The 57,671-nt window shown below is 56.0% G+C and carries 49 protein-coding genes and 3 pseudogenes (1 of these 52 running past the window's edge); 14 read left to right on the top strand and 38 right to left on the bottom strand.

Features of this window, described 5'->3' with window-relative positions; all coding sequences use genetic code 11:
* The 25 genes and pseudogenes from G9Q84_RS13970 to mtnA form a co-directional block, all read right to left on the bottom strand.
* On the bottom strand, positions 1-1,192 hold the 5' portion of the coding sequence (locus G9Q84_RS13970) for a polysaccharide biosynthesis protein (RefSeq protein WP_032888943.1). 803 nt of this gene lie to the left of the window's left edge; the window shows 1,192 of its 1,995 coding nt (coding positions 1-1,192); the start codon lies at positions 1,190-1,192; its stop codon lies beyond the left edge, outside the window.
* A 91-nt stretch (positions 1,193-1,283) separates the two neighbouring features.
* The gene (locus tag G9Q84_RS13965; RefSeq protein WP_122752685.1) at positions 1,284-2,309 is read right to left on the bottom strand and encodes an MraY family glycosyltransferase; all 1,026 of its coding nucleotides are present in this window, start codon (positions 2,307-2,309) and stop codon (positions 1,284-1,286) included.
* Positions 2,306-3,271, bottom strand: a complete 966-nt coding sequence (locus G9Q84_RS13960; protein ID WP_181643555.1) for a UDP-glucose 4-epimerase family protein — start codon at positions 3,269-3,271, stop codon at positions 2,306-2,308. Before G9Q84_RS13960 ends, G9Q84_RS13965 begins: the two co-directional genes overlap by 4 nt.
* Entirely contained in the window at positions 3,271-4,038 is a 768-nt protein-coding gene (locus G9Q84_RS13955) for a glycosyltransferase family 2 protein (protein WP_032889292.1), read from the bottom strand. Before G9Q84_RS13955 ends, G9Q84_RS13960 begins: the two co-directional genes overlap by 1 nt.
* Before the next feature lie 4 nt (positions 4,039-4,042).
* Positions 4,043-5,458 carry a mannose-1-phosphate guanylyltransferase/mannose-6-phosphate isomerase gene (locus tag G9Q84_RS13950; RefSeq protein ID WP_095184201.1) on the bottom strand — a complete coding sequence of 472 codons (1,416 nt, stop codon included), beginning with the start codon at positions 5,456-5,458 and terminating at the stop codon, positions 4,043-4,045.
* Positions 5,459-5,615: 157 nt separating this feature from the next.
* Positions 5,616-6,593: a GDP-L-fucose synthase gene (gene fcl / locus G9Q84_RS13945; RefSeq protein ID WP_032888936.1), complete on the bottom strand. Its 978-nt coding sequence runs from the start codon at positions 6,591-6,593 to the stop codon at positions 5,616-5,618.
* A gap of 1 nt (position 6,594) precedes the next feature.
* A pseudogene (gene gmd, locus G9Q84_RS13940) lies at positions 6,595-7,719 on the bottom strand (GDP-mannose 4,6-dehydratase).
* Positions 7,720-7,749: 30 nt separating this feature from the next.
* Entirely contained in the window at positions 7,750-8,709 is a 960-nt protein-coding gene (locus tag G9Q84_RS13935) for a GDP-mannose 4,6-dehydratase (protein ID WP_095184200.1), read from the bottom strand.
* Positions 8,710-8,713: 4 nt separating this feature from the next.
* Positions 8,714-9,817: a glycosyltransferase family 4 protein gene (locus G9Q84_RS13930; RefSeq protein ID WP_122680141.1), complete on the bottom strand. Its 1,104-nt coding sequence runs from the start codon at positions 9,815-9,817 to the stop codon at positions 8,714-8,716.
* 114 nt (positions 9,818-9,931) lie between these two features.
* Complete coding sequence (locus G9Q84_RS13925) at positions 9,932-11,431, bottom strand: oligosaccharide flippase family protein (RefSeq protein ID WP_181643554.1); 1,500 nt, start codon at positions 11,429-11,431, stop codon at positions 9,932-9,934.
* Positions 11,432-11,859: 428 nt separating this feature from the next.
* On the bottom strand, positions 11,860-12,831 hold the full coding sequence (locus G9Q84_RS13920; protein WP_181643553.1) for an NAD-dependent epimerase/dehydratase family protein: 972 nt from the start codon (positions 12,829-12,831) through the stop codon (positions 11,860-11,862).
* Positions 12,824-13,879, bottom strand: coding sequence for a glycosyltransferase family 4 protein (locus tag G9Q84_RS13915; protein WP_122752679.1), 1,056 nt, complete (start codon positions 13,877-13,879; stop codon positions 12,824-12,826). Before G9Q84_RS13915 ends, G9Q84_RS13920 begins: the two co-directional genes overlap by 8 nt.
* Complete coding sequence (locus tag G9Q84_RS13910; protein ID WP_122752678.1) at positions 13,876-14,685, bottom strand: glycosyltransferase family 2 protein; 810 nt, start codon at positions 14,683-14,685, stop codon at positions 13,876-13,878. Before G9Q84_RS13910 ends, G9Q84_RS13915 begins: the two co-directional genes overlap by 4 nt.
* Before the next feature lie 15 nt (positions 14,686-14,700).
* Positions 14,701-15,756 (bottom strand): hypothetical protein, encoded by a 1,056-nt coding sequence (locus G9Q84_RS13905; protein ID WP_181643552.1) that lies wholly within the window; start codon positions 15,754-15,756, stop codon positions 14,701-14,703.
* An 819-nt stretch (positions 15,757-16,575) separates the two neighbouring features.
* Entirely contained in the window at positions 16,576-16,821 is a 246-nt protein-coding gene (locus tag G9Q84_RS13900; protein WP_095184193.1) for a lipopolysaccharide assembly protein LapA domain-containing protein, read from the bottom strand.
* 32 nt (positions 16,822-16,853) lie between these two features.
* Positions 16,854-17,150: an integration host factor subunit beta gene (gene ihfB / locus G9Q84_RS13895; RefSeq protein ID WP_032888918.1), complete on the bottom strand. Its 297-nt coding sequence runs from the start codon at positions 17,148-17,150 to the stop codon at positions 16,854-16,856.
* Between the two features lie 132 nt (positions 17,151-17,282).
* Complete coding sequence (locus G9Q84_RS13890; RefSeq protein WP_032888916.1) at positions 17,283-17,567, bottom strand: hypothetical protein; 285 nt, start codon at positions 17,565-17,567, stop codon at positions 17,283-17,285.
* Between the two features lie 146 nt (positions 17,568-17,713).
* Entirely contained in the window at positions 17,714-19,399 is a 1,686-nt protein-coding gene (rpsA, locus tag G9Q84_RS13885) for a 30S ribosomal protein S1 (RefSeq protein ID WP_027604177.1), read from the bottom strand.
* 120 nt (positions 19,400-19,519) lie between these two features.
* Positions 19,520-20,209 (bottom strand): (d)CMP kinase, encoded by a 690-nt coding sequence (gene cmk / locus G9Q84_RS13880; RefSeq protein WP_003172653.1) that lies wholly within the window; start codon positions 20,207-20,209, stop codon positions 19,520-19,522.
* Positions 20,206-22,416: a bifunctional prephenate dehydrogenase/3-phosphoshikimate 1-carboxyvinyltransferase gene (locus tag G9Q84_RS13875; protein ID WP_242461439.1), complete on the bottom strand. Its 2,211-nt coding sequence runs from the start codon at positions 22,414-22,416 to the stop codon at positions 20,206-20,208. Before G9Q84_RS13875 ends, cmk begins: the two co-directional genes overlap by 4 nt.
* Positions 22,417-22,444: 28 nt before the next feature.
* Complete coding sequence (gene hisC / locus G9Q84_RS13870; RefSeq protein WP_032888914.1) at positions 22,445-23,557, bottom strand: histidinol-phosphate transaminase; 1,113 nt, start codon at positions 23,555-23,557, stop codon at positions 22,445-22,447.
* A 9-nt stretch (positions 23,558-23,566) separates the two neighbouring features.
* Positions 23,567-24,661 (bottom strand): prephenate dehydratase, encoded by a 1,095-nt coding sequence (gene pheA, locus G9Q84_RS13865; protein ID WP_003172650.1) that lies wholly within the window; start codon positions 24,659-24,661, stop codon positions 23,567-23,569.
* Positions 24,661-25,746, bottom strand: a complete 1,086-nt coding sequence (gene serC, locus G9Q84_RS13860; protein WP_095184191.1) for a 3-phosphoserine/phosphohydroxythreonine transaminase — start codon at positions 25,744-25,746, stop codon at positions 24,661-24,663. Before serC ends, pheA begins: the two co-directional genes overlap by 1 nt.
* 110 nt (positions 25,747-25,856) lie before the next feature.
* Positions 25,857-28,517: a DNA gyrase subunit A gene (gene gyrA, locus G9Q84_RS13855; RefSeq protein WP_095184190.1), complete on the bottom strand. Its 2,661-nt coding sequence runs from the start codon at positions 28,515-28,517 to the stop codon at positions 25,857-25,859.
* A 423-nt stretch (positions 28,518-28,940) separates the two neighbouring features.
* Positions 28,941-30,011 (bottom strand): S-methyl-5-thioribose-1-phosphate isomerase, encoded by a 1,071-nt coding sequence (mtnA, locus tag G9Q84_RS13850; protein ID WP_099601430.1) that lies wholly within the window; start codon positions 30,009-30,011, stop codon positions 28,941-28,943.
* A gap of 109 nt (positions 30,012-30,120) precedes the next feature.
* On the opposite strand from mtnA, the gene G9Q84_RS13845 reads away from it, so the two are divergent.
* From G9Q84_RS13845 to G9Q84_RS13830, 4 genes are all read left to right on the top strand, one after another.
* Complete coding sequence (locus G9Q84_RS13845) at positions 30,121-31,452, top strand: TRZ/ATZ family hydrolase (protein ID WP_099601429.1); 1,332 nt, start codon at positions 30,121-30,123, stop codon at positions 31,450-31,452.
* 64 nt (positions 31,453-31,516) lie between these two features.
* A complete protein-coding gene (ubiG, locus tag G9Q84_RS13840; protein WP_017734479.1) occupies positions 31,517-32,215 on the top strand; it encodes a bifunctional 2-polyprenyl-6-hydroxyphenol methylase/3-demethylubiquinol 3-O-methyltransferase UbiG in 699 nt (232 codons plus the stop codon).
* Between the two features lie 4 nt (positions 32,216-32,219).
* The gene (gene mupP, locus G9Q84_RS13835; protein WP_032888903.1) at positions 32,220-32,891 is read left to right on the top strand and encodes an N-acetylmuramic acid 6-phosphate phosphatase MupP; all 672 of its coding nucleotides are present in this window, start codon (positions 32,220-32,222) and stop codon (positions 32,889-32,891) included.
* A 202-nt stretch (positions 32,892-33,093) separates the two neighbouring features.
* On the top strand, positions 33,094-33,834 hold the full coding sequence (locus G9Q84_RS13830; RefSeq protein WP_181643550.1) for a YciK family oxidoreductase: 741 nt from the start codon (positions 33,094-33,096) through the stop codon (positions 33,832-33,834).
* Between the two features lie 190 nt (positions 33,835-34,024).
* Here the strand turns inward: G9Q84_RS13830 and G9Q84_RS13825 are convergent, their stop codons facing one another.
* From G9Q84_RS13825 to G9Q84_RS13800, 6 genes are read right to left on the bottom strand one after another with little or no spacing between them, the layout of a single operon-like run.
* Positions 34,025-35,539 (bottom strand): ABC transporter substrate-binding protein, encoded by a 1,515-nt coding sequence (locus G9Q84_RS13825; RefSeq protein WP_122764945.1) that lies wholly within the window; start codon positions 35,537-35,539, stop codon positions 34,025-34,027.
* 35 nt (positions 35,540-35,574) lie between these two features.
* Entirely contained in the window at positions 35,575-36,546 is a 972-nt protein-coding gene (locus tag G9Q84_RS13820; RefSeq protein ID WP_122764944.1) for an ABC transporter ATP-binding protein, read from the bottom strand.
* Positions 36,543-37,499, bottom strand: coding sequence for an ABC transporter ATP-binding protein (locus G9Q84_RS13815; protein WP_181643549.1), 957 nt, complete (start codon positions 37,497-37,499; stop codon positions 36,543-36,545). Before G9Q84_RS13815 ends, G9Q84_RS13820 begins: the two co-directional genes overlap by 4 nt.
* Positions 37,496-38,353 (bottom strand): ABC transporter permease, encoded by an 858-nt coding sequence (locus tag G9Q84_RS13810; protein ID WP_181643548.1) that lies wholly within the window; start codon positions 38,351-38,353, stop codon positions 37,496-37,498. Before G9Q84_RS13810 ends, G9Q84_RS13815 begins: the two co-directional genes overlap by 4 nt.
* A complete protein-coding gene (locus tag G9Q84_RS13805) occupies positions 38,350-39,297 on the bottom strand; it encodes an ABC transporter permease (protein WP_181643547.1) in 948 nt (315 codons plus the stop codon). Before G9Q84_RS13805 ends, G9Q84_RS13810 begins: the two co-directional genes overlap by 4 nt.
* A gap of 3 nt (positions 39,298-39,300) precedes the next feature.
* The gene (locus G9Q84_RS13800; protein WP_181643546.1) at positions 39,301-40,188 is read right to left on the bottom strand and encodes a proline iminopeptidase-family hydrolase; all 888 of its coding nucleotides are present in this window, start codon (positions 40,186-40,188) and stop codon (positions 39,301-39,303) included.
* Between the two features lie 183 nt (positions 40,189-40,371).
* Between G9Q84_RS13800 and G9Q84_RS13795 the strand changes: the two genes are divergently transcribed.
* Positions 40,372-41,136 (top strand): LuxR family transcriptional regulator, encoded by a 765-nt coding sequence (locus G9Q84_RS13795; RefSeq protein WP_032888888.1) that lies wholly within the window; start codon positions 40,372-40,374, stop codon positions 41,134-41,136.
* Between the two features lie 92 nt (positions 41,137-41,228).
* Entirely contained in the window at positions 41,229-42,161 is a 933-nt protein-coding gene (locus G9Q84_RS13790) for a proline iminopeptidase-family hydrolase (protein WP_032888886.1), read from the top strand.
* A 100-nt stretch (positions 42,162-42,261) separates the two neighbouring features.
* Here the strand turns inward: G9Q84_RS13790 and G9Q84_RS13785 are convergent, their stop codons facing one another.
* The gene (locus G9Q84_RS13785) at positions 42,262-43,764 is read right to left on the bottom strand and encodes a nucleobase:cation symporter-2 family protein (RefSeq protein ID WP_181643545.1); all 1,503 of its coding nucleotides are present in this window, start codon (positions 43,762-43,764) and stop codon (positions 42,262-42,264) included.
* Between the two features lie 157 nt (positions 43,765-43,921).
* Between G9Q84_RS13785 and G9Q84_RS13780 the strand changes: the two genes are divergently transcribed.
* The gene (locus tag G9Q84_RS13780; protein ID WP_181643544.1) at positions 43,922-44,755 is read left to right on the top strand and encodes a nucleoside-binding protein; all 834 of its coding nucleotides are present in this window, start codon (positions 43,922-43,924) and stop codon (positions 44,753-44,755) included.
* A 67-nt stretch (positions 44,756-44,822) separates the two neighbouring features.
* On the opposite strand, the gene punC is transcribed toward G9Q84_RS13780, so the two are convergent.
* Positions 44,823-46,001, bottom strand: coding sequence for a purine nucleoside transporter PunC (gene punC, locus G9Q84_RS13775; RefSeq protein ID WP_181643543.1), 1,179 nt, complete (start codon positions 45,999-46,001; stop codon positions 44,823-44,825).
* A 122-nt stretch (positions 46,002-46,123) separates the two neighbouring features.
* Here punC and punR point away from each other — a divergent pair, with 122 nt between their 5' ends.
* The gene (punR, locus tag G9Q84_RS13770; protein WP_095184183.1) at positions 46,124-47,047 is read left to right on the top strand and encodes a DNA-binding transcriptional activator PunR; all 924 of its coding nucleotides are present in this window, start codon (positions 46,124-46,126) and stop codon (positions 47,045-47,047) included.
* On the opposite strand, the gene G9Q84_RS13765 is transcribed toward punR, so the two are convergent.
* Entirely contained in the window at positions 47,019-48,197 is a 1,179-nt protein-coding gene (locus G9Q84_RS13765; RefSeq protein WP_181643542.1) for an acetylornithine transaminase, read from the bottom strand. The two genes, punR and G9Q84_RS13765, sit on opposite strands and share 29 nt — an antisense overlap.
* A gap of 96 nt (positions 48,198-48,293) precedes the next feature.
* Here G9Q84_RS13765 and G9Q84_RS13760 point away from each other — a divergent pair, with 96 nt between their 5' ends.
* Positions 48,294-49,199 (top strand): LysR family transcriptional regulator, encoded by a 906-nt coding sequence (locus G9Q84_RS13760; RefSeq protein WP_181643541.1) that lies wholly within the window; start codon positions 48,294-48,296, stop codon positions 49,197-49,199.
* On the opposite strand, the gene G9Q84_RS13755 is transcribed toward G9Q84_RS13760, so the two are convergent.
* Positions 49,196-49,819, bottom strand: a complete 624-nt coding sequence (locus tag G9Q84_RS13755) for an HAD family hydrolase (RefSeq protein ID WP_181643540.1) — start codon at positions 49,817-49,819, stop codon at positions 49,196-49,198. The two genes, G9Q84_RS13760 and G9Q84_RS13755, sit on opposite strands and share 4 nt — an antisense overlap.
* A 304-nt stretch (positions 49,820-50,123) precedes the next feature.
* Between G9Q84_RS13755 and G9Q84_RS13750 the strand changes: the two genes are divergently transcribed.
* Positions 50,124-51,293 carry an anthrax toxin-like adenylyl cyclase domain-containing protein gene (locus G9Q84_RS13750; RefSeq protein WP_122755762.1) on the top strand — a complete coding sequence of 390 codons (1,170 nt, stop codon included), beginning with the start codon at positions 50,124-50,126 and terminating at the stop codon, positions 51,291-51,293.
* 63 nt (positions 51,294-51,356) lie between these two features.
* On the opposite strand, the gene fabV is transcribed toward G9Q84_RS13750, so the two are convergent.
* A complete protein-coding gene (gene fabV, locus G9Q84_RS13745) occupies positions 51,357-52,553 on the bottom strand; it encodes an enoyl-ACP reductase FabV (protein ID WP_181643539.1) in 1,197 nt (398 codons plus the stop codon).
* A gap of 192 nt (positions 52,554-52,745) precedes the next feature.
* Between fabV and G9Q84_RS29320 the strand changes: the two are divergent.
* The 3 genes and pseudogenes from G9Q84_RS29320 to G9Q84_RS13735 all read left to right on the top strand — a co-directional run.
* Positions 52,746-52,844: pseudogene (locus G9Q84_RS29320) on the top strand (aspartyl/asparaginyl beta-hydroxylase domain-containing protein); the annotation flags it as partial.
* Positions 52,845-52,992: 148 nt separating this feature from the next.
* Positions 52,993-54,366, top strand: a complete 1,374-nt coding sequence (ppnN, locus tag G9Q84_RS13740; protein WP_032888871.1) for a nucleotide 5'-monophosphate nucleosidase PpnN — start codon at positions 52,993-52,995, stop codon at positions 54,364-54,366.
* A 194-nt stretch (positions 54,367-54,560) separates the two neighbouring features.
* Positions 54,561-54,932: a hypothetical protein gene (locus G9Q84_RS13735; protein WP_181643538.1), complete on the top strand. Its 372-nt coding sequence runs from the start codon at positions 54,561-54,563 to the stop codon at positions 54,930-54,932.
* 8 nt (positions 54,933-54,940) lie between these two features.
* On the opposite strand, the gene G9Q84_RS13730 is transcribed toward G9Q84_RS13735, so the two are convergent.
* Both G9Q84_RS13730 and mqo read right to left on the bottom strand, forming a co-directional pair.
* Positions 54,941-55,270, bottom strand: coding sequence for a YXWGXW repeat-containing protein (locus tag G9Q84_RS13730; RefSeq protein ID WP_095184329.1), 330 nt, complete (start codon positions 55,268-55,270; stop codon positions 54,941-54,943).
* Between the two features lie 212 nt (positions 55,271-55,482).
* Entirely contained in the window at positions 55,483-57,129 is a 1,647-nt protein-coding gene (gene mqo / locus G9Q84_RS13725; protein WP_032888867.1) for a malate dehydrogenase (quinone), read from the bottom strand.
* A 437-nt stretch (positions 57,130-57,566) separates the two neighbouring features.
* Between mqo and G9Q84_RS30025 the strand changes: the two are divergent.
* Positions 57,567-57,671, top strand: a pseudogene (locus G9Q84_RS30025) (fimbrial protein); the annotation flags it as partial.

Raw genomic sequence — 57,671 nt, 5'->3', positions numbered from 1 at the left:
CAGCGATATTGTGCTCTACCATCGGCACATGCTTGTAAGCAGCTGCATGATAGACAGTGTCTACATGCCAGGTTTTCATAACATCGAGCAACTTGCCTTGGTTACGTACTGACCCGAGTATCGGCAAAAGTTTTACCGGCAAAGATTCGCGAGTAATACGTTGTTCCAACTCAGACAAAATGGTGTACAGGTTAAATTCGCTATGGTCGAACAATAATAACGTCGTAGGTTTGAGGGATATAATCTGCCGGCAGAGTTCTGAACCAATTGACCCACCTGCCCCCGTAACCAGTACAACCTGACTTTTAATACAGTGTTCAAGAAGTTCGCCTTGGGCTGGGATTGCATCACGTCCTAGCAAGTCTGCAATATCGACCTCCTGGATATCGTCGACCTTGACGCGTCCGCTGGCCAGATCCATGAAGCCGGGAACACTGCGAACGTGCAGAGGGAAACCTTCAAGAAAGGACAGGATTTCACGCCGCCGACCACGATTGGACGAGGGGATGGCCAAGAGAATTTCCTGAACACCTGTCGCGTCGATCATTTGTTGAATATGCCGGGGTTTATAAACATGCAAACCCGAGATAACACGATCAGAAATCCCGGGATCGTCGTCGATAAACGCCACAGGACGCATAACACGCCCCATGCGCAATGCGGCGACCAATTGGTTACCGGCAGACCCAGCACCGTAGATAGCGACTTTGATCAAGCCGTCATCACGATTTGTAAACGGCACATGCTGGGTGGCGGTGAACCAATCCCCAAGGAAATATTGACGCATCCCCAGGCGCAGGCCGCCAATCATGATCAGGCTTAGCCACCAATAATTGAAAACAATCGAACGCGGGACGACGTTCTGATGGTTGCTATACCAGTAAACCACCAGCGCCAGGATCAACGATGACAGGCTGACTGCTTTGATGATCGCGATCAGCGCATCATTACCGAAATAACGCATAACCGCCCGGTACATACCGAATCGCACAAACAAGGGAATGGCAACGATAGGTGCAGCAATGAACAGCCATAAATGCTGTCTAACCGGATTGATCATCTCGTCGATGCCCAGGCGCACGACAAAAGCCATCCACAACGCGGCCCACACCACAACGATGTCAGTCAGCACCTGTAGAACGCGCTTATAACGCCTTGGTAGGCCAAGTAGCAGCGTGCGCAGCCGATCCATCCTTACTCTCCAAAGTTACATCTGCCTGAAAAAAGGCAGGGGTGGCCTCACTATCAGACTACCTTAATTCGCATCTGCGCCTTAATGACAATCAGGGCGTATTGGCTGGCTCTAAAGAACCCGCATTAAACTTTATTGCCAACCAGACCAACGGTACATAACCAACAACCAAGCCTAGAACCCCATCTAAATCAAGCAACACTACAGCCAGGGCCACCGGAAGGAGCCAGAAAATATTAATACACGCAACAGCCAGCGTGACCGGCCGATGCCTGCCGATCTGCCGGGAAGCAAACTGATAGGCGTGACTGCGATGCGCTTCGTAAACCTTGTCCCCACGCAACAGCCGACGTATCAACGTAAAGGTAGCATCGACAATAAACACACCCAGCATTATCAGCCATGCCCAGAACAACTGAGGCGATATAAGACACGCCTGTAAAGAAAACGCCCCCAGTATGATGCCGATAAAACCACTCCCTGCATCGCCCATGAAGATTCGCGCAGGAGGGAAGTTCCAATACAAAAAACCTGCTACCGCCATGCTGAACACCAGCGGCGTCCAGACCAGTTGTGCATGCCCCGCCACGCCATAAACGACACACATTCCCAGGCAAGCACACAACGCCTCGATGCTTGCAATACCATCGATACCGTCCATGAAGTTGTAGAGATTTAGTAACCACACCAAATAAAGCACAGCCAGGAAGTTGCCTAGCCAACCCAGGTCAATCAAATGCCCGAAGATCTTTAGCGGCGCCAAGCCTTGAAGGAAAAACAATACCCATACCGCTGCAAGGAAATGGCCAAGCAATCGCCAGCGCGCTGCGATATGCCCGTGGTCATCCATGAACCCCAGAACGGCAACGCCCAGGCCAGCCCCCAACATGCCCCACGCCCATGACCAGGGAATAAGGTCCGCAAAAGCGAGCACAGGCACAGCAGCGAGAAAGCTGATCACAATCGCGACGCCACCGCCTCTGGGCGTGGGTACTGAATGTGAGCTACGGGCGTTCGGAGTATCGATCAAGCTTGCTGACAATGCATAACGGCGCAGCTGCCACGTCAACAGAAGGGAAATGCCCGCCAGGACAGGGAGCAACCAGAGAAAATTCATCGTTTATTCGTATCCAGATAATGTCGAGCTGCGCCATTCAGAGCTTGATCAACGCTGACACGAGGTGCCCACCCCAACAGCGAGCGGGTCTTGCGAATATCGACCTGCAGCGTTCCGCACAGGCGCTGAGAGAGCCCCGACATGCGGAATAGCTTAGCGACGAACGTCAAAAAGCGCGAAGGAATGGGAATCAAGCGGGCGGGTGCGTGTAATGCATGTGCCAACCTGCGCAATAGTTCAGTCGTAGAAAGGTCTTCACCGTCACTGACGAGAAAGACTTGATTGCTGGCAGCAGGGTGATCCAGGCAAGTAACAATCAGATCCGATACGTTTTCAAGCGCGACAAGGCTGCGTTTGTTATGTATGGCGCCCAAAGGCAACGGGATTCCCTTGGACAGAAAACGCATCATGTTCAAAAAGTTTGCTTTTACTCCGGGGCCATAGATAAGCACTGGCCGGATGATGACGATATCCATCTCGACGGCCTCAGAGAGTTGTAGAAGCCCCTTTTCGGCTTCCCATTTAGACAGGCCATACGCGTCAGCCGGGTTCGGCTCATCATCGGCGCAGAACGGTGTGCCAGCCGGCGACACTTCACCGTTGACCTTGATCGAACTGATAAAGACAAAACGGCGAACGCCGGCGGCGGCGGCCTCCCTTGCCAGGTGCAAGGTAGCTTTAACATTGATGTCACGAAAAGCTTGTAGCGGATCAGCAGAATCGTCGGTCGTTATGTGCACACGAGCAGCGCAGTGGACAACAACATCCACACCCGCCAATGCCTGCCCCCACGCGGTCGTCGAATCAATATCGCCCATGACATGGGCCGAAACGTCGCTATCTAACCTTGTCGCGGCGGTACGCACGGAGGCAGACAGGCGATACTTCTTATCTGATTGCAAACGGCGGATCAGATCTTTACCCAAAAAACCGGTAGCTCCGGTAATAAAGATATGGTCCATCAGTTCTTTGTCCCCGAGCGCTTTAGGTATTCCAGCAATTTGAATGGAATTTTACTCAGCACCATAAGCAAGTTGGTGTATATCCCATTACGCTTGCACGCCAGAACAATTTCCCGATTTAGTTTCAGACTACTTTTTATACCGGAGGTACTGACGCCGCCCGAGCGCATGCGAACCAGGACCTTATCAATATGCGAAAATCTGAGTTTTTTAATCAGGAGCAGGCGAACAAACATCTCGTAATCTGCGGAGATGGCGTACAACATGGAATAAGCACCAACGTCGGCGTAAGCCTCTTTGCGTACAAATGTACCTGGATGGGGAGGCATCCACCCAAACCGCAGCTTCCACGAGCGAAAATGTGAAGCGCTATAGACACGCGTGACCCGCTGCAAGTCCTCAGGATTTACAAAAACAACATCACCAAAGACGAGCGCACTTTCTGGATTCAGACGAAACGCGGCTGCAACGCTCTCTAACGATGTAGGACTTTCATAGAAATCGTCGGAGTTGAGAATGCCGATAACATCACCCGTGGCCAACGCGATACCTTTGTTCATAGCGTCGTATATGCCACGATCCGGCTCACTCACGATGGTTGCGATAGACGCAGCATATTCCCCAACAATACCCATCGTATTGTCCTTTGAACCACCATCTATAACTATATATTCGACATTCAAATACGTCTGAGCCAATACGGACTCAATAGTATCCCTGATCGTTTTTTCGCTGTTGTAGGAGACCGTGATAATCGAAATTTTCAACACATCAACCCTTTACACGGCCGTAAACATCTTCAAACCGGACAATATCATCCTCTCCCAAGTAAGATCCCGACTGAACCTCAATCAGTTCTAGCGGAATGATTCCAGGGTTCTCCAGTGCATGAATCTGTCCAATAGGGATAAATGTAGATTGGTTCTCGGTAACCAAATACGTCTTATCACCATTAGTCACGCGAGCAGTACCGCTGACAACCACCCAGTGCTCCGCGCGGTGATGGTGCATCTGCACTGAGAGCTTCTCGCCTGGTTTTACGGTAATTCTTTTAACCTGATAGCGCTCGCCACTATCAATAGAGTCGTAAAAACCCCAAGGGCGATAGACCTCGCGATGGTCGGTATGCTCGTGGCGTTTGCCCGCCTTGAGTTGATCAACGATCTTCTTAACTTCCTGAACTTGATCTTTGTGTGCAACGAGGACTGCGTCCTTGGTCTCCACGATAATCAGGTCGTTTACACCAACAGTGGTGACCAAACGATGTGTGGCATGAACGTAGCTGCCGGAGGTTTTCTCAGACAACACGTCACCTTTGAACAGATTACCGTCTGCATTTTTCTCGCCTGCCTCCCAAAGAGCAGACCAGGACCCGATATCACTCCAGCCGGCATCTAAAGGAACCATGACGGCGTCTGAAGTCTTCTCCATCACTGCGTAGTCAATGGAGACATCAGGGCTGGTCGCGAAAATGGCACTGTCGACCCGAGTAAAATGCATATCTTGTTGCCCACCCGCCAAGGCTTCCCGACATACCGACACAATTTCCGGTTGAAATTTTTCCAACTCCTGAATATAGCGACTGGCTCGAAACATGAACATGCCGCTATTCCAGAAGTAATCGCCCTGAGCGAGGTAGGACTGAGCGGTAACCAAGTCAGGTTTTTCAACGAAACGACTGACCTTGAACCCTCCCGATCCAACAGGCGCACCCAGCTGAAGATAGCCATACCCCGTCTCAGGGCATGTAGGCGTAATGGCGAAGGTGACCAACTTGCCAGACTCCGCCAGCGCAAGCGCCGTAGCGATGCTTCTCTGGAACGCCTCGACATCTTGAATCAAGTGATCAGCCGCCAAGACGAGCATGATTGGATCATCCTGCTCAGCGAGTGCCTGCAGGGCTGCCAGTGTAATAGCTGGGGCAGTGTTGCGGCCTACCGGTTCAAGGATGATGTTCGCGTCGTCCAGACCCAACTGCCGAAGTTGTTCGGCAGCCAGAAAGCGATGATGTTCGTTGCAAATCAATCGCGGCGCCCCATGCTCAAGCCCATCAAGGCGCTTGATAGTGGCCTGGAGCATCGTCATATCGGCATCCACCAAGGGGAGAAACTGCTTGGGGTTCAACTGACGGGAGAGTGGCCATAGCCGGGTACCTGAGCCACCCGCCATGATTACTGGAAGAAACATTCAAACATCCTTAAGGCCGAGATCGACGCCGCAACATAAGCGCGCTCACTAATAGCCACTAAAAGTGGACCAGGTCAACGCCTGAAACCTAAACTTTACGGTGCCGGCGCCATTTGAAAAAATGCGCAAGCCGACGAGCCACCCCAAGCAACAAAGGCTAGCGCGAGCGAGCGTGCAAGGCGTTCTCGGAGAACCAGGCGTATGCGTCGCGAAGCCCCTCTTCGAGGCTGATGCTCGCACGCCACCCCAATCGCTCAAGACGCGAAACATCCATCAGTTTCCTTGGCGGCCCGTCTGGCTTTGTGCTGTCAAAGCTTAGGCGCCCCTTGAACCCAGTAACCTTCGCGATGGTTTGAGCCAGTTCGCGAATGGTGCAGTCTTCGCCCGTACCTACGTTGATATGAGAAAGCATCGGTTGGGTATAGGCGCCATACTGGTTCTGATCCAACTCCATGACGTGGACCGACGCACTGGCCATATCATCCACATGCAGGAATTCACGCATCGGCGAACCACTACCCCATATAACAACCTCTTCAACGCCTTCTTCGACTGCATCGTGAAAGCGACGCAAGAGTGCGGGTATTACATGGGAGTTCTGCGGGTGGAAGTTGTCATTAGGACCGTACAAGTTAGTAGGCATAGCACTGCGATAATCGCGTCCATATTGGCGATTATAACTCTCACATAGCTTGATTCCGGCAATCTTCGCAATGGCATAAGGCTCATTGGTAGGCTCAAGCGTTCCCGTCAAGAGCGCCTCTTCAGGCATCGGTTGCTTGACGTTAATGGGATAAATACACGACGAACCGAGGAATAGCATTTTTTGCACGTCGTGCTGATGCGCAGCATGGATGACGTTTGCCTGCATCATAAGGTTTTCGTAGATAAACTCAGCCGGGTAGGTGTTGTTCGCATGAATGCCACCCACCTTGGCAGCGGCCATATAGACTTGCTCTATCTTGGTCTCAGCAAAAAAATTCATTACCGCAAGCTGGTCCAACAGATTCAATTGAGCCCTGTCGCGGGTCACAATATTGGTGTAACCCAACGCTCGCAGGCGTCGAACAATGGCCGAACCTACCATCCCCTTGTGGCCAGCAACAAAAACACATTCGCTCAATTGACGTGACATATTAATTCTCCAACGACACCGGCAAATCGTAACCATGATTCTTCAGCAGCGCGTGACGCTGGGCGACTTTCAAGTCTTCGCGAACCATTTCAGCACACATCTCCTGGGCGGTAATTTCTGGCACCCAACCCAGCTTTGTTTTCGCTTTGGTAGGGTCGCCAAGCAGCGTTTCAACTTCAGCAGGGCGGAAATAGCGCGGGTCGACACTAACCAGTACATCACCGACTTTCAGCGCAGGTGCCTTGTCGCCAACAATAGATTCCACGATGCCCCGCTCATCTACGCCAGTGCCCTCAAAACGCAAGGTCAGTCCCAGTTCAGCGGCAGACCAGCGAATGAACTCACGCACCGAGTACTGAACGCCGGTTGCGATAACAAAATCTTCAGGAACATCTTGCTGCAGCATCATCCATTGCATACGAACATAGTCTTTCGCGTGACCCCAATCGCGAAGCGCATCCATGTTGCCCATGTAGAGACACTGCTCAAGTCCCTGAGCAATATTTGCCAAACCACGAGTGATTTTACGGGTCACGAAAGTCTCACCACGTCGTGGTGACTCGTGATTGAAAAGAATCCCGTTACATGCGTGCATGCCATAGGCTTCGCGGTAATTAACCACGATCCAGTAGGCATAAAGTTTGGCAACGGCGTACGGCGACCGTGGATAAAAAGGGGTGGTTTCCTTTTGTGGGGTCTCTTGTACCAAGCCATAGAGTTCAGAGGTTGAGGCTTGGTAGAAACGGGTTTTTTTCTCAAGCCCAAGCAAACGAATGGCCTCAAGAATTCGCAGCGTACCCATCGCATCGACATCAGCAGTGTATTCCGGCGACTCAAAGCTCACAGCCACATGTGACTGTGCCCCCAGATTGTAAACCTCGTCGGGCTGAACTTCCTGAATAATACGAGTCAGGTTCGACGAGTCAGTAAGGTCCCCGTAATGCAAGATAAAACGCTGATTATCAACATGCGGATCCTGATAGATATGATCAACACGCTGCGTATTGAAGGACGATGCGCGTCATTTGATGCCGTGAACTTCATAGCCTTTTTCCAGCAAAAGTTCAGCCAAGTACGAGCCATCTTGGCCAGTGATCCCAGTAATTAACGCTTTTTTCAGGGTCATATCTACGTCCTAAAATTCTTAGATTTACTATTAAATCGCATTTAACATGCTGGTAATGACATCAGGCATCGTCGACTGGGCTTTCCACCCCAAGACCTGCTCGGCCTTAGCGGGGCAAGCTCGACTGACCAATAGATCAGTAGGCCTGAAAAATTCAGTGGATTGATCGACATAAGCCTTCCAATCGAGGCCCAACTGTGTAAACGCCTCAGCAACAAAGGTTTCAAGCGTATGGGTTTGACCCGTGGCTATCACAAAATCGCTCGGCTCATCACACTGCAGCATCCTCCACATCGCATCGACATACTCTGAGGCGGCCCCCCAATCTCGAGCGATATCCAGGCGTCCAAGAGTTAATCGCTCATCAGAGCCAGCAGCAATTCGTTTCGCTGTCGTTACAATTTTTTGTGTTACAAATCTAGAGGGGCGCAATGGAGATTCGTGATTAAACAAGATCCCTGTACAGGCGAAGAGATTATAAGCTTCACGATAGTTATCGACCAACCAGAACGCCGAAGACTTAGCCACTGCATAAGGGCTACGAGGGTGGAACGCCATCCCCTCAGCGGCGGGCTCACCGTTGGTATCCCCAAAACACTCACTTGATCCTGCTTGATAAAAGCGAATCGGACGCTCTGTCATCCGGCAGGCCTCAAGCATATTGAGCGTACCCAAGGTAATACTCTGGATCGTTTCAGCGGGCTGCTCAAAAGACAAACCAACCGACGACTGCCCCGCCAGATAATAGACTTCATCAGGCTGACTGCGCTTAAGAGCCATGAAAACGCTTCGAAAGTCTTCAGGCACCATCGACAGCAGTTTCACCCGAGGAAAGATATCCAGTCGCTTGAGGTTGACGAATGAAGATCCCTGCGCATCCCGAGAAGTACCCCAGACGGTATAGCCCTTGCTAAGCAACAGCCTCGCGAGATAAGCACCATCCTGGCCGCTCACACCGCAAATCAGGGCGGTTTTTTCTGAGTATTCCAAAGTATTACCTTTGTAATGAATTATAGATCGATAGTGTTTCCTGGCCACACCGCTGCCATGAGAAATGGTTTAAGCGCTCAAGACCGAGCCCCACCAACCTCGCAACTTCGCTGTCAGAGTAAACCACTCTCTCTATCGCCACAGCCATTTCGTCATCATTACCGGGGTCAAAAAAAGCCCCCGCATTGCCGATGATCTCAGGCATGGAACTGGTGCTGCTGCTGACAACAGGACAAGAGTGCGCCATTGCCTCTAAAGGTGGAAGACCGAAGCCCTCATAAACAGAAGGATAAACAAAGGCCTTTGCACCCTCATAGAGCTCCCCCAGCAACGCATCATCACCGCCGATCTGCCGCACCTGACCCGCACTAAAACCAAGACTTTGCATCAACGCCTGTTCGTCTTGAGAAAACTCTCCGCCGCCAAAAGCGACAATATCAAAATCGGACTTTAATCGCTTGGAGCGTGCTACGGCACGGAGCAATCCGGCGAAATTTTTGTAAGCGTAGCGTGCGCCGACATAAAGCAAATAGGGCCTGGATAAATTACAATATTTTTTTCCGGTAACTTTTTTAAATTGCTCAAAGCCTAAATGAACGACTGACAACTTACTCTCGGGGACTGCAAACAACCGCATAAGGTCCTGACGTGTGCTTTCCGAAATGCAAATAACGTGGTCAGCACGCTCGACAGCCTGCTGCTTGAGCGCGGTCGTTTTATCTTGAGATGAAAAGCTTTCGGGATACAATTCATGGATCATATCGTAAACCGTTAGTACGACCGGGCACTTCTCCGAGATAAAACTTGGGCGGCGACTGTAATAGGTCTCATGCACTATCTGAGGCTGCCAACGACTCATTTCCGACCGCCCTTTAAGGCGGTTGTAAGCGAGTATCAGCCGAGCCGTATGAGGCGGGTACTTTTCCATCCAGCGGCCACGAACAATTCCATCGGGTAACTCCTTCAGATAGGCATTGCGATGAAGAGGTGAGAAAATACCCACATCATTACCCGCGCTAACCATCTGCTCGGCGATACGAGCAAAATAACGAGAGATCCCCCCATAATTTTGCAATGAGAATATTTGGTGATCGAACGCAACTCGCATATGTCTGTTCCCGAAAGAAAACAAAGCCCAATCTGTTTAAAATCGAGCTTGCATTGCATTAAATTTCGAACGACTACTTATCAAAGTAAGCCTATCATTTATGTAAAATCTATATCACACCGCATTTCGCCACGTTATCTTTCGAATATCAACACTAAAAACAAACAAACGAAGTGCCACTGCAATATAAGTTATCCCTAGCGACAACAACATCACAACGGGATTATCGATAGCTAGCAGATCAAAAACGCTTTTAAAAAAATAGAGTAGCGAAACCGAAATAACAAACGGAATAAAAATGGCGTCTATGTACCAGGTCTTCGCAGGTTTAATATTTAACTTCTTAAAGACAATCGGAGGACAGAAGGTAAAAAAACCGATATTCAATAATAGCCAAGGCCAAGCACTGCCCGCCAACCCATAAGAGGCAGCCAAATAATACGTTAATGGAACCACAAGAACGGCAGCTATAAAGTTTTGCCAGACGCTGAAACGCGTCCATCCGTGAGCTAATTGCAATGCATAAGGCATATTCATGAATGAATGAATCATGGTGCCGAGAACCAGTATCATCAAGGGCTCACTCGCCGCAGCGGCGATATGTTGATCCTGCGTCCATAACGTAAGAACCTGATGACTGTAAAATGCAATCCATACAGAAAACGGTATTACCAACATCGACAGTATTTGACTCGCCCTAATATAATAGCCAAATGCCTCTACGGCATTACCAGAAGCAACAGATGCCACTATCTTCGGGTAATAAGCATTGAAAACTGGAGATATAAGCCTGAAAGCGATCGTACCCAGCGTCCAAGCGAGCATGTAATAACCAAAATCTGTTAATGACAACGTCTTTGACAAAACTATCTTATCCGCTTGCATCAGTAGAAACGCAAGTGCATTCGTCGCCCCTACTCCCACTGCAAAACCTCGAAGGCGGCGAAGCGTATCAAGAGAGAAAGAAATAGAATCCGTCCAGCCTGCCAACTCGCGAATGAGTTGAATACGCAAAATAAAAACAGTCAAAAGATTTATTACGCACTGCCAAATAAAAAACCATTCAACCGTTGGAGAAACCAGCCACAAGACCAACACCGTTCCACCCGAACGGAAAGTCGCAAAGATGGAAGTTGCAATATTTAATTCAACCTGCTTTTGAAGACCTGTAAGAGCACCATAGTAAAATGCTATAGGAAACTGAAGAACAAGCGCCCCACCCATTACTCTTAACGATTGAGTCACAGAATCCAGCTTATCAGGACTTATATCCAACCAATAATTGGAAATCAGCGGCGCTAACAATATCACCACCGCACCAGCAGTGAGTGCAATACCCCAAAAAACCCACTCAACACTTCTCAACAATAGAATAACTTTTTTCTTTTCCAGCGACGAAGCCGATTCATAAACAGAGGCCTCTTTAGTTGCCACAGCACCAAATCCGCCATCAAGCATCGACATAGCAGAAGATAGAATTACGAAAAAGCCTATTAACCCGTAACCCTCAATACCAATAAACTTAAGATACAAGGGTACGAAACAGATACCCATAAGAGCAGCCCAACCCTGCCCCAAAAAATTTGCCGCTACATTTTTAAGAACGCTATTCATGCGGCATAACCCTTTAACACATAAATCTTACTTCAAAAAAACTCATCCTAGAAACCATTCGATTATATTTACTGATAAATAATGGCTCTAGAAATACAATTATATAGTCAACGCTGGCTCTGAAAGCCTCTACCCATGAACGCTTACAAGAAGCTACTAGGTCCGACAGCGGGATTCAAGACCGCCACGAACAAATCTTCAGCAACACCAATAACTTTAGCATGATCTTGACACACTGAAAAGTCTTGAGAAATTACAGAATTTGAAATTCAAGGGCTCTCCGGCGCAAGCACAGTAAAGTTTCGTTATTCGACGATCAAACCAGCCCATACTCAGGCGCTGGATAAAGACGCTATAAACATTCAGAAAACCAAAAACATGAACGAATCTTAGAACGTAACCCAACGCAATATCGGCCAGCTAAGTTATTAATTGGCCGAGGAATTCTTTAGCCATGACAGCGTCTTTTTAATACCTTCCTGCTTATCCACAACAGGATAAGAATTTGACTTCTCGGCTGGAGAACAATCGACGACATTATCAGTTGTCATATTCTTCAGACGAAAACTAGTAAACGGAAATCTCAATCCTACTGAGTTACAAACATCACCAATCAACGCCAAGAAATAGAAAAAAAACATCGGTGCTTTAACTGGACGTCTAACGCCTGCAAGCGATGCGATACTCAAACTCCATCCATCTACATTCAAAGGCTTTGCATCACCTATGTAATAATATTCGACCGCATTATTTGGCTGCTGAGAAATTGAAATCATCTGATTCACACAGTTTTCGACATATCCATACGTCTTTGTACTCGATTTTTTGCCAATTCTAATATATCGACCAGCAAGTACTATATCAAAGAAGTTACGGTACGGTTCTCCGAACCAAGGCCCCCAAATAGATGTAGGCCTTACAATAGAACATCTAGGCATGCGATCAATCCATCTCTTAACAATGCACTCCCCCTGGACCTTACTCTCCCCATAAACTGTAGTTGGGGAAACATCCTCTATTGACGATGGTATGTGACCTGCTTTACAAACCAACATACTGGAAGCGAAGACTGCATGCTTAACGTAGTCCACCGAAGACAGTACCGAGCACAAGTTCTCGACACCTACAATGTTTTCGGGATAATCGTCCAAACTTTTGCCCCGGAGATCTGTACGTGCTGCGAGGTGAAAGACATAATCCGGCTTAAACGAATCAAAAGCCTCTCTGACACTATCCACATCACAAATATCGCAGCAGAGATGAACATCAAGATTATTTAAATTTCTAGGCTGAGCCACATCCAAGCTTAGAACCTTATATTCTAATATCTTTAACCGACACACCAGGTTAGTCCCTATAAAACCGGACCCACCTGTAACCAGAACTTTGACATTAGTCACGCGTTAGCTCCTCATAAACTTCAAGATAGTTCGATGCCATTGTAAAAGAACTATATTTTTCACAAGCAACACTCAGAACAACCGAGCCTTTTGACTCTTCGGCCAAACTTTGCACAACCGCAGCATTAAGACCGACAATATCATCTAGTTTAAAAAAAGAAACCGCATCTTCATCAAAAAGCTCGCGAAAGATTGGAATATCAGAGCACACTATTTTCTTTGAGTGGAGAGCCGCTTCAATCAGAGCAAGCCCAAAGCCTTCAGAACGAGAAGGCATCGCAAATATATCAAAAAAAACATTGCACTGATGTGCATAGGGAATTGAAGAAATAAAAACACAGCGACTATCGACGCCTAGAGAAACACTAAGATCCTGTAAGATATTTTTCTCTGGACCGTCACCAATAACCACAAGCCCCAGCCTGGTATTAAGAGCCAACAATCTCACTAACTGATCGACACCTTTTGTTGCGGTGAGCACACAGTACGTACCTAACAAAAAATCAACCTTGCTTTTCAGATTATTTATCTCAGCGGCACACCAATCTTCGATCAATTCATAATTAACAACGATATCCCTGCCATTGTAAACCCTGGAGAGTTTTTTATTATATGAAAACTTGGAGTAATACTGCATAGAATGGTCACTTAACACGACAAGGCGGTCATGCCTCGTCCAGCACACATTCCAAACGAAACTAAACACAACAGAAACAAGTTTATTGTAATGAAAATAAAGCTCCTTCTCTACGTAATTATGCAGCGTACTCACATAGCGAACACTCGAAAAGAATGATTTATTTTTAAATACAAATGCATCAGCCCTCAAGAGATGGGAATGAACTATGTCATAACCCGAAAAATCAAATTTTTTATAAAAACTCACTCGCTCGAATCTTGCGCCTTCCAAAAAACCTATATCGACACGCTCGTCAAAATAAAGAACGGTGACATCGTGCCCACGACGAAGCATCTGCTCGCACAATTGCAAGGCTACTAGAATAGGGGCCTTATTGACGATTGCAGGAACCACATAGCAGATTTTCATTTCTTCACAATCCCACCATAAATGGACAGCAGTTTCATTACTCCACGATCACCCAAAACACAGCTCATCAAAAAAATAACCAACCGTTTTATGAAAATTCCGTCAACTAGATACAACGGAGTTAATGCCAACTCTTTTCGAAGCCTAAAATTTTCACGAATGATCGACATCATCAAGCTTGGCTTATTACTGAGCCCTCCCACTCGGTGGGACACGATAGAGAAAGGATAGAACCCTGCATCGCTACCGACGAGAGCGCGTAAAATAAAATGATAGTCACCTATTACCTTATAATTCTCATTAAACCCGCCGATTTTCTCAAACAAGGATACATGATGAAAACAACCAGGATGACGAATGGTCATCCTCTTGGATAAATCATTTTTTGCCTCACTCCAAGGAACTCCAACCTCATCAATCAAGCCGCCAGATTGATCGACGAGTATATTTCTACCGTAAACCAACCTCAAATCCTGCCGATCCGCGGCGTCAAGATATTCAAGCACGGAGGATAACGCGGACGGAGAGCTGAAATAGTCATCACTGCCCATAAACACTATCCATTCAGCACTCACCTGCTTCAATGCTTTATTCCAGGCGCAATATACTCCAGAGTCTTTTTCGCTGGAGAATCGGACGAAGTTATATTCACTTAAAATCGCCAGCGTATCGTCAGTGCTACCGCCATCCTGAACATACAAATCCACATCTTTAAAATCTTGCGCCTGAATGCTATCTAAACATTCGCGCAGCGTACGCCCACTATTAAACGTAGCAATAACAATCCCGATTTTAGCCTTAGCCATTACTAGCCGCCTCAATTAATGTGTGTCGATTGCGCCTGAAGCCTTACCTCGTAACGCAACGGCTTGACAGTACGCCCGATCATAAAAACCATTTATTATAATAAAAAATACAAAATGGTATTTATAAAAATACATAACATTTCCAAACGAGCCGACTACGACAAACGCTATTAAAAAAGCCCTCGCCACCGAATCTTTGTTTCTCAGATAGCTGTAAAGAATCAACGCCAGAAAAAAAATAACGCCTAGGACCCCAGTCTCTAGCGCGGCACTTAATAAAAAATTATGCGCAGGATAATTTATCCCAGAGGAAGCGAATATTACTTGGCGCTCTGTACCAATCCCATATCCATGTGGATTACTAATAAATGCTTGCAATGCCGTGCTATACAGGGCTTCTCGTGTCGAATCAAATTTAGCAAGATTTAAGCCATAGCCCGCTATTAAGCCACTAACTGCCAAACACACAAAAAACAAATACGACATCTTTAATTTCGAAAAACAAAAAAAGACGAGAGCTATTAAAATGGCAAGCAGGTCTCCCTTGGACAAAAGCATTATCGAAGGCAACAGCATAAAAGCAGAGAGTAAAACATATACTTTATTTCTAGTCACCTGGAATTTTAACAAGTTAAGATAGATCGACAACAGCAAAATCGTACCGACGGTATTTATATGCACACTTAAAAAAGTGGTTTTTCCATTAAAAAAGTCTTTGTAGTACTGCTGATTATCCAACAGCAGATCAAAAGAATAGTCGAGTATAAAAATGAGATAGAAGACTATACATAAAGCGAAGACTGGCCCCCAACTGGCAATACCGTCAAGCATCTTCACTCTTTCACCGTCAGACATCATTGACACAACAACAATGATTAATACGATCTGAAGCAGGCGAAAATAAACCTGATAATTAATAACAAGACCGCTATCCAATATAGCCAGAGCACCATAAGCTAAGTATAGAAATATAAGACCACAATATACCAGCGGTCTAACCGCTATGCCTCGAGTACAAAATAAAATAACAAAAATGAATACAAGCAAAATCTCATCAAACTTATAGTTCACACTACCAACGCTTAAAATCTTCAACGGGAAGACAATTAAGACACCGAGTATATAACATAAGTATTTCACACAGACCTGCCGTGGATCGGTAAGTACGTAATTGTATGAATTTCGCTCATCGTTGAGTGAGTCAATAGCACTCCAGTGTAGTACTCAGCTATTACTTTCATAATCCATTCGCAGACAGCAGTGGCCCACCTACTCATAAAATCTGAATTAACTAGCCTTGTTCCTATCATATAGTTCTCAACTTACTGACTCTGGCAGGCTTTTCATGATATTGAGCACACCAGGTCATAGCACTGGGTCTTGAAGATTCGATGCTGAGCGCTCGTCATTGCCATGCCCTGCCACTCAGCCCCACTCACTGACGCAACAGCGAGAGAACAGGCGCCCGTGAGTGACCTCAAGGAGCAGGGCTTCAATTTTGACAACCAGCCAGTTCAGCCAGCAGCAGTGATTCATTCGTTACCAGAGAAATGCCAACCCGATAAAATTGAAAACTGTGCAGATCAATAACTGGACTCAGCTCCGATTACTCTGAGAAGGCCAATTATTATAGTGCAAAACCTTTTATTCAACACAGAGCAACTACATTCGCAAAAGTTCTGAACTTACTGTAAGAATTATCTGAGCAGCTATAGCGAAAATTACGGCAGTGCACCGTACGCAAATGGGAACAGGGAGAGGCTAGAGCGCGTAAATTTGAGGATGACGGGCCCATTCAAACCAATTAACAACCCGCTACTTCCAGATGGCTTAAGCTCAGGATCAGCTAAGATGCCAGCCACATACCGAAGGACACTCCGCGTCCCCCCCTCATAAGTGCTTGGCCGTACCAAGGTCACGCGGCGCAGCGCTTCGCTTAAACAGGCCTAAGAATGGACCGATTAACATGCCGATAATCAACGCAAATACAACAAACACGGCTACTGGGGCCTCACCGGTAGACCAACCAAAGAATGAGAGCACAACAGCCTGCTGATTTTCCAAAACAAACCCAACGACTGCAAAGGTAATGACCATTAAGACCACACCTAAAAGAATCCGTAATATTCTAGCCATAGCGTTCGCCTCCATAACAATAGATAGCCGAGTCAGACGCCGTCTTCCTCGTCTTCATTCACCCTATCCCTCAACTCCTTGCCCGGCTTGAAGTGAGGCACGAATTTCCCATCAAGGCTGACTGACTGGCCCGTCTTTGGATTACGACCTACACGAGGCGCACGATAGTGCAGCGAAAAGCTCCCGAACCCACGAATCTCAATACGATCCCCAGTGGCCAGGCACTGAGACATTTGCTCAAGCATGGTCTTGATAGCCAACTCAACATCTTTGGATGAGAGCAGCCCTTGGTGGGTGACAATTCGTTCGATCAACTCCGACTTCGTCATATTTTTCCCTTCTTTTTCAAGCAGCTAGGAAAAGCGCTTCGAAGGTTTTAGCATGACTTGATGAATTTGAACAGCCCATGTTTCAACTTATCTCCTGGCTGAATAAACATAAGTATCGAACAAGTAACGCGCCTAATTGCAGATCACAAGCATCGTGCGGGTGACAGCTCCAGCCGGGTTCAAGCCGAAAAAATAGTCGCCCTCTTCGTCCTTGGCGTCGCTTGACCGGGTGATGACCTTGTAGCCCTGCATCTTGCATTCGCGAGCGGCGCGCTGTTCGCACTTATCCCAATGATTACCAAGGCCAGAGCAATCGACCTCGATGCCGCTGACACCGCGCCTGGCGTGAGTTTTAGCGCTAGTGACAGAGCAGCCGACTAGCATTACCAATGCGAGCATCACGACAAGCTTGTTCATTGATATCCTTATTCCGGGCGAGCTTTTTTCAAGGCTATAGTGACTCTGACACTGAGCCGCGCGCCTTGGTTCTCGTTTGTTAAATCAACAAATTCCAGGCACAAAAAAGGGCGACCGAAGTCGCCCTTTTTATAGCGTTACAGAACTTAGTTCTGTTTAGCCATTGCTTCGCGCAGCAGGGAGGCCATAGTGGTCTCGCCGGTTGCAGCTTCCGGAGCCGATTTCAGGCTCTGGATTGCTTCTTTCTCTTCCACTTCATCTTTCGACTTGATGGAGAGTTGGATCACGCGGCTCTTGCGATCAACGCTGATGATCTTGGCTTCTACTTCCTGGCCTTCTTTCAGAACGTTGCGCGCGTCTTCAACGCGGTCACGGCTGATTTCGGAGGCTTTCAGAGTCGCTTCGATATCGTCGGCCAGAACGATGATTGCGCCTTTGGCGTCAACTTCTTTCACAGTGCCTTTAACGATTGCGCCTTTGTCGTTCTCTTGAACGTACTCGGAGAACGGATCGCTTTCCAGTTGCTTGATACCCAGGGAGATACGCTCACGCTCTGGGTCAACCGACAGGATAACGGTGTCCAGCTCGTCGCCCTTCTTGAAACGACGAACAGCTTCTTCGCCAACTTCGTTCCAGGAGATGTCGGACAGGTGAACCAGGCCGTCGATGCCGCCGTCCAGACCAATGAAGATACCGAAATCGGTGATCGACTTGATGGTGCCGGAGATTTTATCGCCCTTGTTGAACTGGCCAGAGAAATCTTCCCATGGGTTAGATTTGCACTGCTTGATGCCCAGGGAGATACGACGACGCTCTTCGTCGATGTCCAGAACCATAACTTCCACTTCGTCGCCGACTTGTACGACTTTCGAAGGATGGATGTTCTTGTTGGTCCAGTCCATTTCGGAAACGTGTACCAGGCCTTCCACGCCTTCTTCCAGCTCAGCGAAGCAGCCGTAGTCGGTCAGGTTGGTAACACGCGCGGTAACGCGAGTGCTTTCTGGGTAGCGAGCTTTGATAGCAACCCATGGATCTTCGCCCAGCTGCTTCAAGCCCAGGGAAACGCGGTTACGCTCACGATCGTACTTCAGAACCTTTACATCGATCTCGTCGCCAACGTTGACGATTTCGGAAGGATGCTTGATACGCTTCCAAGCCATATCGGTAATGTGCAGCAGGCCATCGACGCCACCCAGATCGACGAATGCGCCGTAATCGGTGAGGTTTTTGACGATACCTTTGACTTGTTGGCCTTCCTGCAGGGATTCCAGCAGAGCTTCACGCTCGGCGGAGTTCTCTGCTTCCAGAACGCTGCGACGGGAAACGACAACGTTGTTGCGTTTCTGGTCGAGTTTGATGACCTTGAATTCGAGTTCTTTGCCTTCCAGGTGCGTGGTGTCGCGCACAGGACGAACGTCGACCAAAGAACCTGGCAGGAACGCACGGATGCCGTTAACGTCGACAGTGAAGCCGCCTTTAACCTTACCGTTGATAACGCCCTTGACCACTTCTTCAGCTGCGAAGGCTGCTTCGAGAACAATCCAGCATTCAGCGCGCTTGGCTTTTTCACGGGACAGCTTGGTTTCACCGAAACCGTCTTCAACCGAGTCCAGAGCAACGTGAACTTCGTCACCGACATTGATTGTCAGATCGCCAGCATCGTTGTAGAACTGTTCCAGCGGGATCAGAGCTTCAGACTTCAGACCAGCGTGAACGGTTACCCAGCGAGCTTGGTAATCGATATCAACGATAACACCGGTGATGATGGAGCCTGCCTGAAGGTTCAGGGTTTTTAGGCTTTCTTCAAAGAGTTCCGCAAAGCTTTCGCTCATTTTAATTCCTGTTGATAAGGGCGAAGAATACGCCCATCTCCACACCCCAGACGGCGTGGGTCAGTTTCAGTTAAAAGAAGCCACCGCAGGACTATGACTGGTCCCCTGCGGCCTTCTTGATCACCCGGCGATATCGCGAATGGCGATTTCACTCAAGATGCGTTCCAGCACCTGCTCGATGGACAACTCCGTGGAATCCAACTGTATGGCATCAGCCGCCGGCTTTAGCGGGGCTACTGCACGCTGGGTATCACGCTCATCGCGTGCACGGATCTCATCTAGCAGACTCGACAGACTAACACCATCGACTTTGCCCTTCAACTGCAAGTAGCGGCGGCGAGCTCGTTCCTCGGCGCTGGCCGTCAGGAAAATCTTCAGCGGTGCCTCGGGAAACACTACGGTACCCATGTCGCGACCATCGGCCACAAGGCCCGGCGGCTCCTGAAAAGCCCGCTGACGCTGCAGCAACGCGTCACGCACAGCTGGGAGCGCGGCAACCTGGGATGCCCAGGAACCGACTTGCTCGTTGCGCAAATCATCCGTCACATCATCCCCTTCCAGGATGATGCGCTGGGGATGACCTTCCGTCGCACCGACGAACTGCACATCTAGGTGCGCCGCCAGCAGCTTCAGGGACTCTTCATTGGTCAGGTCTACGCCATGGTTGCGTGCGGCAAACGCCAGCAACCGGTACAGCGCGCCGGAATCCAGCAGACACCAACCCAGGCGCTTGGCCAGGATGCCGGCGATGGTGCCTTTGCCCGAGCCGCTTGGCCCGTCGATGGTAATCACCGGTGCTTTGATATTCACAATTGAGCCTCTTGGGCAACACGGATGCCGACTTGGGCACACAGTGTAAGAAAATTCGGAAAGGACGTAGCAACATTGGCGCAGTCGCGGATACGGATCGGCGCAGTCGCCCGCAGGGACGCTACGCTGAACGCCATGGCAATCCGGTGATCACCATGGGCATGGACTTCACCACCGCCCATCAGGCCACCGTCAATGATAATCCCATCAGGGGTAGCTTCACACTTCACGCCTAGCGTGAGCAGACCGTCGGCCATCACCTGGATACGGTCGGACTCCTTCACGCGCAACTCCTGAGCCCCACGCAAAACGGTCCGACCTTCAGCGCAGGCCGCCGCAATAAACAACACCGGAAACTCATCAATGGCCAACGGCACGAGCGCTTCTGGGATCTCGATCCCCTTCAGAACGGCAGCACGCACACGCAGGTCTGCGACAGGTTCTCCACCGACTTCGCGCTGGTGCTCCAGACTGATATCTGCCCCCATCAGCCGCAGGATATCAATCACCCCGGTACGGGTAGGGTTGATGCCGACATGTTCCAGCAATAACTCGGAACCCTCGGCAATCGACGCAGCCACCATAAAAAACGCCGCCGAGGAAATATCCCCCGGCACCTCAATACGGGTAGCAGTCAGCGTATGACCCGACTCAACCGCTGCGGTAGCACCCTGCACCCTCACGGGATAGCCAAAACCTCGCAACATGCGCTCGGTATGATCGCGCGTAGGTGCTGGCTCGGTCACTGCGGTCTTGCCTTTGGCGTATAGCCCGGCCAGCAACAAACAGGATTTGACCTGGGCGCTGGCCATCGGCAACACATAGTCCAAACCTTTGAGCGACTGCCCACCACGAATGGTCAGCGGTGGACGTCCTTGCGGCCCGGTTTCGATCACTGCGCCCATCTCCCGCAGCGGCTTGGCCACGCGGCTCATTGGGCGCTTGGACAACGACGCATCGCCAGTCAACACGCTGTCAAAGCTTTGCGCTGCCAGCAAGCCGGACAACAGCCGCATGGACGTGCCCGAGTTCCCCAGGTAAATCGGCCCCGGCGCCGGCTTCAAGCCATTCAAGCCCACGCCATGAATGGTCACGCGCCCATGGTGCGGACCTTCAATGACCACTCCCATGTCACGAAACGCCTGCAAGGTCGCCAGAGCATCTTCGCCCTCAAGGAAGCCTTCGACCTCGGTCACGCCGTCGGCCAATGAGCCCAACATGATTGACCGATGAGAAATCGACTTATCGCCCGGCACACGGATGCGCCCGCTCAGGCGGCCACCCGGGTTGGCGACAAAGGTCAACTCGTCGGCGTTCACAGCGGTTTCCACATAGGCCCGGCGCGCCAGGATCTTGCTGAAATGCTCACGCGCCACCCGCGCACGGGTGAACACGCCCAACAATTGATGACCATCACCCGCATCCACTGCATCGCGCAGGGCGTCGAGATCACTGCGGAAAGTGTCCAGAGTACGCAACACCGCTTCGCGATTGGCGAGAAAGATGTCGTGCCACATCACCGGGTCGCTGCCGGCAATTCGCGTGAAATCGCGGAAACCACCGGCTGCGTAGCGGAAAATATCCAAGTTCTCATTGCGCTTGGCCAAAGAGTCCACCAGACCAAATGCCAGCAAATGCGGTAAATGACTGGTTGCCGCTAGCACTTCGTCATGGCGCTCGACTTGCATATGCTCGACGTCCGCCCCCAACTCACGCCACAGACGATCCACCACCGCCAACGCAGCGGGATCGGTTTGCTCCGACGGCGTCAGGATCACTTTATGCCGACGGAACAACTGCGCATTGGACGCCTCCACCCCGCTCTGCTCGGAACCTGCAATCGGGTGGCCCGGTACGAAGCGCGCGGGCATCCCGCCAAATGCAAGTTGCGCCGCGCGCACCACATTGCCTTTGGCACTGCCGACATCCGTGAGAATCGCCTGCCCCAAGTCCATACCCGCCAACAACGCCAGCAACTTCTCCATGGCCAGGATCGGTACCGCTAGCTGGATCACATCCGCGCCATGACACGCGAGCGCCAAGTCCGCTTCACAGCGGTCCACCACGCCCAGCTCAACCGCTAGCTTGCGCGATTGAGGGTCCAGGTCGACGCCGACCACTTCACCGCATAGCCCACTTTCACGCAGGCCTTTGGCGAAGGAGCCGCCGATCAACCCCAGGCCGACCACCACCAGGCGACCGATCATAGGCACAGCAGGTTGCAATGCAGTGACATCAACCACGAGCCAGAACCTTGGCCAGCGCTTCCAGGAAGCGGCTGTTTTCAGCCGGCAAGCCGATGGTGATGCGCAGGTGGTTGGGCATGCCGTAGTTAGCCACCGGACGCACGATCACACCTTCGCGCAACAGACCCTGGAAAACAGGCGCGGCCACTTGGCCGAGGTCGACGCAAATAAAGTTGCCCTTGGACGGAATCCAGCCCAGGCCCAACTCACGCAAGCCTTCCTGCAACTGCAGCATGCCGTTTTCGTTGATGCGCCGACCTTCTTCCAGGTACTCGGCATCCTTCACCGCCGCACAAGCCGCCGCCAAGGCGAGGCTGTTGACGTTGAACGGTTGGCGTACTCGGTTCAGCACGTCAGCTACCACCGCCGTGGACAGACCATAGCCAACCCGCAGCGAAGCAAGGCCGTAAGCCTTGGAGAAAGTGCGCGACACCAGCAGGTTCGGATACGCCGCCAGGAAATCCAGGCCGTCCGGCAGGTCGCTGCCTTCTGCGTATTCGATGTAGGCCTCGTCCAGCACGACCAGCACGTGCTCGGGCACATCCTGCAGGAATTCGTTGAGCGCCTGCTCATCGAACCAGGTACCCGTCGGGTTATTCGGATTGGCGATGAACACGACGCGGGTCTGGGCGTCGATTGCTGCCAGCATCGCTGGCAAGTCATGCCCCCAATCCTTGGCAGGAATCACGCGCGCATCAGCACCGACGGCTTGAGTGACAATCGGGTAAACCGCGAACGCATGTTCACTGAACACCGCATTCAGGCCTGGCGCCAAGTAAGCGCGACCGACCAGCTCAAGGATGTCATTGGAGCCGTTACCCAGGGTCACTTGGTTCAGATCGACCCGGCACTTTTCCGCCAACAACGACTTCAGGGCGAAGCCGTTGCCATCCGGGTAACGGGTCAGCTCGGCCAGTTCCTCACGAATCGCCGCCAGCACTTTGGGGCTAGGGCCCAGCGGGTTCTCGTTGCTCGCCAGCTTGACGATCTTCGACGGATCCAGGTTCAACTCACGCGCCAGCTCGTCCACAGGCTTGCCCGGAACGTAAGGCGACAGTTGTTGCACGCCCGGCTGAGCCAGGGCGAGGAAGTTGCCACTCATGTTAACGCCTCACAAAACCGCTTTCGGGTAAGAGCCCAGCACCTTGAGCGCCACGGCCTCTTGACTGATTTTCTCCAGCACACCTTTGACCAGCGGGTCGCGGTGATGGCCGATGAAATCGATAAAGAACACGTACGTCCATTTACCGCTGCGCGAAGGACGAGTCTCGATGCGCGTCAGGTCAATCCCGTTGTCGTGAAACGGCACCAGCAGTTCATGCAGCGCGCCAGGCTTGTTGCTCATCGAGACGATGATCGAAGTCTTGTCGTCGCCGGTCGGCGGCACTTCCTGGCTGCCGATCATCAGGAAGCGCGTGGAGTTGTCCGGACGGTCCTCGATTTTTTCGGCTAGACGCGTCAAGCCATAAAGACCTGCGGCCATATCACCGGCAATCGCCGCCGAGTTCCACTCACCTTTGACACGCTTGGCCGCTTCGGCGTTGCTGGATACCGCCACGCGCTCGACATTCGGGTAGTGGGCATCCAGCCACTTTCGGCACTGGGCCAGGGACTGGGCGTGGGAATAGATGCGGCTGATGCTGTCGGTCTTGGTGTTCTCGCCCACCAGCAGGTGATGGTGGATACGCAGCTCGACTTCGCCGCAGATCACCATGTCGTGCTCAAGGAAGCTGTCCAGGGTGTGGTTGACCGCGCCTTCAGTGGAGTTTTCCACTGGCACCACGCCAAAATTCACCGCACCGGCCGCCACTTCACGGAACACTTCGTCGATGGCCGCCATCGGCTTGCTGATCACAGCGTGGCCGAAGTGCTTCATGGCCGCCGCCTGGGTAAACGTACCCTCAGGACCGAGATAAGCAACCTTCAGCGGCTGCTCAAGCGCCAGGCACGACGACATGATTTCACGGAACAACCGCGCCATCTCTTCGTTGCCCAGCGGCCCCTTGTTACGCTCCATCACGCGTTTGAGCACCTGAGCTTCACGCTCGGGGCGGTAGAACACCGGCACTTCGCCTTCAGCGAGGGACGCCATCTTCACCCGTGCCACTTCCTGGGCGCACCGCGCACGTTCACTGATCAGCTCCAGGACTTTCTCATCCAGGCTGTCAATGCGTACACGCAGGGCCTTGAGCTCTTGTTCAGACATTAGCCGTGTTCCTTTTCGAACTCTGCCATGTAGGCAACCAGCGCATTGATCGCGTGGATGTCGACAGCGTTATAGATGGAGGCGCGCATGCCACCCACCGAACGGTGGCCCTTGAGGTTCAACAGGCCGCGCGCGTCGGCACCGGCCAGGAATGGTTTGTCCAGACGGTCGTCAGCCAGGCGGAACGGCACGTTCATCCACGAGCGGTCGCTTGGATTGATGGGGTTGCTATACAGGCCGCTGGCGTCAATGAAGTCGTACAGGGTGCGCTTCTTCTCTTCGTTGAGCTTGCCCATGGCGGCGACACCGCCCTGCTCTTTCAGCCACTCGAATACCAGGCCGGACAGGTACCAGGAGAACGCCGGCGGGGTGTTGTACATCGATCCGTTGTCGGCTGCGACCTTGTAGTTGAGCATGGTCGGGCACAGCGAACGGGCGCGGCCCAGCAGGTCTTCACGAACGATGTTAACCAGGATGCCACTTGGACCGATGTTCTTCTGCGCGCCGGCATAGATCATGCCGTACTTGGACACATCGATAGGCCGCGAGAGGATGTCCGAGGACATGTCGCACACCAGCGGAACGTCGCCGACTTCCGGCACCCAGTCGAACTCCAGGCCGCCAATGGTTTCGTTCGCGACGTAGTGCACGTAGGCCGCATCCTTCGACAGCTTCCATTCGTTCTGACCTGGGATGGCGAAGTAGTCGTAGGGCTTGGCGGTGCCGGCAACGTTGACGTGACCGTAGCGCGAGGCCTCTTCAATAGCCTTCTGCCCCCAGATACCGGTGTCGATGTAGTCGGCAGTGCCGTCTTCCGGCAGCAGGTTCAGCGGGATCTGGGCGAACTGCTGGCTCGCGCCACCCTGCAGGAACAGCACTTTGTAATTGGATGGAATGTCCAGCAAGTCGCGCAGATCCTGCTCGGCCTTGGTAGCAATGGATACGAACTCATCGCTGCGATGGCTCATTTCCATCACGGAGAGGCCTTTTCCATGCCAGTCGAGGAGTTCACCCTGCGCACGCTGCAGGACTGCTTCAGGAAGCGCCGCGGGACCGGCACAGAAGTTATAGGCTCTCTTGCTCACATCCAATCTCACTCTGATCTGGTGGGGTGGTGCAATAAATCGGGATTTCAATATTTCACAAGGGACAAACAACAAGGGGGCGAATCTTCATCCGCCCCCTTTGTGTCCGCTTATTCCTGCGGTTCTTCTTCGTCTGCGGCAGCATCGAGGGTTGGCTCGTCGACGATATCATCGCCACTCGCCATGACCTCACCTGCGAACTCGGCATCGGCCTCGTCCAGCTCTTCGCCTTCAACTTCCGATGGTTCCTGGACACGTTCCAGGCCTACCAGTGTCTCGTCGCTGGCCAGCTTGATAAGCGTCACGCCTTGGGTGTTGCGACCCAGGCTCGACACTTCTGCCACACGGGTACGTACCAGGGTGCCCTGGTCGGAAATCAGCATGATCTCCTCGCCGTCGAGCACCTGTACCGCGCCGACCAGACGGCCGTTGCGATCGTTGCTGACCATGGCAATAACGCCCTGGCCACCACGTTTGTACTCCGGGAACTCGCCGATGGCCGTACGCTTGCCATAACCACGCGCAGAAGCGGTGAGGATTTGGCTGCCTTCTTCCGGGATCAGCATCGAAATCAGCTTCTGCCCTTCCGGCAGACGCATGCCGCGCACACCGCGGGCGGTACGGCCCATGGCGCGAACGTCGGATTCCTTGAAGCGCGTAACCTTGCCGCCGTCGGAGAACAGCATGACTTCACGCTCGCCGTCGGTGATGGCCGCGCTGATCAATACGTCGCCTTCGTCCAGTTCCAGGGCGATCAGGCCCACGCTGCGCTGGCGGCTGAAGGATTCGAGCGGGGTCTTCTTCACGGTGCCTTTGGCAGTTGCCATGAAGATGAAGTGACCTTCGGTGTATTCGTCTACCGGCAGCATGGTGGTGATGTATTCATCACTGTCCAGTGGCAGCAGGTTGACCAGCGGACGACCACGGGCGGCGCGGGACGCTTCCGGAATTTCGTAGGTTTTGAGCCAGTACACCTTGCCCTTGCTGGAGAACAGCAGCAGCGTGGTGTGGCTGTTGGCGACCAGCAGGTGAGCGATGTAGTCCTCATCCTTCACGCCAGTAGCCGATTTACCTTTACCGCCGCGACGCTGGGCCTGGTAAGCAGCCAATGGCTGGGTCTTGGCATAGCCGCCGTGGGAGATCGTAACCACGCGTTCTTCTTCCGGGATCATGTCACCCAGGGTCAGATCGAGACGGGCATCGAGGATTTCGGTGCGGCGCACGTCGCCGTATTCGGCGCGGATTACTTCCAGTTCTTCGCGGATCACTTCCATCAGGCGCACGGCGCTGTTGAGGATGCGGATCAACTCGCCGATCTGATTGAGAATTTCCTGGTACTCGGCCAGCAGCTTCTCGTGCTCAAGGCCGGTCAGACGGTGCAGACGCAGTTCGAGGATAGCCTGGGCCTGTTCCGGCGACAGGAAGTACTTGCCGTCACGCAGACCGTATTGCGGGTCCAGTGTCTCCGGGCGGCACGAGTCAGCACCGGCACGTTCAACCATCGCCACGACGGCGCTGGATTCCCACGGCATCTTGATCAGCGCTTCTTTCGCTTCCGATGGTGTCGGCGAGGCTTTGATCAAGGCGATAACCGGGTCGATGTTCGACAGCGCAACCGCCTGGCCTTCCAGAATGTGGCCACGCTCGCGGGCCTTGCGCAGTTCGAATACGGTGCGGCGGGTCACTACTTCGCGACGGTGACGCACGAAGGCTTCCAGCAGATCCTTGAGGTTCAGGATGCGCGGGCGGCCGTCGATCAGGGCAACCACGTTGATACCAAACACGCTTTGCAGCTGGGTCTGGGCATAGAGGTTGTTGAGGATCACCTCAGGCACTTCGCCACGACGCAGCTCGATCACTACGCGCATACCGTCTTTGTCGGATTCGTCGCGCAGCTCGGTGATGCCTTCGAGTTTCTTCTCTTTAACCAGCTCGGCGATCTTTTCGATCAGACGCGCCTTGTTCAACTGGTAAGGGAGCTCGGTGATGACGATTTGCTGACGGCCACCGACCTTGTCGATGTCTTCGATCATCGAGCGGGCGCGCATGTAAATGCGGCCACGGCCGGTGCGGTAGGCTTCGATGATGCCGGCGCGACCGTTGATGATCGCGGCGGTCGGGAAGTCCGGACCCGGGATGTACTGCATCAACTCATCGACGGTCAGCTCAGGGTTGTCGATGAGGGCCAGGCAACCGTCGATGACTTCACCGAGGTTGTGCGGCGGGATGTTGGTCGCCATGCCCACGGCGATACCGCTGGAACCGTTGACAAGCAGGTTGGGGATCCGGGTAGGCATGACAGCCGGGATCATTTCGGTGCCGTCGTAGTTCGGCACCCAGTCCACGGTTTCTTTGTGCAGGTCAGCCAGCAGCTCATGCGCCAGCTTGGTCATGCGCACTTCGGTGTATCGCATGGCAGCAGCGTTGTCGCCGTCGACGGAACCGAAGTTACCCTGGCCGTCTACCAGCAGGTAGCGCAGGGAAAACGGCTGGGCCATACGTACGATGGTGTCGTACACCGCAGTGTCGCCGTGAGGGTGATACTTACCGATCACGTCACCGACAACACGGGCAGATTTCTTGTACGGCTTGTTCCAGTCGTTACCCAGCTCGCTCATCGCGAACAGCACACGCCGGTGCACGGGCTTCAAGCCATCGCGCGCATCAGGCAGTGCCCGACCGACAATTACGCTCATCGCGTAGTCGAGGTAGGACTGTTTCAGCTCGTCTTCGATATTGACCGGGAGGATTTCTTTGGCCAGTTCGCCCATGAGAAGCCTGATTCCTTTTTCGGGTGAAACCTCGTCACATCCATATGGGACGAACGAAGCTCGCCGCTGCCGACAGAGTGCCTGACAACGACTTACGACAAATCAACGAGTTATGACACGGATCTGCACGTTATAGGCAACCCCTCGGGGCGGCCCTGGAAACCGCCGGATGTTATCACAATCGCCGCCACGCACCTATCCCCCTGATGCGCATGGAGACTAGTAATTTGACGGATGACAGGCTTGAGGGGGACGAGAGGGCCTCAGAGATGGGGTGGTGCTTTTTTTTGAGGGCGGATCCGAGGGTTTTATTGACTTTCAGGGCCAATCGGGGGCAAGCCCCCTCATACATTTTGACTGTGTTCGTCATTCAAGTGTGGGAGGGGCTTGCCCCCGGTAGCCATTTCACAGACACCGCAGCCCTCAATGCAGCCGCTTACGGCACATCAGCTTGGCCAATTTCGCCGTATCCGGCCGCTCAACCACGCCCTTCTCAGTCACAATCACATCAATCAAGTCGGCCGGAGTCACATCAAATACCGGGTTAAACGCATTAACCTCCAGGCGCTTCCCGTTGACCTCCAGCAGCTCACCCGGATCGCGCTCTTCCAACGCAACATCTTCGCCAGTGGCCATCATCAGATCCAAGGTCGAACTCGGCGCCACCACCATAAACCGCACGCCGTGATGCATGGCACACACGGCCAACTGGTACGTGCCGATCGTGCTGACCACATCTCCATTGGCCGCAATACAGTCAGCCCCGACGATCACCCAGGTCACGCCTTTGGTCTTGAGGATATGCGCGCCCGCCGAGTCGGCATTGACCGTGACAGGGATGCCCTCGCCCGCCAACTCCCAGGCCGTCAGCCGCGAACCTTGCAGCCAGGGCCGGGTTTCATTGGCATAGACGTGTTCAACCAAACCCTCCAAGAAGGCCGCACGCACAACCCCGAGGGCCGTGCCGACGCCGCCCGTCGCCAACGCGCCGGCATTGCCGTGGGTCAGGATCGCCTGGGCGTTGCCCTGGTGCTTGCGAATCCGCTCAACGCCCAACTGCGCCATCACAAGGTTGGCTTCGCGGTCACTTTCATGGATCGCGATGGCCTCTGCTTCCAGGACTGCCAGCGGATCGGCGTGCATCTTGATGCGATCCAGGCGATCGCGCATGCGCTTGAGGGCCCAGAACAGGTTCGACGCTGTGGGACGAGTATCGGCCAGCAGTGCGTAATCCTCCTCCCACGCAGCCTGCCAGTCTTCGCCCTCGGCCATACGATCACGGGCGGCCAGTACCAAGCCATAGGCCGCACTGATACCGATGGCCGGCGCACCACGCACCACCATGGCGCGAATGGCGGCAGCCACATCGTCGACCGTGGAGCAGGCCACCCAGTTTTCCTGGGACGGCAAGGCACGCTGATCGAGCAGATGCAGCGTGCCATCACGCCAATCGATGGCCTTCACTTTCTCCGCTGCCAACAGTCGGTCGCGCATCCCTTACTCCGCACTCATGAACAAAAGCCGCCGATTATAGCGATCCGCCAGCCAGGACGCTCGGGTATACTTCGCGCTTCTTTTATAGCTGCCCGGGAAGAAGCCTGCGATGACCTCCACTGCCGCCCCGCTCGACTTACTGCTACTGCCAACCTGGCTGGTACCTGTCGAACCTGCTGGCGTGGTGCTCAAGGAACATGGCGTGGGCATCCGCGATGGGCGCATTGCCTTTATCGGGCCGCGGGCCGCTGCCTTGAAGCTGTCAGCCACTGAGGTGCGCGAACTGCCAGGGATGCTGCTCAGCCCAGGCCTGATCAACGCCCACGGGCACGCGGCGATGAGCCTGTTTCGCGGCCTGGCCGATGACCTGCCCTTGATGACCTGGCTGGAAAAACACATCTGGCCCGCCGAAGCCAAGTGGGTCGATGAAGCCTTCGTGCGTGATGGCACCGACCTGGCCATCGCCGAGCAACTCAAGGGCGGCATCACTTGCTTCTCCGACATGTACTTCTACCCCAAGGTCGCCAGCGATTGCGTGCACAACAGCGGCATGCGTGCACAGATCGCGATTCCGATCCTCGACTTCCCGATTCCCGGCGCCAGCACCGCCGATGAGGCGATCCGCCAGGGCATCGAGCTGTTCGGCGACCTCAAGCACCACCCGCGCATCAAGATTACGTTCGGCCCCCACGCGCCCTATACCGTGTGCGATGCCAACCTTGAAAAGATTCGGGTGATCGCCGAAGAGCTGGACGCCGCGATCCATATGCACGTGCACGAAACCGCCTTCGAGGTGCAGCAAGCCGTCGAACAGACCGGCGAACGCCCGCTGGCACGCTTGGGCCGCCTCGGATTACTGGGGCCGCGCTTCCAGGCCGTTCATATGACTCAAATCAGCGAGGACGACCTGGCTTTGCTGGTAGAAAGCAACACCAGCGTTATCCATTGCCCGGAATCCAACCTTAAACTGGCCAGCGGCTTCTGCCCGGTGGAGCGTCTGTGGCAGGCTGGGGTCAATGTGGCCATCGGCACCGATGGCGCCGCCAGCAACAATGACCTGGACCTGTTGGGCGAAACCCGCACCGCTGCGATGCTGGCCAAGGCCGTCGCCGGCTCGGCCACCGCGCTGGACGCGCACCGTGCATTGCGTATGGCTACGCTCAACGGTGCGCGGGCCATGGGCCTGGAAAGCGAGATTGGCTCCCTGGAAGTGGGCAAGGCGGCGGATATGGTCGCCTTCGATCTCACAGGGCTGGCGCAACAACCGATCTACGATCCGGTCTCACAGCTTATATATGCCACCGGGCGCGATTGCGTGAAACACCTTTGGGTCGCCGGCAAGCAGTTGCTCGACGATCGGCAACTCACCCGCATGGATGAACAACAGTTGACCGCCACGGCCATTGCCTGGGGAAAACGCATCAGCGGGCACACCGAATAACGCTGGCTCTGAACCTGAGTGTTCAGGACCGACAAACCGATTTATCAGATTTAGAGGATTCACCATGAGCAACGTCGACCACGCAGAAATCGCCAAGTTTGAAGCCTTGGCCCACCGCTGGTGGGACCGCGAAAGCGAGTTCAAACCCCTCCACGACATCAACCCGCTGCGGGTCAACTGGATTGACGAACGCGTCAACCTGGCCGGCAAGAAGGTGCTGGACGTCGGCTGCGGCGGCGGCATCCTCAGCGAAGCCATGGCCCAGCGCGGCGCCACGGTGATGGGGATCGACATGGGTGAAGCGCCGCTGGCCGTGGCACAACTGCACCAGTTGGAGTCCGGCGTGAACGTGGAATACCGCCAGATCACAGCCGAAGACCTAGCTGAAGAGATGCCCGAGCAGTTCGACGTGGTCACCTGCCTTGAGATGCTTGAGCACGTACCGGATCCCTCCTCGGTGATCCGCGCCTGCTTCCGCATGGTCAAGCCCGGCGGCCAGGTGTTCTTCTCCACCATCAACCGCAACCCCAAGGCCTACCTGTTCGCGATCATTGGCGCCGAATACATCATGAAGCTGCTGCCGCGCGGCACCCATGACTTCAAGAAATTCATCCGCCCGTCCGAACTGGGCGCCTGGAGCCGCCAGGCTGGGCTGACCGTCAAGGACATCATCGGCCTGACCTACAACCCGCTGACCAAGCACTACAAACTGGCCAGCGACGTTGACGTCAACTACATGATCCAGACCCTGCGCGAGGAGTAAGCCTGTGAAGTTGCGAGCGGTTCTCTTCGATATGGACGGTACCTTGCTGGACACCGCGCCGGACTTCATCGCCATCTGCCAGGCCATGCGCGCCGACCGCGACCTGGCGCCGATCAACCCGCAGCATATTCGCGATGAAATTTCCGGCGGTGCGCGGGCGATGGTCGCCGTGACTTTCTCGATGGACCCGGAGTCACCGGGCTTTGAGGAACTGCGCCAGGAATTCCTGGAGCGCTACCTGAAGGACTGCGCGGTGCACAGCAAGCTGTTCGACGGCATGGCCGAGCTTCTGGAAGACATCGAGAAGGCCAAGCTGGTCTGGGGCGTCGTCACCAACAAGCCATTGCGCTTCGCCGAACCGATCATGCAGCAGTTGGGCCTGGCCGAGCGTTCGGCCCTGCTGATCTGCCCGGACCACGTGACAAACAGCAAGCCGGACCCGGAACCGATGATCCTGGCGTGCAAGATGCTCGGTCTGGACCCGGCCAGCGTGTTGTTCGTGGGCGATGACCTGCGCGACATCGAGTCCGGCCGCGATGCCGGCACGCGCACGGCGGCGGTCAGCTACGGCTATATCCACCCGGACGACAACCCACGCCACTGGGGCGCAGATGTAGTGGTGGATCACCCACTGGAACTGCGCAAGGTGCTGGATAACGCACTGTGCAGTTGCTAATGGCTCACCGGCCTTAGTGATTGATAAAGATCCAAATGTGGGAGGGGCGGTTCGACGATTCGACTTGCCCCCGATTGCAGTGTGTCAGTCACTGCATTTGCTGACTGATACACCAGTATCGGGGGCAAGCCCCTCCCACAGGGGATCTTCAGTGTTTTCCAGCTCGCTGTTTGTAACCTGCTGAATTCTGTCGAGGCTTTTTATGTTTGATTACTCTGCACGTCCAGAACTGCTCAAAGACCGGGTCATCCTGGTGACCGGCGCCGGTCGCGGGATTGGCGCGGCGGCGGCAAAAGCCTATGCCGCCCATGGCGCTACCGTGCTGCTGTTAGGCAAAACCGAAGCCAATCTGGCCCAGGTCTACGACGAAATCGAAGCGGCCGGCAACCCGCAGCCAGTGGTGATCCCATTCAACCTGGAGACCGCCCTGCCCCATCAATACGATGAGCTGGCAGCCATGATCGAAAAAGAATTCGGCCACCTCGACGGCCTGCTGCACAACGCCTCGATCATCGGCCCGCGCACGCCCATCGAGCAGCTCTCCGGTGAGAACTTCATGCGGGTGATGCACATCAACGTCAACGCAATGTTCATGCTCACCAGCACCTTGTTGCCGCTGCTCAAGCTGTCCCAGGATGCGTCGGTGGTGTTCACCTCCAGCAGCGTAGGCCGCAAGGGCCGCGCGTACTGGGGCGCTTATGGGGTGTCGAAGTTTGCCACTGAAGGCTTGATGCAGACCCTGGCGGATGAGCTTGAAGATGTGGCAGCGGTGCGGGCCAACAGCATCAACCCTGGCGGCACTCGTACCAGCATGCGGGCCCAGGCGTATCCGGGGGAGAACCCGATGGAAAGGCCCGCGCCGGAAGAGATCATGCCGGTGTACCTGTACCTGATGGGGCCGGACAGTGCCGGCATCAATGGGCAGGCGTTTGATGCGCAGTAACATCTGACACCCAACTCGCTGTGTGAGTTGGCTTTTGTAGTGAGCGGGCTTGCCCCGCACGGGGCTGCAAAGCGGCCCCAAAACCTGCCAGCGCGATCTCTCTGTCAGATCGCGCTGGCTGTACTGCTGCTTCGCAGCCCAGCGCGGGGCAAGCCCGCTCATCACAGGTCTCGCCCCACATTGGGTTTACTTAGTTCTTCACCACTTCCTCAAGGGTGAAGCGCCCCAGCGGGTTTTGCAGGAAATTGCTCACGTTATTGCGTGAGATGTTGATGTAGGGGCTGTAGTACAAGTCGATCCAGTTCACATCCTGTTTCGCCAGTTTTTGCAGCTCGACATACATCTGCTCACGCTTGACCGGGTCCGCCTCAATCCGCGCCGCAGCCACCAGGTCCTTGACCTTGTCGTTCTTGTAGCGGGTCATGTAGTTCTGATTGGTGTCGTGGCCCAGCACAAAGGTGGTCTTCTGGTCCGGGTCGAGGATGTCGTTGGTCCAGTACATCACGGAAATATCGTACTCACCGTCCACCAGCATCTGCCAGCTTTGAGTCGGGTCGACCTTCTGCAGGTTGGCGGTGACGCCGACTTTGGCCAACTGGTCCTTGATGATCACCGCGATCTGCTCGTCAGCCTCATTGCCGGCGTTGACCACGTAGTTCAGCTTCAAGTCCTTGGCACCGGCAGCAGCCAGTAATTTCTTGGCTTCGGCCGGGTCGTACGGGCGTTGCAGGTTGTTGGCGTAGTGGTACAGCGAACCTTTTGGAATGTAGGAATAGGCCACGGTGCCCTGACCGTAGGTGGCGGTCTTGACCAGCGATTGTTTGTCGATGGCCATGTCCAGCGCCTGACGGACTTCCGGCTTGGCCAGCAGGCCATGGGCGTGGTTGATCAACAGGTGATCTTCACGGGTGGAAGGGTCGGCGTGGATCACCACGTTCTTGTCTTTCTTCAGCTCTTCAACCCGGGAGAACGGCACGAAGATCGCCGTGTCCAGCTCGTTGTTCTGCACCATGCGCATGCGCGTGTTGTCGTCGGTCACCGAGACCCACTCCACGCCATCCAGGCTCACATTCTTGGCCTGCCAGAAGTTCGGGTTCTTCTTCAGGATCACCCGATCGCCCTTGCGCCACTCCTCCACGGTAAACGCGCCGGATGTCACCGGGTTTTCCGAGTAGGCGTCTTCGCCCATCTTGGTCATGGCTTTTTCCGACAGGATCGAAACCGTCGGGGAAGCCAGTTGCGAGAGGAACGCCACGGCAGGCGTCTTCAAGGTGACGACCAGGGTTTTCGGGTCGGCGGCGTTGGCCGTGTTGATCAGGTTGAAAGGGTCCGCCCACAGCGAGGCTTTGTTATCGCGGATGCGCAGCAGGCTAAACGCCGCATCTTCAGCGGTGATCGGCGAGCCGTCAGAGAATTTCGCATCGCGCAGTTTGAAGGTGTAAGTCAGGCCATCCTTGGAAATGTCCCAGCTTTCGGCCAGGCCCGGTTCCATCTTGGTGCCCAGGTTATCCACGCGCACCAGGGTGTCGTAGACGTTGGCGAACACCCACGTGTCGCGGTTTTGCGCGCTTTTGATCGGGTCGAACGTGGTGCTGTCTTCACGGCAGCCAATAGTCAGGACGCCAGCGGCCTGGGCCAAACCAGCGGTCAGCGACCAAGCCGTAAGCGTAGCGGCGGCGAGCAACTTCAAGTGACGGGATTGCATGTCATAACTCCTTGTTCATGAATGGCAGGGAAGGGTCAAAGCAAAGGTGATTCAAGCACGCAACTGTATCGATGCTCGTGCAGGAAATGAGTAGGCGGCGACGCCACGGAACACATGGCGCGCGCATACCGGCAACGTGGGTGAAAGGCACAGCCGGTGGGCAAATTCAGTGGGCTCGGTGGCTCACCGGGCAAAGGTTCTGCAGGCAATGGCCGATGCGGATCGATCTCCGGAATCGCCTGGATCAACGCCGCCGTATAGGGATGACGCGGCGCGCTGAACACTGCCTCAACGGGCCCTTCCTCGACGATCTTGCCCAAGTACATCACCGCCACGCGGTCGCACAGGCGCCGCACGATGGCCAAGTCATGGGCGATAAACAGGATGGCCAGGTTCATGCGCTGTTGCAGTTCCAACAGCAGATTGATGATCTGCCCCTGGATCGACACATCCAGCGCGGCCACGCACTCATCGGCGATGATCAGGCGCGGTTCCACCGCCAAGGCGCGAGCAATGCCGACGCGCTGGCATTGACCGCCACTGAGGGAGCCGGGTTTTCGACTGGCCAGTTCGGGGCGCAAGCCGACCAGCTCAAGCAGTTCATTGACGCGCGCCGGGATGCGCTCTGCCGGGACTTTGCGCTGCACCCGCAGCACCTCGGCGATGGTTTCGCCGATGGTCTGGCGCGGGTTCAACGCGGCGTAGGGATCTTGAAAGATCATCGCCGTTTCATGGCGCAAACGCGCGATGTCGATCGCGCTGCCATGGGCCATGTCGATACCATCGAACAACACCTGCCCGGCGCTGATCGGGTTGAGGTGCAGGATCGCCCGGCCAAGGGTGCTTTTACCGCTGCCGGACTCGCCCACCAACCCGAGGGTTTCGCCGGCCGCCAGGTTCAGCGACACACCGTTCACCGCCCTCACCCACTGCGTGTTCAGGCCAAACAAACCGCTGCCTGACGCCGCAAAGCGCACCTCCAGATCCTTGATCTGCAACAGGCTCATGGTCGCGCTCCCAGCGGATAGTGACAGGCTACGCGGGCACCTTCTGGCAGCACCTCGGTACATAAGGCACCGACCTGCGGGCAGCGCGGATTGAAGCGGCAGCCGCCGGGCAAGGCATCCAGCAACGGCGGCTGGCCGGGAATGGTGCGCAACAAGGCGTGGCCACTGCTGTGGGCCGGCTGGCAGTCAATCAGGCCAGCGGTGTACGGATGTTGCGGATGGGCCAGCAGGTCGTACTTACTGCCGTGTTCGCACAGGCGCCCCGCGTACATCACCGCGATGGAATTGCAGGTTTGCGCCACCACGCCCAAGTCGTGGGTGATCATGATGATCGACAAGCCACGCTGGTCGCGCAGGTCCAGCAACAGACGCAGGATTTGCGCCTGGACAGTCACATCCAGGGCGGTGGTCGGCTCGTCGGCGATCAGGACCCTTGGGTTGCAGGCCAAGGCCACGGCGATCATGGCGCGCTGGCGCATGCCGCCGGAAAACTCGTGAGGATAGTTGTCGACGCGCGCCTGTGGATCGGGAATACCCACCTGGCGCAGTACGTCGATGGCGTGTCGTCGGGCGTCTTTTTTCGACGCACCCTGGTGCAGGCGAATACCCTCGGCGATCTGCTCGCCAATGCGCATCAGCGGGTCGAGGTGGCTGCTGGGGTTCTGGAAAATCATGCCCAATTGCCCGCCGCGTATCGCACGCATGCCCGCGTCATCCAGTGACAGCAGATCCTGACCGGCCAGGCACACGGCACCGCCCTGCGCGCGCAGATCAGGCGACGGCAGCAGCCGCATCAGGCCTCGGCAGGCCATGGTCTTGCCCGAGCCGCTCTCGCCCACCAAACCAAGGATTTCGCCTTCGGCCAGGTCGAAGGAGACGCGGTCGACCAAGGTGACATCGCGCCCCGCGTTATTGGCGATTACGCTGAGGTCTCGTACCTGAAGCAGACTCATGACCGATCCCCTAACACTTGCGCCACCCCATCAGCCAACAGGCTGAAACCCATGGCCAGGGTCACGATGCCCAACCCCGGAAAGGTGCAGATCCACCAGGCCGTGGTAATAAACGCCTGCCCTTCGGCGACCATCGTCCCCCATTCGGCGGTCGGCGGTTGCACCCCAAGGCCCAGGTAGCTCACGGCGGCACCGTTGAGCAGCACCAGCACCGCATCGGACATGGAAAACACAATCGAGCCAAACATCGCATTCGGCAGCAAATGCCGGAACAGGATGCGCCCATGACCAAAACCCAGGCTCTTGGCGGCCAGGGCAAAGTCGCTTTCCTTGAGCACCAGGATCTGCGAACGGATCAGCCTCGCATACGAGACCCAACCCACCAGCGCCATGGCGATGTAAAAGCTCTTCAGGCCCGGGCCGAGGATGGCCATGATCGCCAGCATCAGCACCAGGAACGGGAACGCCAGGATCACATCGATCACACGCATGCAGAAACTGTCGAAACGACCGCCGATGTAACCTGAGACCGCGCCCACAAAGGTGCCGATCATGAAGGGGAAAATGACCCCGATGATGGCCAGCTGCAGGTCAATACGTGCGCCCCAGATGACCCTGGACAGAATGTCACGACCGTAGTTATCGGTGCCGAATGGATGGGCCAGGCTGGGACCGATCAAACTGATATCGGTATTCTGTGCAATCGGATCAAAAGGCGCGATCCATGGCGCAAACAGCGCCAGGGTCAACCACACCAACAGTATCAATAGCCCCCAAGCGGCCGTCAGCCAGCCATTGCGAAAACCAAAGCGCAGGCGCAAGCGCCATGGGGCAATCAACGGGCGGCTGCTCATTGCATTTTCACCCGCGGGTCGAGGGCCACCGTCGCCACATCCGCGATGAAGTTGACCACCACCGTCGCGCAGGCCAACACCATGGCCACGCCCTGCACCACCATGTAGTCGCGGGTAAAGATGCCGCGCACCAATAACTGACCGATGCCAGGAATGGCGAACAGGCTTTCGATGACCACCGTGCCGCTGATCAGCCAGCCGATATTCACTGCCAGCAGGTTGACCGCCGGCACCAGGGAATTGGGCAACACATGGCGGCGAAACACGGCGGCTTCGGACAGTCCGCGCGCACGGGCGGCGGTAACGTGGTCCGCCTGCAACTCCATCAACATGCTCGCCCGCAGGTTGCGCACCAGTACTGCCGACAGCGCCAGGGCAATGGTCAGGCACGGCAGGACCATATGGTGTGCCTTGTCCAGCCAGGTGCGACCGTAGCCGGACACCGGGAACAAGCCCCATTTCACACTCAGCAGCAGGATCAGCATCAAGCCCAGCCAGAACGCCGGCATGCCCAGGCCCACCGTGGTGAACACGCGGATCAGGTTGTCGGCCCAGCCGCCTTTATTGCGCGCAGCCCAGGTTGCCAGGGGCACCGCGATCAGCAGCGCCAGCACCACGCTGCCGAGTACCAGCACCAGGGTCGGCTCGATACGGGTGACGATCAGCTTCAGCGCGTCGACCTTGTACAGCAGCGATTGACCGAGGTCGCCCTTCAGGAGGTTCTTCAGAAAATAGAAATATTGCAGCCACAACGGCTGATCGAGGCCGTACTGGGCGCGGATTTTCAGCAACGCCTCCGGTGTGCTGCGCGAGCCGAGCAACGCACGCGCCGGGTCGCCGGGGATCGAGCGCACCAGCACAAAGGTAATCAGGCTGATGCCAAACAGCACCGGCAGCAATTGCAGCGGCCGGGACAGCACAAAACGGTAGCGCGCCAAGTTCATCCGTCAGCCTCGGTGGCGAGCAAGAAAGTCCAGCAGCACCGGGAAATACGCCTGGGGTTCTTCGTAGAACGGCATATGGCTGCTGTTGGGGAATACATGCAGTTCGGCGTGTCTGGCCGCCATTTTCATGCGCATGGCACAGGCCGGGGTGAGTTCGTCGTGCTGGCCGGTGGTGATCAAGATCGGCATCTTGAAATCGGCCATCTCGGGGATGCGGTTCCAGTCCTTGAGGTTGCCGACATAGAGGAATTCGTTAGGGCCCTGCATGGTTTCGTAGGGGCCCATGTTCCAGTCGCCGAGGGCGCGTTTGACCGGCTCGGGCCATTCGTCCAGACGGCACACGTGGCGATAGTTGAGCAAGGTGATCGCGGCCTGGTACTGCGGGTGATCGAGAGTGCCCATGGCTTCATGGCGCTGCATCATGGCCACGGTTTCGCTGCCTAAGGCGCCGCGCAGGCGCTCCAGCTCCTGGGACAGGTGCGGAATGTCGCCGACAGTGTTTTCCAGGATCAGGCTTTTCAGCGCGTCGGGATAATGGATGGCGTATTCGATGCCCAGCCAGCCGCCCCATGAATGCCCGAGCAAGTGCACACGGCCCAGCCCCAGTGCCTGGCGCACGGATTCGACTTCTTCGACATAACGGCGTATTTCCCACAGGGAAACATCGGTCGGTCTGGCTGATGCCCCCGTGCCAAGCTGGTCGAATGCAACCACTCGCAGGTTATGCTCTTTGAGCCAGCCATGGGCGTCGCGCAAGTAGTCACACGGCAGGCCTGGCCCGCCGTTGAGGCACAACAGCACCTCATCGCCTTCGCCAAAGCTGTAGACCACGAGGTTATGGCCGTCGACTTGCACGTTGTACTGCTGGTCGGGGGCAATTTCACGCCACATGCATACATTCCTTGTGTTGTATCGGCCTGGCGAGTAGCGGCCGCTTGTCAGGCCAACACTACCGAGGATGCCGCGCGTCCATAACCTAGTAGTTCTTATAGGTTTGGCCTGGCAGTCCTTCGCCGGGGCGTGGCATTCTACTTGCCGCATGTCGAGATTCAAATGAATTCGGGAGCAGAACGGATGCTGACCAAGCTGACTGCCTTCAACAATCGTCTGATGCCGGGCAGGAGCCTGGATGAGCAGATGGACAACGCGTTTATCCTCGCTCAACAGTTAGGCTTCGATGCGCTGGTGTACGACTACTCCCCCGTGCCGATCGACCAGGACGGCGCTTTGATCACCCCCTCGGTGCTGGAACTGCGCAATACGCCACCCGACTGGCACGCATTATGGTGCAGTAAAGGGTTTTACCAGATCGATCCGGTGCAACACCTGGCCCTGAGCACGGTATCGCCGTTCGTATGGTCCTACGAAGCCAAGGCCGACACCCCACTGCAAAAAATCATCGATCCGTGCCACGCGCCGGTTTCATCCTACCTGCATGACCAGCAGCTGACCTGCGGCGTCAGCGTACCGATCCACCTGCCCCGTGGTGGCTTTGCTTCGCTGACCGGCCTGCGTATCGGTAGCGCGCACACGGTGTTGCAGGACGCGCAGCAAACTTTGTCGGATTTCAGTGTGATTTCCCATGCGTTGCAGGAAGCAGCCTACCCGCTGTTCAGCAAGGAACTGCGCACCTACCCCCATATTCACCTGACCAAACGCGAACGCGAGTGCCTGAAATGGGCCGCCGAAGGCCTGACCGCTGCTGAAATCGCCACGCAGTTGAGCCGTTCGCTGGCGGTGGTCACGCTGCACCTGGCTTCGGCGATGCACAAGCTGGGCGCCAAAAACCGAGTCCAGGCGGTGGTTCGGGCTACCCATTACCGCCTGCTGGAAGACTGATCCATCGGCAAAACCTAGCTGTTTTGCTAGTTACCTAAATTTCGCGCGCAGACTATCGTGTCCCTGAGCCTTTTTTCAGAGCAGGGTACGAAATGGAATTCATCGAAAAAATCCGCGAAGGGTATGCGGCCTTTGGCGCCTACCAAACCTGGTATCGCGTCACTGGCGACCTGTCCAGCGGCCGTACACCACTGGTCGTCATCCACGGCGGCCCCGGCTGTACCCATGATTATGTCGACGCCTTCAAGGACGTCGCAGCCAGCGGCCACGCGGTCATCCACTACGACCAACTGGGCAATGGCCGCTCCACGCATTTGCCTGAGAAAGATCCGTCCTTCTGGACCGTCGACTTGTTCCTCAAAGAACTGGATAACCTGCTGGATCACCTGCAGATCAGCGACAACTACGCGATCCTCGGCCAGTCCTGGGGCGGCATGCTCGGCAGTGAACATGCAATCTTGCAACCCAAGGGTTTGCGCGCGTTCATCCCGGCCAACTCCCCGACCTGCATGCGCACCTGGGTCAGCGAGGCCAATCGCCTGCGCCAATTGCTGCCGGAAGGCGTGCACGAAACCCTGCTCAAGCACGAAGCCGCTGGCACCTATCAAGACCCGGAATACCTCGCCGCCTCGCGGGTGTTCTATGACCAGCACGTATGCCGCGTGAACCCCTGGCCGGAGGAAGTGGCGCGCACTTTCGCCCAGGTCGATTCAGACCCTACGGTTTATCACGCCATGAGCGGCCCGACTGAGTTCCACGTGATCGGCAGTCTGAAGGACTGGAAATCCATTGGCCGCCTCTCGGCGATCAAGGTGCCGACCCTGGTGATCTCGGGCCGACATGACGAGGCCACCCCACTGGTGGTCAAGCCGTTTCTGGATGAGATCGCGGATGTACGCTGGGCGCTGTTCGAAGACTCCAGCCACATGCCCCACGTAGAAGAACGCCAGGCCTGCATGGGGACCGTGGTGAAGTTTTTGGATGAGGCCTGTTCAGTGCCGCACCCCGTTCGCAAGGCTGGTTGAGTTCCAAATGTGGGAGGGGGCTTTCTCCCGATAGCGCTGGGTCAGTCACGACTACTGTGGCTGACACCCTGCTATCGGGAGCAAGCCCCCTCCCACATTTTCAGACCTCTGTGGTTTCAGGCTGCGCTGTTTTCCTGGGCACCTCCGCTACCAGCGGAATCTCCTTGCCCTCGGCATCAAACAACTTGCCGCCCCTGAAGTAATCTCCATCCCGCAACGCCGCGACGTCGTGGAAGCACAAACTGCGCTCGGTCCCCGCCACGAACACCGACTGCTGATCCGAATTGCCCGCCGTGAAGTGGTTAAACGCCAGGTTCAACAAGATCGCCATGATCGCCGACGAGCTGATGCCCGAGTGGAAAATGGTCGCAAACCAGCTAGGGAATTGATCGTAGAAACTCGGCGCTGCAATCGGAATCATGCCAAAACCGATGGAGGTGGCGACGATGATCAGGTTCATGTTGTTGCGGTAATCCACTTTCGACAGGGTGCGAATACCACTGGCCGCCACGGTGCCGAACAGCACAATCCCGGCACCGCCCAGCACCGAGGTGGGCACCGCGGCGATCACCCGCCCCATAAATGGCAGCAGGCCAAGGATCACCAGGAACAGGCCACCGGTGGCAACCACAAAGCGACTCTTCACCCCGGTCACCGCCACCAGGCCGACGTTCTGGGCGAACGCACTCTGGGTGAACGAACCGAAGATCGGCGCGAACATACTCGACAGCATGTCGGCGCGCAGGCCATTACCGAGGCGTTTAGAGTCGACTTTGGTGTCGATGATTTCGCCCACGGCCAAGATGTCGGCCGAGGTTTCCACCAGGGTCACCATCACCACGATGCACATGGAAATGATTGCCGCGATGTGGAAGGTCGGCATGCCGAAATGGAAGGGCGTAGGGAAACCAAACATCGGGCCCTGGGTCACGCCGGAAAAGTCCGCCATGCCGAGGAACACCGCAATCACCGTGCCGATGACCATCGCCAGCAGGATCGACAGGCGCGAGATGGTTGCGCTGCCAATCTTGCTCAATAGCAGCACCAATACCAAGGTCAACGCCGCCAGGCCGATATTGGGCATGCTGCCGAAATCTGCAGCGCGGTTGTTACCGCCCATGGCCCAGCGCGCCGCCACGGGCATCAGCGTCAGGCCGATGGTGGTGATCACGATGCCAGTCACCAACGGCGGGAAGAACTTGGTAATCCGCGAGAACACGGGCGTGATCAGTAGCCCGATAAACGACGCGGCCATCACCGCCCCAAGAATCGCCGGCACCCCGCCAGCGCCGTCGCTGCCGACAATCGCCACCATGGTTGCCACACCGGCAAATGACACGCCCTGCACCAGCGGCAACTGACAGCCAAAGAACGGCAGGCCAAGGGTTTGCAACAGGGTGGCCAAGCCACCAGCGAACAGCGACGCGGCGATCAGCAGACCAATATCTGCCGGTGACAACCCGGCCGCCTGACCGACGATCAACGGTACCGCGACGATGCCGCCGTACATGGTGAGCACATGCTGCAGGCCGTAAGCCATGTTGGCGGCGACGCCGAGATTCTCATCTTCTGGCCGCTGCGGTGACGCCTTCGGGATAGTCATGGTGAGGGGTTCTCTGTTTTTGTTGTGCGGCCACTGTATGCAATGTTAGGACTAGATGTCCATAGAGTTGTATACAATCAATCGAACAAGATACCCTCCGCCGGCGTTACAAAAACAATCCGGCCGTGATGAGCCAGAACGCCAAAGGACCAGGACCATGAAAAAGGTATTACAGGGCGCCACCGTTGCACTCACCCTTCTCGGCGGCGGGGAGGCTGTCGCGGTGGAATGGATGAACAACAGCGCAGGCTTTCGCTACGGCCAGCAGTTCACCAACCCGAACAACCCCGATGAATTCAGCAAGCGCATCTACAGCTTCACCCACGCCAGCGGCTACCAGTACGGCAGCAATTTCCTGAACCTGGACGTGTTCCTGTCCGACAGCCGCGACCCGCGCAAGGGCACTGATCACGGTGGCAGCGAGGTGTACGCCGTGTATCGGCATCAGCTGTACGCCTCACGCGTATTTGATGTGCCGCTGGGCACCGGGCTGATCAAGGATTACGCGCTGACCTTGGGCTTTGATGCCAACCGCAACAACAACTTCGCCTCGGCCAAAAAGCGTGCGCTGGTGCTCGGCCCGACCTTGAAGTTCAACACCGTGGGCGTGCTGGACCTGAGCCTGATGTACTACAAGGAAAAGAATCACACCGGCATCCCCGGCGCGCAGGAGTCGAACCACACCTTCGACGACACCTACATGCTTAACCTGACTTGGATGCGCCCATTCGAAATCGCCAACCACGCGGCAAAATTCCAGGGTTTTATCAATTACGTCGGGGAAAAAGGCGAGGACTACCATGGCCGTGACACTGCGCCGGAAGCCTTGATGCGCACCGCGTTGATGGTGGCGGTACGACCGGGTAAGAGCGTAAAGCCGAACCTGTACCTCGGGGTGGGTTACGAGTACTGGCACAACAAATTCGGTGTGGACGGCGGCCGGGGTAGCCGCACGTCAACACCGACGGTGAATATGGAGATCACGTTTTAGCCACTCACCCAGCCGAGTCAAAATGTGGGAGGGGCTTGCCCCCTCTCACAATGACCGCACTGTCAGCCTAAACGCGCGACAGCTTCGAAGCCGTGTGCTTCGGCCGCGCCAGCCAGTAGCCCAACACCGCAAGTGGCGCGGTCGCCAGCATCACGATCACGGTGATCAGCAGCGGTTGGTCGATCATCGAAGACACCAGCAGGCTGCTGAGAAAACACAGGCCCAGTTGCAAGGTGTTTTGCAACGCGGCCGCCTTGCCGGAATTTTCCGCAAACGGCATCAGTGCATTCGCCACCACGATCGGATAACTCGCACCGTTGACCAACGCCATCAGACAGAACGGAATCAGCAAGGTGGTGAGGGTCGGCACGGTCATGGTCGCAACCAGATACAGCGCCACCATGCTGATGCAGTAGGCCGCCAGTAACCAAGGCAACAACGTCTTGCCCTGGAAACGCTGCAAGGCGCTGCGGCAGCTGTAGCCGCCCACCAGAAACGCCAGTGTCGGCAACACGTAACTCAGGCCGATGTCATTCGGGCTGTAGCCCATGTCGCCAAGGATGAACGGCGAAGCCGTCAGCCAGGCAAAGAAACTGGCGGAGCAGGCAGCGAAGATCATCACGTTGCCGGTGAACACCCGGGAAGTGAGCAACTGCCCATAACCGAGGCGTGTCGGAGTTTCTATCTGCCGTTTCGGCACGCTGCGCAGGAACAAGGTCGGCAGCAGCAACAGCAGTGATACGCCCAGCAAGACCCCAAAGATCGCCTGCCAACCGAAGTGGTTCAGCACCATCGCGCCCAACAGCGGCGCCAGGGCAGGCGACAGCGACATCAGCGGCATGATGCTGGCGAACACCCGGTGAGCCTTGTTGGCCGGGTAGCGATCGATGACCAGCGCCTGCCAGCTCACAGCAGCGGAGCACACGCCAATGGCCTGCATAAAGCGCAAGGCCAGCAGTTGAGACGCGGTCTCGACCCAGAACATTCCGGCGCAGCCCAGCACAAACAGACTCAAGCCTGCGAGCAAGATCGGCTTGCGCCCCAGGCGATCGGACAACGGGCCCCACAGCAACTGCCCCAGCGCAAAGCCGGCGAGGAAAATACTCAAGCTGGCCCCCACCGCGCCAGCGCCAATCTGCAACTGCTCGCCCATGGCGCCGAACGCCGGCAAGTACATATCCATGGCCAGATAACCGAGCATGCTCAGCCCCGCCAGGTACCAGGTAAAACCAAAAGAATTTTTCATTGAAGCCTTGTAGATCTTGCCATCAAACTATTTGCTGACTGGCGGCCATTATGAGGCTGACAGATTTTGTGTGAAGCGATAATAATTGGACACTCTTATCAATAATTTTGAAGGCAGTCACCATGTGGTCTGAATACTCCCTGGATGTAGTCGATGCGGTGGCACGCCATGGCAGTTTCAGCGCTGCCGCCCAGGAATTGCACCGCGTGCCGTCGGCCATCAGCTACACGGTGCGTCAACTGGAAGAATGGTTGGCAGTGCCACTGTTTGTGCGGCGCCATCGCGACGTAGAGCTGACCCCGGCGGGCCGTCTATTTATAGACGAAGCCCGAGGCGTGATGAAAAAAATGCTCGGCACGCGGCGTCTGTGTCAGCAAGTGGCGAACGGTTGGAGCGGTCAGTTGAAGGTGGCCGTGGACTCCATCGTCAAACCCCAGCGTTGCCGGCAGTTGGTGCTGGATTTCTATCGACAGTTCCCCGAGGTGGAATTGTTGCTGGAATACGAGGTGTACAACGGCGTGTGGGACGCCCTGGCCGATGAGCGCACCGACATTGTGATCGGCGCCACCAGCGCGGTGCCGGTGGCCAGTCACTTCACCTTTCGCGACATGGGGTTGTTGAACTGGTTGTGTGTGGTCAGCGCCAAGCATCCACTGGCGGCGGTGCAAGGGCTGCTCAGCGATGACCAACTGCGCCCGTTCGCATCACTGTGCATGACCGACACTTCACGCAACCTCCCCAAGCGCGACACCTGGACGCTGGATAACCAACGTCGGCTGGTGGTGCCGAACTGGGCGTCCGCCATCGATTGCCTGCGTGATGGTCTGTGCGTCGGCATGGCGCCAGCGCATCAGGTGTTGCCGTGGATCGAACGCGGTGAACTGGTGGCGCTGCAATTGACCCGGCCCTTCCCCGCCAGCCCGTCGTGCGTGGCCTGGGCACAGAACAAGCTGTCCCCGGCCATGGCGTGGTTGCTGGAGTATCTGGGGGATAAAGAGACAATGAACCAGGAATGGCTCAATGGGCCTGATCCAATAAACGGGTGATGGCTCGCACGATCATTTCGACCTCCTTGGCATCCAGGGTCAACGGCGGCAACAGGCGAATGACCTTACCCCGCGTCACATTGATCAGTAGCCCATGCTCCTGGGCAGCGCGCTGGGCCAGTTCGCGGTAAGGGCTGGTCAGCTCGATGCCGATCATCAAGCCTTGCCCGCGAATCGCCATTACCTGCGGGTGTTCGTCCAATTCCATCCGCAACCGCGCCAGCAAGCGCTCGCCCTGCTGCGCAGCGTTCTGCAACAGGCCTTGCTCTTCGATAATGTCCAACACGGTGCAGCCCACCCGACACGCCAGAGGGTTGCCGCCGAAAGTGCTGCCGTGGCTGCCCGGCGTGAATAACTGGGCCACCCCCGCCCTTGCAAGGCAGGCGCCGATGGGCACACCGTTGCCCAGGCCTTTGGCCAAGGTCATCACGTCCGGCAGGATGCCTTCATGCTGGAAAGCAAACCAGGCGCCGGTACGACCGATGCCGGTCTGGATTTCATCCAGCATCATCAGCCAACCGTGGCGCGTGCAGTGATCGCGCAGCGCTTGCAGGTAACCCGGCGGCGCCGGCAGCACGCCGCTTTCGCCCTGGATCGGCTCCAGCAAGACCGCCGCGATCCGCGTACCAAACGTTTTGGTGAGTGCTTCGATGGCCGCCAGATCACCAAACCGGACCTTGAGAAAATCCCCCGGCAAGCGCTGAAAACCAAGGCGCACCGACGGCCCATCACTGGCGGCCATGGTGCCAAGCGTGCGGCCGTGGAAGGCATTCTCCATGACCACCACCAACGGCTCTTCGATGCCTTTTTTCCAACCATGCAACCGCGCCAGTTTCAGCGCGGTCTCGTTGGCTTCGGCGCCGGAGTTGTTGAAAAAAACGCGGTCCAGGCCGGACAGTTGCGTCAAGCGCTGGGCCAGCCGTTGCTGCCAATCAATGCTGTAGAGGTTGGAGGTATGCAGCAACAGGCCAGCTTGCTCGCTGATAGCCGTCACCAGTTTCGGGTGGGAGTGGCCGACATTGGTCACCGCCACACCCGCTACCGCGTCCAGGTATTCACGGCCCTGCTGATCCCATAGGAGTGTGCCCAGGCCACGGGTAAAACTCAAGGCCAAGGGTTGGTAGGTGGTCATCAGGCAGGCGGCGGTCATGGTGGCAGGCTCCGGTTGTGGTGATGGAAGTATCGTTAGCCACCTCAGCTGGATAAACTGTGCTTTCCTGCAATGACTTTAAATCAGGGATTGATAATGGACCTGTTCCAGGCAATGTCGGTGTACGTGAAAGTGGTGGAGACCGGCAGCATGACCGCTGCGGCACAGGCCTGTGGGATGTCGACCACCATGGTCGGTAACCATTTGCGCGCCTTGGAGCAACGCCTGGGCGTCAGCCTGCTCAAGCGCACCACGCGCAAGCAGAGCCTGACGGAATTCGGTGGCCAGTATTACCAGCGCTGCCTGGAAGTGCTGGGACTGGTCGCCGACTCCGAACAATTGGCAGAACAGGCCCACAGTGACGTTCCCAAAGGCACCCTGCGCATCACCGCGCCACCCGCCTTCGGCACCGAACGCCTGGCGCCGGCCTTGAGCGAATTCTCGCAACGCTACCCGCTGATCAAACTGTACGTGGTGCTCAGCAATCAGCGTATGGACATGGTCGACAGCGGCTTTGACGTGGCGATCCGCCTGGGCGAACTGGAGCCGTCGAGCCTGATCGCCCGCCCCATGCAGGACTACACCATCACCCTGTGCGCCTCACCGCAATACCTGGAACGGCGTGGCACGCCACAGATGCCTGTAGACCTGCAGCACCACGACTGCCTGGCCTTCGCCTACCCATCCACCGACGACTGGCGCAATGCCGACAAGCTCTGGCGCATGACCGGCGCAGAGGGCGAAGTGGAAATCCCGGTGTCCGGTTCGCTGACCATCAACAGCTCCCAAGCCCTGCGCCAGGCGGCAGTGCAAGGCATGGGCATCGTCATGCTGCCCGACGCCCTGGTACAGCCCGACCTGCAGAGCGGCAAGCTGGTGGCGTTGCTGACCACTTACCAACTGCCCAGCCGTCCCATGCACTTGCTGTATGGCCAGGACCGCTATCGCCTGCCAAAGCTGCGCGCCTTTGTCGATTTCGCCATGGAGAAATGGGCGCGCTAGAAGCCCACACCCAACTCCCTCAGCCGAGCCGCCGTCTGTTCGGCTGACACATGGTGAATGCCTTGCCAGCCGAGGGCGATGGCCGCGTCGATATTGCCGGCAACATCATCGATAAATACGACTTCTCCTGGCTGGATATCCGGCAAATGGGCACGAACTTGACTAAGGCTGGCGTGGTAGATCGCCGGATCGGGCTTGATCAGCTTCAACTCGCCAGACACCACGATGTCGCGAAAACACTGCAGGAATGGATAGTGGGCACGGGCATAGGGAAAGGTTTCGGCTGACCAGTTGGTAAGCCCAAACAAGGGCATGTTGGCTGCATGCAGCGCCCTGAGAATCGCCACGCCTTCGGGCAACGGACCACGCAGCATTTCATGCCAGCGGTCGTAGTACGCCGTGATCAGGGTTTTGTGGTGCGGGAATTGATTGACCAGAACGTGCGTGGCTTCGGCCAGCGGCCGACCCGCGTCCTGCTCGGTGTTCCAGGCCTGGGTGCAGATATTCTCGAGAAACCATTGCCGCTCATCATCATCGGCAATCAGCTTGCGGTACAGGTGTTGCGGGTTCCAATCGAACAACACACCGCCGAAATCAAACACTACTGCGCGAATCGTCATGGGGTCCTCCCGTGTGTGAAACGACATAACCATCACAGTCTGGCATGCCTGCGACCTGCAAGAGCATGTAAGAGCGAGTAGGAACGCTCTGAGAATTCGACCAGGCCCGGCGATGGGAAATAGCGGAGCTCCCGTGCGGTACGCGGTTTTAACTGACTTGTGCGAGTTCAACTTCACACAGACAGTCACACTCGTTCTCTGCGATTGAGGGCGCTTTCACCTTAGTGTCGGTCGGACAACTCAAGGAGCTGGCGTTTGGAGGGAATCGTTCAACTTCGCAGTAGACATACGTGGAGAAACTTCAATGACAGGCATGATTTCCTCAGTGATTTCCCCTTGCGCGCACAGCCTTCATGCGCTGCAAAGCTACCGTGCCCAGGGCGCGAATGATCCCGCAGCCGATCTGGTCGGCCAAGTAAAAAACCAAACAGGCATCGTGACGAGCCATCTTGCCCCCTTGCAAGGCATCGCGGTAATCACCAACTCCATCATTGGCGTACGCCCGGTCGAAACCGTGGCAACAGGCCTGATAGAAGCCGGGCACCCCACCAAGGACTTCCATATCAAAGGGAAAAGCGCCAACTGGGGCCCCCAGGCAGGTTTTATCTGTACGGATCAGGCGCTCAGCAAGCTTGAGCAATTTGCTGAAAAAACGCCGGCCAAAGTGGCCAAGGCCAATGAGCAAATCCAGGCGTGCATCCAGGAAGGCCATGCAGTTGCAACCCCTCTGAAACTCTCGGGCCAGCGCATTGATGAGCTGCTCAAGCTCGGCCAGATAACCCAACTGGCAGCCCATGGACCTGACGGCACATTGCAGTTGAGCGCCTGCGGGCCCAGTCAACAGTCGTATACATTCGAAGGCCATCGCACGTCGCCTTCAAGTGACAGCTACCTCATCACTCATCAGGGCAAGCCCCTCGAAGTGCTGGCCAAGCAATCAGAAGGCAAACCGTTGACCGCCGATTACGACCTGCACATGATCGCGCCCCACATCAGCGACTTTGGTCCACAGGACAAACTCCCCGTGCCGGACGTGGCCCACCGTGTCTTCAGGGATCGAGTTGAGCGCTACAAGCAGGTTCCGAAAGAGCTACGCGCAGACTTTGAAAGTGCGGCGCACTTCTACCAGAAAGAAGATCCCCACCTCGGCAATGCGACACCGCGGATAGAGCAGATGATAGAACTCATCAATCAAACGTTGATAGGCGAGGGAGAGCGCGTGGTTCATCACAATGCGGACTCGGGCAGCCCGGCGACGGAAGTGGCCGACAATTACCCGGCGACGTTTTTCCTGCCGGCAAAACTGGGCCGATTCAACGAAATCAGCATCATCCGCGACAGTAGGGAAATGGCAGAACTGATCAAGACCGCCAAGGACAGCGGTTATCACGTACCGCTGAATCCACTCTGGGAGAAAGAAGTGACCACTGTCAGGCGGTCCGACTTTACCCTGGCAAAAAACCGTCTTTCTTGAATCAAGAAAGAGCTGACAGCGGCCTGATAACCCGGTTATCAAGACCGCTGTCAATCACATCACTTACGCCTGGACCAGACCGTTGATCTTCACGGTCGGGTTCACGTCAGCGTCGTAGTCCACGCCATCGACTTCAAAGCCGAACAAGCGCAGGAACTCCGCCTTGTAGCCGGCAAAATCGCTGATCTCGTTGACGTTTTCGTCAGTAACCTGATCCCACAGTGCCGCAACGGCGTCCTGGACCTTAGGCTCCAACTCAGCCAGATCGGCACGCAAGCGGCCGTCGGCGTCGAGTTTCGGCTCGCTGCCGTACAGGCTGTCCTTGAACAGACCGTAGACCTGCTCGATGCAGCCTTCGTGGGTGCCCTGCTCTTTCATCACGCGGAACAGCAGCGACAAGTACAACGGCATGATCGGGATCGCCGAACTGGCCTGGGTCACCACGGCCTTGAGCACCGACACGCGGGCGTCGCCCCTCAGTGCGGCCAGGTTGTCGCGCAGGGTCAGGACTTTCTTGTCGAGGTCTTTCTTGGCTTCGCCGATGGAGCCGTTCCAGTAGATATCCTGGGTCAGCTTCTCGCCGAGGTAGGTGAACGCGGTGGTCTTGGCGCCTTCGGCCAACACGTCCGCATCACGCAGGGCGTCGATCCACAGCTGCCAGTCGGCGCCACCCATGACATTCACGGTACCGTCGATTTCTTCCTGGGTTGCAGGCTCAAGGGTGGTGTCGACCACAACGCCTTTGTCGGTATTGATACCGCGCAGGGTCACAGCCTTGCCAATTGGCTTGAGGGTGGAGTTATAGACTTCACCGGTTTTAGGATCGGTACGGCGTGGCGCCGCCAGGCTGTAGACCACGAGGTCGATCTTGCCCAGGTCTTTCTTGATGGTTTCGATGGTCAGGCGCTTGATCTCGTCAGAGAACGCGTCGCCGTTGATGCTCTTGGCGTACAGGCCTTTTTCGACGGCAAACTTCTCGAACGCAGCACTGTTGTACCAGCCAGCGGAGCTGAGCTTGCCTTCTTCGCCTTCTTTCTCAAAAAACACGCCCAGGGTGTCGGCGCCGCAGCCAAACGCAGCACTGATACGCGCGGCCAAGCCGTAGCCGGTGGAAGCGCCGAGGACCAGCACCTTCTTGGGGCCGCCTTCGATGACGCCGTTTTTAGTGACGTAGTCGATCTGCTCTTTGACGTTCGCTTCACAGCCAACAGGGTGAGCGGTCACACAGATAAAGCCACGAACCCGCGGTTTGATGATCATAAAAATTTCTGCCTCTTCCAAGGTGCCGAAGGCCAATGGTGGCCATTCAACTTCAATCGTACCGGTCTATGACGCCTGAAAAACCGAAGCGTCACGATAGACGTAAATCTTCCGTTTACAAAATTCAATCCACACAAGGCTGGCAAGGCTTGAAAACGATGTAAAGCCTGCATAAGGTCGCACGCCTTTGCGGTGATGCCGTCGCTGCTCAACGCCGTGATCGCAGGGTTTTGCGGGATGGCCGTTACCCTGCGTCGGGTTTTCTACAAAAACTGGAAGCTGATTCGGTAAGTTCTGCGGCATGATGGGGGTGGACGGTATTTGCGCTGGGCCCCGCGCCTGAGGTAAATATTCGGCTCGTGCGACCGTTTACGGCGCCCACCATTCTCAAGCTATCGCGCCTCGTCGGGTGCGGTGGCTGTGCTTTCAAGGAATCAGAATGCCCCAACGCCAAGTCATCAATGCCTCCGTCAGCCCCAAGGGCAGCCTCGAAACCCTGTCCCAACGTGAAGTCCAGCAACTGAGCGAAGCCGGTACCGGCAGTATCTACACCCTGTTCCGCCAGTGCGCCCTGGCGATCCTCAACACCGGCGCGCATATCGATAACGCCAAGACCATCCTCGACGCCTACAAAGACTTTGAAGTGCGCATCCACCAGCAGGACCGTGGCGTGCGCCTGGAACTGTTGAACGCGCCTGCCGACGCGTTTGTCGATGGTGAAATGATCGCCAGTACCCGTGAGATGTTGTTCAGCGCACTGCGCGACATCGTCTACACCGAGAACGAACTGGACAGCCAGCGCATCGACCTGAGCAACTCCCAAGGCATCACCGACTACGTGTTCCATCTATTGCGCAACGCCCGCACGCTGCGCCCGGGCGTGGAACCGAAGATCGTGGTGTGCTGGGGTGGGCACTCGATCAATACCGAAGAATACAAATACACCAAGAAAGTCGGCCACGAACTGGGCCTGCGCAGCCTCGACGTATGCACCGGTTGCGGCCCCGGCGTGATGAAAGGCCCGATGAAGGGCGCGACCATTTCCCACGCCAAGCAACGCATCACCGGCGGCCGCTACCTGGGCCTGACCGAGCCGGGCATCATCGCCGCCGAAGCGCCGAACCCGATCGTCAACGAGCTGGTGATCCTGCCGGACATCGAAAAACGCCTGGAGGCTTTTGTGCGTGTCGGCCACGGCATCATCATCTTCCCAGGCGGTGCCGGCACGGCTGAAGAGTTCCTGTACCTGCTTGGCATCCTGATGCACCCGGACAACCGCGACGTGCCCTTCCCGGTCATTCTCACCGGGCCGAAACAGGCTGCGCCGTACTTGCAGCAACTGCATGCCTTCGTCGGTGCCACCCTGGGCGAAGCAGCGCAGGCGCACTACCAGATCATCATCGACGACCCGGCCGAAGTGGCCCGCCAAATGACCGTCGGCCTCAAGGCGGTGAAACAATTCCGCCGCGAACGCAACGACGCGTTCCACTTCAACTGGCTGCTGAAAATCGACGAAGGCTTCCAGCGCCCGTTCGACCCGACCCACGAAAACATGGCCGGCCTGCAACTGAGCCACGCACTTCCACCCCACGAACTGGCGGCCAACCTGCGCCGCGCCTTCTCGGGGATCGTGGCCGGCAACGTGAAGGACAAGGGCATCCGCTTGATCGAGGAACATGGGCCGTACGAGATCCACGGCGACCCGGCCATCATGAAGCCGCTGGATGAGCTGTTGCAGGCGTTCGTCGCCCAGCACCGCATGAAGTTGCCGGGCGGTGCGGCGTACGTGCCTTGTTATCGCGTAGTGCAGTGAGATAAAGGGGCTGGCCGGTCGGTCATCGTTTTTATCGCCTTGGCCCGTCGGCAAGGTTGTGAACACACCGCCACCTTCGACCTCAATGCGGTCAAGGTGGCGGGCATCAAGCGCCTGACCTGAACCCGCGCGTTGCGGCGAAGGGCGGGCTTTGGTAAAAACCACCTCTGCCCCTGATCGAGAGAAAGCCCCACGTGCGCTCGTTTCTTCTTGCTGCCCTGGCCTTGTCGCCGTCCCTCGCCCTGGCCGATATCGCCTGGCCTGAGCTACCGAAAACCTGCTTCGTCAGCGGCCGTTCGGCCACCAGTACAGATGTCGACATTGGCTGCGCGGCGTTTCTGATCAACGTGAAGGGCAAGGCAGCGGGTACACCGATCAAGCTGGATATTCCCCAGTACGCGATGCACGTCGACGAAGCCACCGGCAAGGAAACACCGGTGATCATCATCCAGGCGGAAGAGAACGGTGAGGTTAAAGCCGTGGGTTACAAGGAGTTGGGCACCGATCAACTCGGCGCCGCGCTGTTAAGGGAAGTCAGGCTCTTGGGTACGAAAAAGCCCTCTTAGGACGAAGCTCAGCGAATCCAGCCACCAACCTGCCAGTGGTATCCATCATTGCGCTGCACCCAATGCGGATGCACATAACGATAGCCCTGGCGCACAGGCTCCCAATGGCCGTGTACCGCAACATAGCGCCCACCTTCCCAACGCCAGTAACCACGCGACCATATGTAACCTTCGCGTACCGCAGGCTCGACCTCGATCACCTGCACCGGTGGCGGTTGTGGCGCAACCACCTCGACATACTCACGTTGTGGCGGTCGACGCTCATGCACGACACGCTCTTGCACACACCCGGATGCCGCAACGACCATGGCCGCCAATGCTGCGTAACGTAGCAACATATAACCCCCTCGGGCGCTGACGCCCAACACTTGCACCAGTAAAAAATGCCCCCGTATTTGAGCCACGCTCCTGCTAAGGCCTGGGTACTTTTTTAACAGGTGATGTCTGTCGGATTGCTGAACTGTTCTCACGGCCATGAAAAAGCCCGCTGACCGTCACCGGTTCAGCGGGCTTTTTTACAGTTGGACCTGAATCAGCGCCCTACCTGTTTTTACAGCGCCAGATCAGACGCCGGCTTGCTCGGCTCAGCCGCAGGCTTCGCAGCCTCGGTCGCCTTGGGAGCAGCCATTGCCGGGATCACCGGCGGTGTAGGCAGTTGCAGGATATTGGCGGTGTAGGCCCATTCCTTGGCAACGGCTTCAGGACTGTCGTTCAGCTTGGTGCCGTAGCTTGGCACGATCTGATGCAGCTTTTCCTGCCAGGCCGGAGTAGCCACCTTGTCCTTGAACACTTTCTGCAGCACGGTCAGCATGATCGGAGCCGCGGTGGACGCGCCTGGCGATGCACCCAGCAGGCCTGCGATGGTGTTGTCGGCGGAGCTGACCACTTCGGTACCGAGTTTCAGGACGCCGCCCTGCTCTTCGTCACGCTTGATGATCTGCACGCGCTGACCAGCTTGCCACAGGCGCCAGTCGGATTGCTTGGCGTTCGGGAAGTACTCTTGCAGCGCCTTGAAGCGGTCGTCATCGGACAGCATCAGTTGGCCAGCAAGGTACTCAACCAGTGGGTATTCACGAATACCGACTTTGGTCATTGGCCAGATGTTGTGGGTGGTGGTGCTGGTCAGCAGGTCCAGGTACGAGCCTTCTTTCAGGAACTTGGTCGAGAAGGTGGCAAATGGGCCAAACAGAATTACGCGCTTGCCATCCAGCACGCGGGTGTCCAGGTGCGGAACCGACATCGGTGGCGCGCCAACCGAAGCCTTACCGTAGGCCTTGGCCAGGTGCTGCTCGGCAACGGTTGGGTTATCGGTCACGAGGAACGAACCACCCACCGGGAAGCCAGCGTATTCCTTGGCTTCAGGAATGCCCGACTTTTGCAGCAGGTGCAGTGCACCGCCGCCGGCGCCGATGAACACGAACTTGGCGTCAGTTTCAGTCTTGGTGCCATCTTTCAGGTTTTTGTAGCTGACACGCCACGAACCGTCGGCGTTCTTGGTGATGTCCTGCACTTCGCTCGACAGTTTCAGGTCGAACTTAGGTGTGGTTTGCAGGTGAGCAACGAACTGGCGGGTGATCTCGCCGAAGTTCATGTCGGTACCCAGCGGGCTCCAAGTGGCCGCGATTTTCTGGTTCGGGTCACGCCCTTCCATCATCAGCGGAACCCATTTGGCGATCTGCGCCGGGTCTTCGGAGTACTGCATGCCGGCGAACAGCGGGCTCGCTTTCAGGGCTTCGTAGCGCTTCTTGAGGAACTTGATGTTGTCATCGCCCCACACAAAGCTCATGTGCGGAGTGGTGTTGATGAACGAACGAGGGTTCTTCAGCACGCCCTGCTGGACCTGCCAGGACCAGAACTGACGGGAGATCTGGAACGCTTCGTTGATCTCGACCGCTTTCGGGATCTCAACGTTGCCGTTCTTGTCTTCCGGGGTGTAGTTCAGCTCGGCCAGGGCCGAGTGACCGGTACCGGCGTTGTTCCAGCCGTTGGAGCTTTCTTCGGCCACGCCGTCGAGGCGCTCGACCATCTCCATCGACCAGTCCGGTTCCAGCTCGTTAAGCCAGACACCGAGGGTTGCACTCATGATGCCGCCGCCGATCAGCAGCACATCGACTTTCTTTGCCTCTTCCGCATGAACGGACGTGATCCCCAGCGACAAAGCCAGCCCCAGCAGGGCAGTGTTTACTTTTTTAAACATCAGTAGCACCTATGATAAAACGCCATCCGCCCCACTGCCCCTGATCATGGGCAACCCTCAATCACGCTACGCCAGGCAACGTACCGCGGGGTTTGCACACTCACACGAAGGCCACAGGGTGGGCACACAAAGCCGACGTATCGACCTCACTTTTATGTCCCTTCTGCGCTGACTTTTTATCTTTATTGGCTTCAGCAACCTGGGCGACAGTCAACCGCTGGGACGTATACGGATGTACGTACCAAGGAAAGACTAGACCAAGACGGCGCGCAGAATATCACGCCCGGCGTCGGATATGGACTCACCGGTCGAACGGCCATCAGTAGGCCAGCTTTTAAGATCTGTCTCATGTGCCTCCAAATCCCAGCATTGCACTATGGATTGGCTTACCCAAGGGGGGTAAGCAGACAACCATCCATCTCGTAAAGGGCATTGCAATGCTGAACAAACTGAGCCAAATCACTCTCGCATGCGGCGCTTGCTGGCTGCTGGCCGGTACCGCACAGGCTGCGGACGGGCAGATCCAATTCACCGGTTCCGTG

Origin of the sequence: Pseudomonas sivasensis, assembly GCF_013778505.1 — a bacterium.
Classification (GTDB): domain Bacteria; phylum Pseudomonadota; class Gammaproteobacteria; order Pseudomonadales; family Pseudomonadaceae; genus Aquipseudomonas; species Aquipseudomonas sivasensis.
Note: the sequence above shows the minus strand (reverse complement) of the source record. Positions and strands in the feature narration are given on the sequence as shown.

Bases quoted from the DNA above. Each gene is read 5' to 3' on its own strand.
- G9Q84_RS13845 (WP_099601429.1), top strand. From the start codon at position 30,121: ATGACCTCCACTGCCGCCCCGCTCGACTTACTGCTACTGCCAACCTGG.
- G9Q84_RS13960 (WP_181643555.1), bottom strand. From the start codon at position 3,271: ATGGACCATATCTTTATTACCGGAGCTACCGGTTTTTTGGGTAAAGAT.
- G9Q84_RS13790 (WP_032888886.1), top strand. From the start codon at position 41,229: ATGGAATTCATCGAAAAAATCCGCGAAGGGTATGCGGCCTTTGGCGCC.
- ihfB (WP_032888918.1), bottom strand. From the start codon at position 17,150: ATGACGAAGTCGGAGTTGATCGAACGAATTGTCACCCACCAAGGGCTG.
- rpsA (WP_027604177.1), bottom strand. From the start codon at position 19,399: ATGAGCGAAAGCTTTGCGGAACTCTTTGAAGAAAGCCTAAAAACCCTG.
- punR (WP_095184183.1), top strand. From the start codon at position 46,124: ATGTGGTCTGAATACTCCCTGGATGTAGTCGATGCGGTGGCACGCCAT.
- G9Q84_RS13890 (WP_032888916.1), bottom strand. From the start codon at position 17,567: ATGAACAAGCTTGTCGTGATGCTCGCATTGGTAATGCTAGTCGGCTGC.
- punC (WP_181643543.1), bottom strand. From the start codon at position 46,001: ATGAAAAATTCTTTTGGTTTTACCTGGTACCTGGCGGGGCTGAGCATG.
- fcl (WP_032888936.1), bottom strand. From the start codon at position 6,593: ATGTCACGTCAATTGAGCGAATGTGTTTTTGTTGCTGGCCACAAGGGG.
- G9Q84_RS13825 (WP_122764945.1), bottom strand. From the start codon at position 35,539: ATGCAATCCCGTCACTTGAAGTTGCTCGCCGCCGCTACGCTTACGGCT.
- G9Q84_RS13950 (WP_095184201.1), bottom strand. From the start codon at position 5,458: ATGTTTCTTCCAGTAATCATGGCGGGTGGCTCAGGTACCCGGCTATGG.
- mtnA (WP_099601430.1), bottom strand. From the start codon at position 30,011: ATGCGCGACCGACTGTTGGCAGCGGAGAAAGTGAAGGCCATCGATTGG.
- G9Q84_RS13785 (WP_181643545.1), bottom strand. From the start codon at position 43,764: ATGACTATCCCGAAGGCGTCACCGCAGCGGCCAGAAGATGAGAATCTC.
- G9Q84_RS13965 (WP_122752685.1), bottom strand. From the start codon at position 2,309: ATGAATTTTCTCTGGTTGCTCCCTGTCCTGGCGGGCATTTCCCTTCTG.
- G9Q84_RS13805 (WP_181643547.1), bottom strand. From the start codon at position 39,297: ATGAACTTGGCGCGCTACCGTTTTGTGCTGTCCCGGCCGCTGCAATTG.
- G9Q84_RS13765 (WP_181643542.1), bottom strand. From the start codon at position 48,197: ATGACCGCCGCCTGCCTGATGACCACCTACCAACCCTTGGCCTTGAGT.
- G9Q84_RS13800 (WP_181643546.1), bottom strand. From the start codon at position 40,188: ATGTGGCGTGAAATTGCCCCCGACCAGCAGTACAACGTGCAAGTCGAC.
- G9Q84_RS13900 (WP_095184193.1), bottom strand. From the start codon at position 16,821: ATGGCTAGAATATTACGGATTCTTTTAGGTGTGGTCTTAATGGTCATT.
- pheA (WP_003172650.1), bottom strand. From the start codon at position 24,661: ATGTCTGAACAAGAGCTCAAGGCCCTGCGTGTACGCATTGACAGCCTG.
- G9Q84_RS13910 (WP_122752678.1), bottom strand. From the start codon at position 14,685: ATGGCTAAGGCTAAAATCGGGATTGTTATTGCTACGTTTAATAGTGGG.
- hisC (WP_032888914.1), bottom strand. From the start codon at position 23,557: ATGAGTGGCAACTTCCTCGCCCTGGCTCAGCCGGGCGTGCAACAACTG.
- gyrA (WP_095184190.1), bottom strand. From the start codon at position 28,517: ATGGGCGAACTGGCCAAAGAAATCCTCCCGGTCAATATCGAAGACGAG.
- G9Q84_RS13815 (WP_181643549.1), bottom strand. From the start codon at position 37,499: ATGAGTCTGCTTCAGGTACGAGACCTCAGCGTAATCGCCAATAACGCG.
- G9Q84_RS13755 (WP_181643540.1), bottom strand. From the start codon at position 49,819: ATGACGATTCGCGCAGTAGTGTTTGATTTCGGCGGTGTGTTGTTCGAT.
- G9Q84_RS13795 (WP_032888888.1), top strand. From the start codon at position 40,372: ATGCTGACCAAGCTGACTGCCTTCAACAATCGTCTGATGCCGGGCAGG.
- G9Q84_RS13930 (WP_122680141.1), bottom strand. From the start codon at position 9,817: ATGCGAGTTGCGTTCGATCACCAAATATTCTCATTGCAAAATTATGGG.
- G9Q84_RS13750 (WP_122755762.1), top strand. From the start codon at position 50,124: ATGACAGGCATGATTTCCTCAGTGATTTCCCCTTGCGCGCACAGCCTT.
- fabV (WP_181643539.1), bottom strand. From the start codon at position 52,553: ATGATCATCAAACCGCGGGTTCGTGGCTTTATCTGTGTGACCGCTCAC.
- G9Q84_RS13875 (WP_242461439.1), bottom strand. From the start codon at position 22,416: ATGATCGGTCGCCTGGTGGTGGTCGGCCTGGGGTTGATCGGCGGCTCC.
- G9Q84_RS13780 (WP_181643544.1), top strand. From the start codon at position 43,922: ATGAAAAAGGTATTACAGGGCGCCACCGTTGCACTCACCCTTCTCGGC.
- G9Q84_RS13830 (WP_181643550.1), top strand. From the start codon at position 33,094: ATGTTTGATTACTCTGCACGTCCAGAACTGCTCAAAGACCGGGTCATC.
- G9Q84_RS13730 (WP_095184329.1), bottom strand. From the start codon at position 55,270: ATGTTGCTACGTTACGCAGCATTGGCGGCCATGGTCGTTGCGGCATCC.
- G9Q84_RS13820 (WP_122764944.1), bottom strand. From the start codon at position 36,546: ATGAGCCTGTTGCAGATCAAGGATCTGGAGGTGCGCTTTGCGGCGTCA.
- G9Q84_RS13915 (WP_122752679.1), bottom strand. From the start codon at position 13,879: ATGAAAATCTGCTATGTGGTTCCTGCAATCGTCAATAAGGCCCCTATT.
- mqo (WP_032888867.1), bottom strand. From the start codon at position 57,129: ATGTTTAAAAAAGTAAACACTGCCCTGCTGGGGCTGGCTTTGTCGCTG.
- ubiG (WP_017734479.1), top strand. From the start codon at position 31,517: ATGAGCAACGTCGACCACGCAGAAATCGCCAAGTTTGAAGCCTTGGCC.
- G9Q84_RS13810 (WP_181643548.1), bottom strand. From the start codon at position 38,353: ATGAGCAGCCGCCCGTTGATTGCCCCATGGCGCTTGCGCCTGCGCTTT.
- G9Q84_RS13925 (WP_181643554.1), bottom strand. From the start codon at position 11,431: ATGAATAGCGTTCTTAAAAATGTAGCGGCAAATTTTTTGGGGCAGGGT.
- ppnN (WP_032888871.1), top strand. From the start codon at position 52,993: ATGCCCCAACGCCAAGTCATCAATGCCTCCGTCAGCCCCAAGGGCAGC.
- G9Q84_RS13760 (WP_181643541.1), top strand. From the start codon at position 48,294: ATGGACCTGTTCCAGGCAATGTCGGTGTACGTGAAAGTGGTGGAGACC.